51 protein-coding genes, 2 tRNA genes and 2 pseudogenes (1 of these 55 only partly in view) are annotated in these 56604 nt (G+C 59.2%); 23 read left to right on the forward strand and 32 right to left on the reverse strand.

Translation table 11 applies throughout. The features are described 5' to 3' along the window. Positions 1-22 precede the first annotated feature (22 nt). Positions 23-5527: a type I secretion C-terminal target domain-containing protein gene (locus AAHA39_RS18515; RefSeq protein ID WP_342690031.1), complete on the forward strand. Its 5505-nt coding sequence runs from the start codon at positions 23-25 to the stop codon at positions 5525-5527. 69 nt (positions 5528-5596) lie between these two features. On the opposite strand, the gene AAHA39_RS18520 is transcribed toward AAHA39_RS18515, so the two are convergent. Further along, a complete protein-coding gene (locus AAHA39_RS18520; protein WP_033114575.1) occupies positions 5597-6091 on the reverse strand; it encodes a hypothetical protein in 495 nt (164 codons plus the stop codon). 176 nt (positions 6092-6267) lie between these two features. On the opposite strand from AAHA39_RS18520, the gene AAHA39_RS18525 reads away from it, so the two are divergent. Beyond that, the gene (locus AAHA39_RS18525) at positions 6268-8232 is read left to right on the forward strand and encodes a sensor domain-containing protein (protein WP_320656314.1); all 1965 of its coding nucleotides are present in this window, start codon (positions 6268-6270) and stop codon (positions 8230-8232) included. A gap of 63 nt (positions 8233-8295) precedes the next feature. On the opposite strand, the gene rraB is transcribed toward AAHA39_RS18525, so the two are convergent. Continuing rightward, a complete protein-coding gene (gene rraB, locus AAHA39_RS18530) occupies positions 8296-8631 on the reverse strand; it encodes a ribonuclease E inhibitor RraB (protein WP_033114697.1) in 336 nt (111 codons plus the stop codon). Positions 8632-8895: 264 nt separating this feature from the next. Here rraB and AAHA39_RS18535 point away from each other — a divergent pair. The 4 genes and pseudogenes from AAHA39_RS18535 to AAHA39_RS18550 all read left to right on the forward strand — a co-directional run bounded on the left by AAHA39_RS18535 (position 8896) and on the right by AAHA39_RS18550 (position 11834). Then, positions 8896-8971 (forward strand) — tRNA-Phe (locus AAHA39_RS18535). A 4-nt stretch (positions 8972-8975) separates the two neighbouring features. Further along, positions 8976-9051: transfer RNA gene (locus AAHA39_RS18540), tRNA-Asn, on the forward strand. A gap of 438 nt (positions 9052-9489) precedes the next feature. Further along, complete coding sequence (locus tag AAHA39_RS18545) at positions 9490-10764, forward strand: alpha/beta hydrolase (protein ID WP_320656313.1); 1275 nt, start codon at positions 9490-9492, stop codon at positions 10762-10764. Positions 10765-11098: 334 nt separating this feature from the next. Next, positions 11099-11834: pseudogene (locus AAHA39_RS18550) on the forward strand (carbonic anhydrase). Between the two features lie 91 nt (positions 11835-11925). On the opposite strand, the gene AAHA39_RS18555 reads toward AAHA39_RS18550, so the two are convergent. Together AAHA39_RS18555 and AAHA39_RS18560 are read right to left on the reverse strand one after the other, a co-directional pair. Then, positions 11926-12834 (reverse strand): pseudouridine-5'-phosphate glycosidase, encoded by a 909-nt coding sequence (locus AAHA39_RS18555; RefSeq protein ID WP_320656312.1) that lies wholly within the window; start codon positions 12832-12834, stop codon positions 11926-11928. Continuing rightward, positions 12828-13919, reverse strand: coding sequence for a PfkB family carbohydrate kinase (locus tag AAHA39_RS18560; protein ID WP_201968368.1), 1092 nt, complete (start codon positions 13917-13919; stop codon positions 12828-12830). Before AAHA39_RS18560 ends, AAHA39_RS18555 begins: the two co-directional genes overlap by 7 nt. A 203-nt stretch (positions 13920-14122) precedes the next feature. Between AAHA39_RS18560 and AAHA39_RS18565 the strand changes: the two genes are divergently transcribed. Then, a complete protein-coding gene (locus AAHA39_RS18565; protein WP_208738081.1) occupies positions 14123-14587 on the forward strand; it encodes an RNA methyltransferase in 465 nt (154 codons plus the stop codon). Positions 14588-14593: 6 nt separating this feature from the next. On the opposite strand, the gene AAHA39_RS18570 is transcribed toward AAHA39_RS18565, so the two are convergent. Next, the gene (locus tag AAHA39_RS18570) at positions 14594-15343 is read right to left on the reverse strand and encodes a substrate-binding periplasmic protein (RefSeq protein ID WP_320656342.1); all 750 of its coding nucleotides are present in this window, start codon (positions 15341-15343) and stop codon (positions 14594-14596) included. 197 nt (positions 15344-15540) lie between these two features. On the opposite strand from AAHA39_RS18570, the gene AAHA39_RS18575 reads away from it, so the two are divergent. After that, positions 15541-15972, forward strand: coding sequence for a universal stress protein (locus tag AAHA39_RS18575; protein ID WP_033114597.1), 432 nt, complete (start codon positions 15541-15543; stop codon positions 15970-15972). Between the two features lie 67 nt (positions 15973-16039). On the opposite strand, the gene AAHA39_RS18580 is transcribed toward AAHA39_RS18575, so the two are convergent. From AAHA39_RS18580 to crp, 4 genes are all read right to left on the reverse strand, one after another. Further along, positions 16040-16675, reverse strand: a complete 636-nt coding sequence (locus AAHA39_RS18580) for a murein L,D-transpeptidase catalytic domain family protein (RefSeq protein ID WP_033114598.1) — start codon at positions 16673-16675, stop codon at positions 16040-16042. A gap of 177 nt (positions 16676-16852) precedes the next feature. Continuing rightward, positions 16853-17965 carry a porin gene (locus AAHA39_RS18585; protein WP_320656311.1) on the reverse strand — a complete coding sequence of 371 codons (1113 nt, stop codon included), beginning with the start codon at positions 17963-17965 and terminating at the stop codon, positions 16853-16855. Positions 17966-18292: 327 nt separating this feature from the next. Next, positions 18293-19093, reverse strand: coding sequence for a putative RNA methyltransferase (locus AAHA39_RS18590; RefSeq protein ID WP_201910557.1), 801 nt, complete (start codon positions 19091-19093; stop codon positions 18293-18295). Positions 19094-19201: 108 nt separating this feature from the next. Continuing rightward, on the reverse strand, positions 19202-19840 hold the full coding sequence (gene crp, locus AAHA39_RS18595) for a cAMP-activated global transcriptional regulator CRP (RefSeq protein ID WP_005335304.1): 639 nt from the start codon (positions 19838-19840) through the stop codon (positions 19202-19204). A 333-nt stretch (positions 19841-20173) separates the two neighbouring features. Between crp and AAHA39_RS18600 the strand changes: the two genes are divergently transcribed. After that, positions 20174-20578: an OsmC family protein gene (locus tag AAHA39_RS18600; protein WP_320656310.1), complete on the forward strand. Its 405-nt coding sequence runs from the start codon at positions 20174-20176 to the stop codon at positions 20576-20578. A 49-nt stretch (positions 20579-20627) separates the two neighbouring features. Further along, positions 20628-20924, forward strand: coding sequence for an MliC family protein (locus tag AAHA39_RS18605; RefSeq protein ID WP_033114602.1), 297 nt, complete (start codon positions 20628-20630; stop codon positions 20922-20924). A gap of 88 nt (positions 20925-21012) precedes the next feature. On the opposite strand, the gene AAHA39_RS18610 is transcribed toward AAHA39_RS18605, so the two are convergent. The 3 genes from AAHA39_RS18610 to AAHA39_RS18620 are packed head-to-tail and all read right to left on the reverse strand — an operon-like array spanning position 21013 to position 22709. After that, positions 21013-21546, reverse strand: coding sequence for a DUF4136 domain-containing protein (locus AAHA39_RS18610; RefSeq protein ID WP_071914647.1), 534 nt, complete (start codon positions 21544-21546; stop codon positions 21013-21015). Positions 21547-21562: 16 nt separating this feature from the next. Continuing rightward, positions 21563-22432 (reverse strand): phosphoribulokinase, encoded by an 870-nt coding sequence (locus AAHA39_RS18615; protein ID WP_041210528.1) that lies wholly within the window; start codon positions 22430-22432, stop codon positions 21563-21565. 52 nt (positions 22433-22484) lie between these two features. After that, positions 22485-22709, reverse strand: a complete 225-nt coding sequence (locus tag AAHA39_RS18620) for a YheU family protein (protein WP_041210529.1) — start codon at positions 22707-22709, stop codon at positions 22485-22487. A 97-nt stretch (positions 22710-22806) separates the two neighbouring features. Between AAHA39_RS18620 and AAHA39_RS18625 the strand changes: the two genes are divergently transcribed. Next, the gene (locus tag AAHA39_RS18625; RefSeq protein WP_320656309.1) at positions 22807-23958 is read left to right on the forward strand and encodes a GGDEF domain-containing protein; all 1152 of its coding nucleotides are present in this window, start codon (positions 22807-22809) and stop codon (positions 23956-23958) included. On the opposite strand, the gene AAHA39_RS18630 is transcribed toward AAHA39_RS18625, so the two are convergent. The 3 genes from AAHA39_RS18630 to AAHA39_RS18640 all read right to left on the reverse strand — a co-directional run bounded on the left by AAHA39_RS18630 (position 23937) and on the right by AAHA39_RS18640 (position 26699). Next, complete coding sequence (locus AAHA39_RS18630) at positions 23937-24923, reverse strand: hydrolase (protein ID WP_320656308.1); 987 nt, start codon at positions 24921-24923, stop codon at positions 23937-23939. The genes AAHA39_RS18625 and AAHA39_RS18630 overlap by 22 nt on opposite strands. Positions 24924-24990: 67 nt before the next feature. Further along, positions 24991-25890 (reverse strand): chemotaxis protein, encoded by a 900-nt coding sequence (locus AAHA39_RS18635; protein ID WP_041210532.1) that lies wholly within the window; start codon positions 25888-25890, stop codon positions 24991-24993. A 158-nt stretch (positions 25891-26048) separates the two neighbouring features. Then, a complete protein-coding gene (locus AAHA39_RS18640; protein WP_320656307.1) occupies positions 26049-26699 on the reverse strand; it encodes a hypothetical protein in 651 nt (216 codons plus the stop codon). A 39-nt stretch (positions 26700-26738) separates the two neighbouring features. Here AAHA39_RS18640 and AAHA39_RS18645 point away from each other — a divergent pair, with 39 nt between their 5' ends. Continuing rightward, a complete protein-coding gene (locus AAHA39_RS18645) occupies positions 26739-26942 on the forward strand; it encodes a YheV family putative zinc ribbon protein (protein WP_033114610.1) in 204 nt (67 codons plus the stop codon). 143 nt (positions 26943-27085) lie between these two features. Then, entirely contained in the window at positions 27086-27757 is a 672-nt protein-coding gene (gene slyD / locus AAHA39_RS18650; protein WP_019446474.1) for a peptidylprolyl isomerase, read from the forward strand. Positions 27758-27839: 82 nt separating this feature from the next. Here the strand turns inward: slyD and AAHA39_RS18655 are convergent, their stop codons facing one another. Both AAHA39_RS18655 and AAHA39_RS18660 read right to left on the reverse strand, forming a co-directional pair. Then, positions 27840-28055: a SlyX family protein gene (locus tag AAHA39_RS18655; protein ID WP_033114612.1), complete on the reverse strand. Its 216-nt coding sequence runs from the start codon at positions 28053-28055 to the stop codon at positions 27840-27842. Between the two features lie 14 nt (positions 28056-28069). Further along, positions 28070-29038, reverse strand: coding sequence for a WD40 repeat domain-containing protein (locus AAHA39_RS18660; RefSeq protein ID WP_320656306.1), 969 nt, complete (start codon positions 29036-29038; stop codon positions 28070-28072). Between the two features lie 118 nt (positions 29039-29156). Between AAHA39_RS18660 and fkpA the strand changes: the two genes are divergently transcribed. Both fkpA and AAHA39_RS18670 read left to right on the forward strand, forming a co-directional pair. Beyond that, positions 29157-29951, forward strand: a complete 795-nt coding sequence (gene fkpA, locus AAHA39_RS18665) for an FKBP-type peptidyl-prolyl cis-trans isomerase (protein WP_033114614.1) — start codon at positions 29157-29159, stop codon at positions 29949-29951. Between the two features lie 150 nt (positions 29952-30101). Continuing rightward, the gene (locus AAHA39_RS18670; RefSeq protein WP_320656305.1) at positions 30102-31508 is read left to right on the forward strand and encodes a sigma-54-dependent transcriptional regulator; all 1407 of its coding nucleotides are present in this window, start codon (positions 30102-30104) and stop codon (positions 31506-31508) included. A 56-nt stretch (positions 31509-31564) separates the two neighbouring features. On the opposite strand, the pseudogene AAHA39_RS18675 reads toward AAHA39_RS18670, so the two are convergent. The 3 genes and pseudogenes from AAHA39_RS18675 to AAHA39_RS18685 form a co-directional block, all read right to left on the reverse strand. Continuing rightward, positions 31565-32434, reverse strand: a pseudogene (locus AAHA39_RS18675) (tetratricopeptide repeat protein). Between the two features lie 113 nt (positions 32435-32547). Further along, on the reverse strand, positions 32548-32883 hold the full coding sequence (locus AAHA39_RS18680) for a hypothetical protein (protein WP_042030818.1): 336 nt from the start codon (positions 32881-32883) through the stop codon (positions 32548-32550). Positions 32884-33038: 155 nt separating this feature from the next. Further along, positions 33039-33383, reverse strand: coding sequence for a DUF2956 domain-containing protein (locus tag AAHA39_RS18685; RefSeq protein WP_041210540.1), 345 nt, complete (start codon positions 33381-33383; stop codon positions 33039-33041). Between the two features lie 259 nt (positions 33384-33642). Between AAHA39_RS18685 and ushA the strand changes: the two genes are divergently transcribed. Then, positions 33643-35367 carry a bifunctional UDP-sugar hydrolase/5'-nucleotidase UshA gene (gene ushA, locus AAHA39_RS18690; protein ID WP_104016701.1) on the forward strand — a complete coding sequence of 575 codons (1725 nt, stop codon included), beginning with the start codon at positions 33643-33645 and terminating at the stop codon, positions 35365-35367. Positions 35368-35836: 469 nt separating this feature from the next. Here ushA and AAHA39_RS18695 read toward each other — a convergent pair whose 3' ends face one another. Continuing rightward, entirely contained in the window at positions 35837-36697 is an 861-nt protein-coding gene (locus tag AAHA39_RS18695; protein WP_041210542.1) for a Tim44 domain-containing protein, read from the reverse strand. 363 nt (positions 36698-37060) lie between these two features. Between AAHA39_RS18695 and dnaB the strand changes: the two genes are divergently transcribed. The 3 genes from dnaB (at position 37061) to AAHA39_RS18710 (ending at position 40139) form a co-directional block, all read left to right on the forward strand. Continuing rightward, entirely contained in the window at positions 37061-38455 is a 1395-nt protein-coding gene (gene dnaB, locus AAHA39_RS18700) for a replicative DNA helicase (RefSeq protein WP_041210543.1), read from the forward strand. 191 nt (positions 38456-38646) lie between these two features. After that, the gene (alr, locus tag AAHA39_RS18705; RefSeq protein ID WP_185228398.1) at positions 38647-39720 is read left to right on the forward strand and encodes an alanine racemase; all 1074 of its coding nucleotides are present in this window, start codon (positions 38647-38649) and stop codon (positions 39718-39720) included. Continuing rightward, positions 39720-40139: a secondary thiamine-phosphate synthase enzyme YjbQ gene (locus AAHA39_RS18710; protein WP_320656304.1), complete on the forward strand. Its 420-nt coding sequence runs from the start codon at positions 39720-39722 to the stop codon at positions 40137-40139. Before alr ends, AAHA39_RS18710 begins: the two co-directional genes overlap by 1 nt. A gap of 120 nt (positions 40140-40259) precedes the next feature. Here the strand turns inward: AAHA39_RS18710 and pepE are convergent, their stop codons facing one another. The 8 genes from pepE to AAHA39_RS18750 all read right to left on the reverse strand — a co-directional run bounded on the left by pepE (position 40260) and on the right by AAHA39_RS18750 (position 50181). Continuing rightward, on the reverse strand, positions 40260-40997 hold the full coding sequence (gene pepE / locus AAHA39_RS18715) for a dipeptidase PepE (RefSeq protein WP_041210546.1): 738 nt from the start codon (positions 40995-40997) through the stop codon (positions 40260-40262). Between the two features lie 213 nt (positions 40998-41210). Beyond that, entirely contained in the window at positions 41211-43019 is a 1809-nt protein-coding gene (locus AAHA39_RS18720) for a carbon starvation CstA family protein (protein ID WP_041210547.1), read from the reverse strand. Positions 43020-43232: 213 nt separating this feature from the next. Then, complete coding sequence (gene btsR, locus AAHA39_RS18725) at positions 43233-43970, reverse strand: two-component system response regulator BtsR (protein ID WP_320656303.1); 738 nt, start codon at positions 43968-43970, stop codon at positions 43233-43235. After that, on the reverse strand, positions 43964-45658 hold the full coding sequence (locus AAHA39_RS18730) for a sensor histidine kinase (RefSeq protein ID WP_320656302.1): 1695 nt from the start codon (positions 45656-45658) through the stop codon (positions 43964-43966). Before AAHA39_RS18730 ends, btsR begins: the two co-directional genes overlap by 7 nt. A gap of 246 nt (positions 45659-45904) precedes the next feature. After that, positions 45905-47275 carry an endonuclease/exonuclease/phosphatase family protein gene (locus AAHA39_RS18735; protein WP_342690032.1) on the reverse strand — a complete coding sequence of 457 codons (1371 nt, stop codon included), beginning with the start codon at positions 47273-47275 and terminating at the stop codon, positions 45905-45907. A gap of 214 nt (positions 47276-47489) precedes the next feature. Then, complete coding sequence (locus AAHA39_RS18740) at positions 47490-48290, reverse strand: heme ABC transporter ATP-binding protein (RefSeq protein WP_320656345.1); 801 nt, start codon at positions 48288-48290, stop codon at positions 47490-47492. Between the two features lie 11 nt (positions 48291-48301). Then, positions 48302-49333, reverse strand: a complete 1032-nt coding sequence (locus tag AAHA39_RS18745) for a FecCD family ABC transporter permease (RefSeq protein ID WP_320656346.1) — start codon at positions 49331-49333, stop codon at positions 48302-48304. Beyond that, positions 49330-50181 carry a heme/hemin ABC transporter substrate-binding protein gene (locus tag AAHA39_RS18750; RefSeq protein ID WP_320656347.1) on the reverse strand — a complete coding sequence of 284 codons (852 nt, stop codon included), beginning with the start codon at positions 50179-50181 and terminating at the stop codon, positions 49330-49332. The genes AAHA39_RS18745 and AAHA39_RS18750 overlap by 4 nt, the downstream gene beginning before the upstream one ends. A 167-nt stretch (positions 50182-50348) precedes the next feature. On the opposite strand from AAHA39_RS18750, the gene hutX reads away from it, so the two are divergent. Together hutX and hutZ are read left to right on the forward strand one after the other, a co-directional pair. After that, positions 50349-50861 (forward strand): heme utilization cystosolic carrier protein HutX, encoded by a 513-nt coding sequence (gene hutX / locus AAHA39_RS18755; RefSeq protein ID WP_320656348.1) that lies wholly within the window; start codon positions 50349-50351, stop codon positions 50859-50861. Further along, positions 50858-51415, forward strand: coding sequence for a heme utilization protein HutZ (hutZ, locus tag AAHA39_RS18760; protein WP_201968351.1), 558 nt, complete (start codon positions 50858-50860; stop codon positions 51413-51415). Before hutX ends, hutZ begins: the two co-directional genes overlap by 4 nt. A 77-nt stretch (positions 51416-51492) precedes the next feature. Here the strand turns inward: hutZ and AAHA39_RS18765 are convergent, their stop codons facing one another. Genes AAHA39_RS18765 through AAHA39_RS18775 form a run of 3 tightly spaced genes read right to left on the reverse strand, consistent with a single transcriptional unit; the run spans position 51493 to position 53463 of the window. Then, a complete protein-coding gene (locus AAHA39_RS18765) occupies positions 51493-51876 on the reverse strand; it encodes a hypothetical protein (protein WP_139395401.1) in 384 nt (127 codons plus the stop codon). 38 nt (positions 51877-51914) lie between these two features. Continuing rightward, entirely contained in the window at positions 51915-52469 is a 555-nt protein-coding gene (locus tag AAHA39_RS18770) for a cysteine hydrolase family protein (protein WP_042030796.1), read from the reverse strand. Between the two features lie 25 nt (positions 52470-52494). Beyond that, positions 52495-53463: a ChaN family lipoprotein gene (locus tag AAHA39_RS18775; protein WP_320656396.1), complete on the reverse strand. Its 969-nt coding sequence runs from the start codon at positions 53461-53463 to the stop codon at positions 52495-52497. Positions 53464-53644: 181 nt separating this feature from the next. On the opposite strand from AAHA39_RS18775, the gene AAHA39_RS18780 reads away from it, so the two are divergent. Together AAHA39_RS18780 and AAHA39_RS18785 are read left to right on the forward strand one after the other, a co-directional pair. Further along, entirely contained in the window at positions 53645-55750 is a 2106-nt protein-coding gene (locus tag AAHA39_RS18780; RefSeq protein WP_320656349.1) for a TonB-dependent hemoglobin/transferrin/lactoferrin family receptor, read from the forward strand. Positions 55751-56034: 284 nt separating this feature from the next. Then, positions 56035-56604: the 5' end (the start) of a 3-phenylpropionate MFS transporter gene (locus AAHA39_RS18785; RefSeq protein WP_320656350.1), read on the forward strand. Its footprint extends 585 nt past the window's final position; 570 of the gene's 1155 nt are visible here — the first part of the coding sequence; its start codon is at positions 56035-56037; its stop codon lies beyond the right edge, outside the window.

A 56604-nucleotide genomic window follows, 5' to 3' on the forward strand; every position in this document is an offset into this window, starting at 1 on the left:
GATTGCTGAGGACACCGCCAAGGTGGACAACGTGGCGGCCCCGGCGCCGACCGTTACCATCGTGGATGACAGCAACAACGACCAGCTGCTGACCAAGGCCGAGATTGGCAATGATCAGATCCAGGTTCGGGCAGAGGTCAATCATGCTGACTTGGTTGCGGGTGGCAAGGTGACGCTGACCATCAACAATGGTGGGGTGAACAGCACTGTCCAGTTGACGCTCAAGGCCGATGGTGCCCTGCTGGCAAGTAATGGCAAGAGCTACGGCTATCAGAACGGCACCATCAGCTGGACGGAGACTACCCCAGCCAACGGCAAGTCGTTGACAGTGACGGCAACCCAGACCGACAAGGCGGGCAACGTCTCACTGCCGGGCAGCGACAACGCGCAGATCCTGAATGAAGCGCCGGAGACTGTGAATAAACAGGCAAACGGTCAGGAAGATGCAGTCAGCATCGCCATCCCGACCCTCAGTGGCAGCGATATTGATGGCAACGTGGTGAGTTTCACCATCAAGAGCCTGCCTGCCAACGGCATCCTCTATCTGAACGGGGTTGCGGTGACAGTGGATCAGAGCATTGCGGTGGCGGATGCCGGCAAGCTCACCTTCACTCCGAATGCGAACTGGAACGGCAACACCAGCTTCAACTATGCAGCGGTAGACAACGACGGCGCCGTGGATGCGAGTCCCGCAACCGTGACCATCAAGGTGGATGCGGTCAACGATCTGCCGACGCTGACCATCTCCAACGGGGTTGTCGTCTCTGAAGAGGGGTTGGCAAACGGCATTGCCGACATAGTCGGCAACCCGGATACCACCAATGCCATCAAGGCGTCCGGCACCCTCTCGGTAGGCGACATCGACAGCAGCACACTCAACATTTCCCTGAATGGACCGGCTGGGCTGACGTCCGGTGGGGCCAAGGTCCAGTGGAGCTGGGATGCGGGCAGCAAGACGCTGGTCGGCTACACAGGGGTGATTGGCGGCGCCGATTACAAGGCTGTGGTCGAGGTCAAGCTGACGGCACCCAATGCCAGTGGAAAGGGAGAGTGGACCTATGACGTGACCCTCAAAGGTCCCCTCGACCACGCGGATGCGACCTCGGAAGACAAGTTGTCGTTCCAGCTGGATGTGGAGGTCTCCGATGGCAGTGGCGTCACCAAGGACAAGCTGAATGTCAGCGTCGAGGATGATGCACCGATCGCGGGCGATGCCGCGGCCGTCTCCGTCATCAAGACCAACATCCCGGATACCCTGACCGGCCTGTTTGATCTGACCAAGTACAGTGGCAGCAACCAGACAACCCTGAACGTGAGCGGTTTCAGCATCACGGCGCTGGGCTTTACCTCATCGACTAACTCGACCCTGATCACTGCCAATGTCAACGGTTCCAGCGCTGGTCTGGGGGTTTCCAGCGTCGGTTCACCGAACCACAACCTCGCCAACGAGGTGGACTTCCGTCACTTTGCAGACGGTACTTCGGCTTCCGAGCAGCTGATCGTCAAGCTGGATGCGGGCAAGGTGGCCTATGGCGCCAACATCAAGTTCAGCCAGATGTTTGGTGGCGAGAAGGAGAGTGGTGTCGTGGAGTTTTATCGCGGAGGAGTACTGATCACCACACTGACATTTAGCTCGGATGCGGCAGGTGGAGAGTACAACCAGAACTTCCAAGTGCAGCAGGGTGGCTTCGATACCATGGTCATCAAAGCCACCAACAATGGTAACGGCCTCTACGCCGACAACAGCGACTTCACCATGAAGAGCATCGAGTTCCTCGGTGCCACCACTGCACCGGCCATCGCCTACGGTTCCGGCACGGTCACCCCGCAGTGGGGGGCTGATGGCAAGGGGCATATAGAGCTTTTGGGATCCAATGAAGTGGGCTTGATGACAGCTACTGGTAAAGAGATCTCAATTTCCAGCAAAGCAGGTCTACCCAATACCCTGTATGGCGAAGCCAGTGATGGCACTTTGGTATTCCGTCTGGAATTTACCCCAGCCACCGGCAAGTGGGAGTTCTTCCAGTATCAGAATATGTCCAAGCCGTTAGGGGATGGCGATATCGACTTCCAGGTTAAGGTGTTTGATGCGGATGGTGACTCTAGTGTTGGTTCTTTTGCTACCAAACCGTTGTTTACCCCTGGCGTGCAGTCTGTCTCCACTGAGAGCGTGGTGGAAGGAGGTAACCTACAACACATTGTTACTCTGTCTGACCCGACTCATGAAGCAACCCAATATGATTTCTCCATTGCTGGTAGCGGTTCCAATATGGCATCCCGCCCAGACTGGGGAACTCTGCAATTTAGTAACGGGGTTGTCTACAACAGCACTACAGGCAAGATCACTGTGCCGGCCGGTGTGTCCAGCTTTACTGTGACAATACCAACAGTAGATGATCGTCTAGTCGAAGCGAATGAGACCCTTAAGGTAACAGTGGGTAATCAGAATGGCACCGGTACCATCATCGACAACGATCATGCGCCGGTGACCACGGGTGGCTACAGTACCGGCAAGGAAGATACGCCGCAGGTGCTGAAGTGGGCCCAGTTTGGTGCCAGCGATGACCAGGCTACGAGCGATCTCAGTGTGAAGATCGGCACTCTGCCTCTCAGTGGCAAGCTCGAGTACCTCAATGCCGCAGGCCAGTGGGTTGCCGTGTCGAGTGGTGCCCTCATCTCTTATGCCGATGTAAGTGCTGGTCATCTGCGCTTCGTGCCCGGGGTGAACGAGTCGAGCTCCAGTGTCAGCAATGGCGGCGGTGTCGTCACCGGCAACATGAAGGGGGATTACGCCAGCTTCGATTACCAGATCAGCGACGGTGCCAACCTCAGCAACAGTGGCAAGCTGGTGATCGACGTGACTGCAGTGGCCGATACGCCCACGGTCAATGTCACCCTAACGGGGAATGGCATACCGTCTTACAACCTGAGCTTCCCGAGTGCGAGTGTCACTACGGATCAGTTCCTGTCAGGCAATTTCAACAAGACGGCTTTTGGCATCACTAATTCGCTGACGGACAGCAGCAGTGGTCAGGAACAAGTGCTTGGCAACAGCGGCAATGATTATATTGTCAGTACCCATGGTGGTGGAGACCTGCTCTATGGACAGGGGGGCAATGATGTTCTGGTCGGTGGCAACGCGACCCAGGGGGATTCCCTTTATGGTGGTGACGGCAACGATGTGCTGGTGTCGGGCCTCGGCAGCGACGGCCTCTATGGTGGTGCCGGTACTGATATCGCGGTGCTGACTGGCAACCGTGCCGACTACGCCATCAAGAAGGGCAGCGGATACTCGGTCAATGATCGCTGGTTCGACTTCTCCGTCACGGAGAAGGGGGCCGGCATCATCAAGGCGCTGCACGACGTGGAGTATGTCCAGTTTGCAGACGGTATCTACCAGCTTAACCAGAGCACCGGTGAGCTGACTCTGGTACAGCCGGTGGTGGTCGATTACCCGCTGGAGGTGAGTGCATCCCTGACCGACCGGGATGGCAGCGAAGTGCTCGATAGCCTGGTACTGAGGGGGATGCCGAAGGGTGCTGAACTCTACAGCGGCAGTCAGTTGCTGGGCACTGTCGGGGTTGATGGCAAGCTCACTCTCACCGCTAGCAGCGGTCTGTGGAGTGTGAACGCGCTGGATGTGAAGCTGACCGGGCTGACTCTGCGAGTGCCGGGCAGCAGCGCTGGTCAGGTCGATCTCCAGGTTGAAGCCACTGCCAAGGAGGCTGTAACAGATAACACCAGTACTGCATCGGATCAGGATTCTATCCGCCTGAGCTACTTCAACGCCACTGAAGGGGAGCCGGGCGATCAGAACCGCACCTATGGCAGCGAGCACAATATCGTGGTCGGGGATCTGGATGGCAGCGTGGTACTGCCGGGCCAGAACTACAACATCGCCTTCATGGTCGACAGCTCGGGCAGTATCGGTACTAGCGCCATGAACACCATCAAGAGCCAGCTGGCACAGATCTTTGCCAGCCTCAAGGCTAGTGCGGGTAGTGAAGGGGCCGGGACAGTCAATATCATGCTGGTTGACTTTGATGCTCTGTCGAATGCCAGTATCAGCGTGAACCTTAAGGACAGTAATGCCTTGAGTCAGCTGCAGTCTGTCATTGATTCCATGAGTAGCGGTGGTGGCACCAACTATGAGGATGTGTTCAAAACGGTAGCTAACTGGTTTAGCAGTACGACAGTTCAGAGTAACGCCAATGCTAAGAACCTGACCTATTTCATTACTGATGGCCAGCCTACCTACTATATGGATAATGAGGGTGATAACCCCATGATCCGTTACCGTAGTGGTACTGGTAATGACGTTTACCTGAGCAATGTCATCGGCACTAACTATGTCTATGGTCAAACGTACGCGGTAAATGGCCGGACAGTTGTTAACGGCAATGGCGTGGTTTATGACTACAGCGGGAACCAGCTTGGTTATATGAGACCGGATGGTTCCGGGCGTTACGTTTATGCCACTCTGGCAGGAACGGGCAACTCCACCAGTAGTACCACTATCGCCAACTCGGTTGTCGGCTTTGGCTTGCTGACGGGCATGGGGGTCACGGTGGAAGCGATCGGACTGGGGGCCAACATCTCCTACAACGATCTGAAGTCCTACGACTCTGACGGCGTCATCATGACCGGTGTCAACGCCAGCGATTTGGCCAGCGCCATCTTGGGCACTTCGGTGAACAACCTGCCGGGCAGCGACCGGATCGACGGCGGCGCCGGTGACGACATCCTGTTTGGGGATGCCATCCACTTCGCAGGCATAAATGGTGAAGGCTACGCGGCCATCAAGCAGTATGTGGCCGGCAAACTGAGCACAAGCTCAGTGACCGATGCCCAGGTCCATGACTACATCACGGACCACGCCAGCGAGTTTGATCAGTCCTCCAACAATGACAAGGCGGACGTGCTGAACGGTGGGGATGGCAACGATATCCTGTTTGGTCAGGGGGGCGATGACATCCTGTTCGGCGGTGCTGGCAACGACACCCTGTTCGGTGGTGCTGGCAACGACACTCTCTATGGCGAGAGCGGCAACGACACCCTGTACGGTGGCAGTGGCAACGACATCCTGTACGGCGGTAGCGGTGACGATACCCTGAGCGGTGGTCTGGGCAATGACATCCTGGTCGGCGGGCTAGGCAATGACATCCTCAAGGGGGATGGCGGTGCCGATACCTTCACCTGGCTGCAGGGCGATACCACTGCGGGCAGCGTTGCCAAGGATTACGTGGTCGACTTCTCCAAAGCGGAAGGCGACAAGCTGGATCTGCGCGATCTGCTGGATCACGACGGTTCTCACAACCAGAACGATCTGAAGAGCCTGCTCTCGGTGTTCCAGGATAACGAAGGGGTGCACTTGCAGGTCAAGGAGAGCAGCACGGCCTCTGTGACCCAGGAGATCGTGTTGATGAACCACACCTTCGACAGTCTGACGGGCGGTTCGGCAACAACGTCCAATCAGGTGATCGATTACATGTTGAATAATCACATGCTCGATATTGACAAGCCGTAAGCACTAACAGCTACGCAACAAAAAGCGGCAGAGAAATCTGCCGCTTTTTTATTTTGAAGCGAAGAAAAATCAGTTGCCGAGGGTGGCGAACAGGCTTTGCTCCAGGGTGCCGCGGGAGACACAGACCGGCTTGATGGAGGGGGCCGGTACGCGCTCGCCTGAGGACTCAACGAAGAACAGCTCGGTGTTGCCCTTGACGTTGACGGTCGCCACGCTGCTGTTACCGCTCTGGGTGATGATCAGGTTGATCTGCAGGTTGGGGTTACCCAGCGCGACTTTGGAGCCCATGGTGCCGCAATCCAGCCACTCCAGACCGTCGGCAGAGTGCTCGACGTTGGCGGTCATCAGGCCGGAACCGCGCTGGCTGTTTTCGATGTTGAGGCCGTGATCGGTGAACCACTTCTCGGCACGGGCCCATACCAGGTCAACCGGGATCGCCATCTCCTGGGTATTGTTGGTCGCCTTGGCAATCGGCGGGTTGTAGCGGTACTCTTCACCACCATTGTTGTCACCGGCACAACCGACCAGCAGCAGCGCCAGAGCTCCTCCCATAATCTTTTTCATCTTCTTTCTCTCGTCCATTTCATCCGGCCATTGGCCAACCGGCGCCTATTATCTCCGGAGCGACAATCTCTGTCAGCAAGCATCCTGCATCGAGCGTGTTATTGTGCCAGTTAGGTCGCTTTACAAAACCGGTTTGCTATCATAGATTTGCTCGAAATTCCTCCATAAGCGCCCCTGTGAACAACATGCTCACCCCGGATCTGCTGCAGCAGATCATCGACCATCTGCCAATGAGTATCTTCTGTCGGGATAAGCATGGGCGCTACCTCTTTGCCAACCGCATGTTTGCCTGCGAGGCAGGCTATCCCTCGCCTGCCGAGGTGGTCGGCAAGACGAATGCGCAGATGCCGTGGGGAGACATCTTTGGCGAGGAGGACAGACAACTGCTGGCGAAGGGGGAGCCGCTGCTTTACCAGCAGCTCCACTGCAACAGCGGCGGCAACACCAGCTGGATGGAGATCCACAAGGTGCCGCTCTATGACCAGCAGGGCGAGCCTTATGCCGTGTTTGGCGTGGTCAACGAGATTGCACAACGGAAAAACCTCGAGCAGACGGTCAAGAACCAGCAGGTATTGCAGCGGTTTTTGCTGGATGCGATCCCCGATATTATCCGCTTCGATGACCATAACGGCGTGCTGCTGGAGTGCAATCAGGCGTTTCTCGACTTTATCGGGCAGCGAGCCGAGGAGGTGCTGGGCCACCAGATCCCCTATCGCCTCTCTGCGCCGCAAGGGATGGATCAGGGGGAGTGCTGCCTGCTCGATGCCAGTGGCAAGGGGCGGCATATGGAGATCACCCGGGTGGAGGTGTCCGATGGTGATGGCCACTCCCTCGGTGTGCTGACGCTGGGTCGCGATATCACGGGGTTGCGTACCACCCAGGCCCAGCTGCAGCAGGAGCAGCACTACGACAGCCTGACCGGCTTGCTCAAGCTCTCCCGCTTTCTGCAGACCAGCCGTCATCTCGGTGGCCGCAACGCCACACTTGTGCTGGTTGACCTGCACCATTTTCGCGAGATCAACGATCGCTTCGGGATCCGGATTGCCGATCGCCTGCTCAGTCAGGTAGCCAAGCGGCTGCAGCAGTTGGCGCCGCCGCGCTCGCTGCTGTGCCGGGTGGCGGCTGATGACTTCAGCCTGCTGCTGCCCGAGCTCGGCGAGCCGTTGCAAGGGTGGAGCCAGCAGTTGCAGCAGCAGCTGATGGAGCACTATCAGGTGGAAGAGCACCGCATCCAGATCCCGGTTTTCCTCGGGCTGGCTCAGGGCAAGGCCAATGATGCCGAACGGCTGCTCAGCCATGCGGAGGCGGCACTGGCGCAGGGCAAACGGCAGCAGCACTACACCACCCTGTTCGATCCTGAGCTCCATGCCAAGCTCAAACGGCGTCAGCTCATTGCGGCCCAGTTGCCACTGGCCATCAAGTCGGCCCAGCTGGTTGCGGTCTATCAACCCATCATCTGCAGCAGAACGCTCCGGTTGCATGGCGCCGAGCTGCTCTGCCGCTGGCCTCATCCCGAGCTGGGGATGATCTCCCCCGACGAGTTCATTCCGCTGGCAGAAGAGATGGGGGTGATCGGCCAGCTTGGGCAGCTGATGCTGGAGCAGGGCTGTGCCCAGCTGGCGCAGTGGCAGGCGGCTTGCCCGGAGATGATGCTCTCCATCAACCTCTCGCCACTGCAATTTCGTGATCCGGCCCTGTGCGAGCTGGTACAGGGTTGTATCGTCCGCCATGGGCTCAAGGCCAGTCAGCTGGAGCTGGAGATCACCGAAGGGGTCCTGATGGAGAATGCCGACCAGATAGAGACCAACCTCGACAACCTGATCGCTGCCGGCTTCCAGCTGGCCATCGATGATTTTGGCACCGGCTACTGCTCGCTGGCCTATCTGCCGCGGCTCAAGGTCGCGACCCTCAAGCTGGATCGCAGTTTTACCCAGGGGCTTGCCAGCAACACGGCAACGACCGCTATCGTGCGTTCCGTGATCGGGCTGGGCCATGAACTGGGGATCCGCATCACGGCCGAGGGGGTGGAGACGCCGGAGCAGCAGCAGTGGCTGACCGATGCCGGTTGCGATCGTCTGCAGGGCTACCTGTTCAGCCGGCCGCTGCCGCCGCAGGAGTTCGCCGCCAGCTATCTGGGCTGACTTTGTGCCAGAAATAACAAGGCCACCTCGCGGTGGCCTTGTTATTTGGCGATGGGGGCAGGATCAATCCTGGAAGTAGGTGCCCCAGCCATCGTAGTCCACCCCGTATTTTTCGAGGATGGGCAGCATCTTGGCGATATCGGCCACGATGGCTTCGACATTCAGTTTGCACTCGATGGTGGCATCGAAGCAGAAGATGGTGGCGCCGTCATCCAGTTCCATCTCTTCGGCATCGGTCACTTCGAAACCGGCCTTGAACAGGTCAACCGCTGCTTTTTCCAGACGGTCGAAATCCTGGCAGGCGAAGTGGTGTTCAATGTCGTAATCCGCGTCAGGGTTGCTGCCGTCGGCCAGCAGCTCGTTGACGATCTCTGTGGTCTCTTCACGCCACTCTTGCATATTCAGACTCATGTTGCCTCCAGGCGGTATCGTTGCGGCAAAGCATACTCGCACAGCGCATCCGGCTCAATGCGGCAAACCTGCAGAAGCGCTGATTTCCCGCTGTTTGGTGATGAATGGCACAGGAGAGTGGGGTGGCGAGCTAGGTTTTTGCCCCGAAACGGCCAATAACCACCCGTTACGTTCAGTTGTTGAGCGAACGAACTTTTTATCGTGCCAGCGTGGTTGACACCGTGCGCTGGAAAGGGTTTAATGCGCGCCGTTGCCCAGATAGCTCAGTCGGTAGAGCAGGGGATTGAAAATCCCCGTGTCGGCGGTTCGATTCCGTCTCTGGGCACCACAATTCCTCCTTAGTTCAGTCGGTAGAACGGCGGACTGTTAATCCGTATGTCACTGGTTCAAGTCCAGTAGGAGGAGCCAAATTCGAAAAGCCCGCTCAATCGAGCGGGCTTTTTCATTTTTAGTTGCCGTTGCACGCGGCTAAAAAGAGTGTCGCGCCACAGGTGGCACTGAACAGCAACATGCCGGTCTGCAACATGCTGCCGGGGCATGGTTTTTTCTCTCTTTTCCCGGCCCTGATCCACTTCGGTTTCATCACGTTCCCTTATCCATTTTGACGGCCTGAATCCCTGCACTCCTCTGCAGGTTCGCCATCTTTGTTGAATGAGTGCATGGCGTCAATCTCCCGGCCAGGAGAATAATTCAGCAAGCAATCTCCTCCCTGACAACGCGATTCAATCCACTTTTTTGCACCCTTTGAACCAGCCTCCACATTCGCAAAAAGCGGCATGACCCGGCTGGCGAGCAGGGCTAAGATGGGGCTGAGCCTATTCCGACCTCGACATGGAGAGAGTCAAGATGAGCAGCCCACTGCACTACGTACTGGACGGCATCCACTGCGAGCCGCACTTTTTTACCGTTCCACTCGATCACGACGATCCCGATGGCGAGAGCCTGACTCTCTTTGCCCGCACTTTGTGCCGCAAGGATCGGCTCGATGACAAGCTCCCCTGGCTGCTCTTTTTGCAGGGGGGCCCCGGTTTCGGGGCGCCGCGCCCAAGCGCCAACAGTGGTTGGATCAAGCGGGCGCTTGAGGAGTTTCGGGTGGTACTGCTCGATCAGCGGGGCACCGGCATGTCGAGCCCCATCCACAGTCATACACTGGCCAAAATGACCCCGGCCGAGCAGGCTCACTATCTCAGCCATTTTCGCGCCGACAACATAGTGCGGGACGCCGAGTTTATCCGGCTGGAGCTGAGCCCCAACCATCGCTGGAGCCTGCTGGGTCAGAGCTTTGGCGGCTTCTGCTGCCTGACCTACCTCTCGCTCTTCCCCGACAGCCTGCGGGAGGTCTATATCACCGGCGGCATCGCGCCGATTGGTCGCAGTGCAGAGGAGGTCTACCGCGCCACCTATCAGCGGGTGGCCGACAAGAATCGCGCCTTCTTTGCCCGCTTCCCCCATGCCCAGCCAATCGCCAACCGGCTGGCCAACCATCTGCACCAGCACGATGTGCGGCTGCCCAATGGTCAGCGCCTGACGGTGGAGCAGTTCCAGCAGCAGGGGCTGGATTTGGGTGCCACGGGGGCTTTCGAGGAGCTTTACTATCTGCTGGAAGAGGCCTTTATCGGCGACAAGCTGAGCCCGGCATTTCTCTATCAGGTGCAGAGCATGCAGCCATTCAATACCAATCCGCTGTTCGCCATCCTGCACGAGGCCATCTATGCCGAAGGAGAGGCTACTCGCTGGGCCGCCGCCCGGGTCAGAGAGGAACGTCCCGAACTGAACTGGGCACCCGGCAAGGATTTTGCCTTTACTGGCGAGATGATCTTCCCCTGGATGTTCGAGCAGTTCCGCGAGTTGCTGCCCCTGAAAGAGGCTGCCCATCTGTTGGCCAACAAGGCAGATTGGGGGCCGCTCTATGACCCGGCCCAGCTGGCCCGCAACAAGGTGCCGGTGGCCTGCGCCGTCTATGCCGAGGATATGTACGTGGAGTTTGACTACAGTCGCGAGACCCTGCGGGGTCTGGGTAGCAGCCGTGCCTGGATCACCAACGAGTATGAGCACAACGGCTTGCGGGCTGATGGTGAAGCGATTCTTGATCGTCTGATCACGTTGAATCGCGACCGTTAATTGCCGTTATCGGCAACCATCGCGGGGGCCCGGACTCCCGCGATGATGGTTATGAATGCGTGACACCCTGAACTTTGCCCCGCGCCTGCCTGACGATGAGTGGATAGCTGGCTGATTAATTCACCCCCTTTCACTGCCTCTGCCGATCCCTCACCATATACATGCCAAACGACTCTGTATTGAGTAGCGGTCAAACCGATTGACCAGCCCGTGCTCGTTACCATTAGAAAGTCGCTCTGCCACTCTGTATCCCGCATATCAGATTTGCCATCCCTGCATGCTCCGTGATCGGGAGAGGGATGGCCGTGCTTTTCAATCAAGATAAGGATGTATGATGAGAAAGTCTCTGTTGGCCTGCTCCCTGTTGCTGTGCCCTGCTGTGCCCTGCTGTGTTTGCTGCCACCCCCCATTGGGAATATAGCGGTGAGGCGGGGCCTACCCACTGGGCCAAGCTGACTCCCGAGTTTGGTCAGTGCGCGGGCAGCAATCAGTCGCCGGTTGACCTGAACGGGCTGGTTGATGCCAAGCTTGCCCCGCTAGTACTTCACTATCAGGCGGGTGGTAATACAGTGGTCAATAACGGTCACACCGTACAGGTCGGTTATGCCCCGGGCAGCACCTTGCTACTCGATGGCACCAGGTTTGAACTCAAGCAGTTCCACTTCCACGCCCCGAGTGAAAACCTCATCGAGGGCAAATCTTATCCGCTGGAAGGGCATCTGGTGCATGTCAGTGACAAGGGGGAGATCGCAGTGGTGGCGGTGATGTTTGAGGCTGGCAAGGCCAATCCGGCACTGACGGCTGCCTGGGGTGAATTACCGGCCAAGGTGGGCGAGATCCACAAACTCAAGGTGCCGCTCGCAGCGGAACAACTGCTGCCCGAGAGCCGCGACTACTACCGCTTCAGCGGTTCCCTCACCACGCCGCCCTGCTCGGAAGGGGGGCGTTGGCTGGTGATGAAGCAGCCGGTCGAGGTCAGTCAGGCCCAGAACGACGCCTTCAAGGCGGTGATGCACCACCCCAACAACCGGCCGGTGCAGCCCCTGAATGGGCGCTTGGTATTGCAATAACACAGTGCTGCAATGACACAGCGCAGCTGATAGCAAAAACAACAAGAGGGCCGCGAGGCCCTCTTTTACATGGAGATGGATCGGCGAGCGATTAGAGGCTGGCGGCGATGCGGGCACCGAGCGCCGCGTTGTTCAGTACCAGCTGGATGTTGGCCGCTAGCGAGTTGCCGCCAGTCAGCTCGCAGACGCGGGCCAGCAGGAAGGGGGTAGACGCTTTGCCCTTGATCCCCTGCTCATCGGCTTCACGCAGCGCTTGGGCAATGGCTGCGTCGATATCGGCTTTTGGCATGGCGTGTGCGCTCGGGATGGGGTTGGCCACCACGGCGCCGCCCGCCAGTCCCAGCTCCCACTTGAGGCGCAGCGCCTCGGCGATGGCTGCCGGGGTATCGAGGCGATAATCGACCTTGAAGCCGCTCTCGCGGGTGTAGAAGGCGGGCAGCTCTTCGGTCTGATAGCCGATCACCGGCACCCCTTGCGTCTCCAGATACTCCAGAGTCAGCCCGATATCGAGAATTGATTTGGCCCCCGCACAGACTACGGCCACTGGCGTTTGTGCCAACTCCTGTAGATCGGCCGAGATATCGAAGGTCTCCTGCGCACCACGATGTACCCCGCCAATGCCACCGGTGGCAAAGACCCGGATCCCTGCCATGGCAGCGATGATCATGGTGGAGGCGACCGTGGTGGCTCCCATCCCCTTGCGCGCCAGTACGAACGGAATGTCGCGGCGGCTGCACTTGGTCACGCTGTGGCCTGCCCGGCCGAGCGCTTCCAGCGCACCGGCATCCAGACCCACCTTGAGGCGGCCGTCGAGGATGGCGATGGTCGCCGGAATGGCGCCGTTGTCGCGCACCACCTGTTCAACCTGACGGGCCGTCTCCACGTTCTGCGGATAGGGCATGCCGTGGGAGATGATGGTGGATTCGAGGGCAACGACCGGTTTGCCGGCGGTCAGCGCGGCAGCAACTTCCGGTTGGATATCGAGGTAAGCGTTCAGCATGAGTACTCCTCCAGTATGCGGTCAACGGCGGTCTTGCTCAGACCGGAAAAAACGGTATCGGAACAATTGACGGTGAGGGCGGCGCAGCCCAGGGCAAAGCGGGTGGTCTGGGCAATGTCGAGCTCTTGCAGCCAGGCGTGGGCGAGGCCAGCCATAAAGGCATCCCCGCCGCCGGTGACGTTGAGTACCGGACTGCCCAGCACCGGCAGGTGGCCCTGCTGCTCGCCATCGCTGTAGAAGATCCCCTGTTCACCCAGACTGAGGAACAGTCGCTTGACCCCGGCGCGGTGGAACCAGGCGGCCACCATGGGCCAGGTTTCGGGTCCGGCGATGGTTATGCCGCACAGCTGCTCAGCCTCGCTGCGATTGGGTTTGAGGGTGTGGATCTTGCCGAGCCAGGGGCGGATCTTCTCCACCTTGGCCACCGAAACGGTATCGACAAAGATGGCGTGCTCACCTTGCCGCTCGAACAGCCAGTCGAGGGTATGGATGGCCAGATTGGTGTCGAGCACCCAGAGCCGGGCACCGCCGAGAAAGCCACCGAGTGGGGTCAGGCGGGTAGGAGTGAGCTGCTCGATAATGGCCATGTCATTGATGGCACAGCTCATTTCGCCGCTGCCATCATGCAGGCTGAGATAACAGGAGGTGGTGTGGCCATCGAGCACCAGAGTCTGGCGCACATCGACGCCGGCCCGCTGGCTCACTTCCAATAGATGGTGACCATACTGGTCGTTGCCGACAGCGGTCAGCAGTCGGGTATCGCTGCCGAGCCGTGCCAGATTCTCGGCGATATTGCGGCCAACACCACCGGCCGAGGTGCGCACCTTGCCCGGATTGGAGTCGCCGAGTAGCAGGTTGTCGTGGCTGGTGCCGCAAATATCCATATTGGCACCGCCGATCACCACCACGTAGGGGCCTTCTCGCAGTACATAACCTCTGCCTTGCACATACCCCTGCCGGATCAGGCTTGAGATGTGGCTGGCCAGCGCAGAGCGGCTGATGCCGAGGCGATCGGCCAGCTCCTGCTGGGCAATCATGGGATCCTGACGCAGCAGGGCGAGGATCTCTTGTTCACGCTCAGTCATAGACAAACATCCATTTACAAACGTTTGTCTATTATTGCTAGGAGACGTTTGCTGGCTATCGACTTGTACAAAATTTGTCGGCTTGCGCACAAAAAATCGACATCCGTGATGGGGCGACGAGTCGTTGAGCCTGGCGAGGTACTTTTAACGGGTCGATGACCCCGCAGCGGCATATAATGGTCGCCGCAAGATGAGGAGAGATGATGGAAAAGAGAGCATTCTGCTGCGTGGGGCTGGTCAATCCCAAATCCCCGGAAAATGTCGGTGCCGTGATGCGGGCTGCGGGTTGCTACGGGGTGGATGAGGTCTACTATACCGGCAACCGCTTCGAGCTGGCGCGCCGCTTTGCCACCGATACCAAGCAGATGGTGGAGAAGATCCCGTTGCTCGGGGTTGATGACCTGCTGCAATTCATGCCGGAAGGGTGTGTTCCCGTGGTGGTCGATCTGATTGACGGCGCTACGCCGCTTCCCGACTATGTCCATCCGGAGCGCGCTTTTTATATCTTCGGGCCGGAGGATGGCACGCTCGATCCCGCCCTCTATGGTGCGGTGAAAGATGTGGTTTATGTGCCGACACAAGGCTGCATGAATCTGGCTGCCTCGGTCAACGTGATCCTCTATGACCGCTTGGCCAAGGAGTATTGCCATAACAGGCAGAAAGAGTAGGAAGATTTAACGGATGGGGGCTACTTTTGCCTTCTGCTCCATCTCCTTGATAAAGCCCTGGTAATAGTCGTAAAGCTGATGGCGCCGATAGATATTGGCCAGCTCGCCGCTGCGGATCAGATTGACCATCTCCCTATCCCAAAGCTGCTGCAGTGTTTCCCCTCGCTCGTTGTCGCTAAAAACAGGATAGGTGGGGATCCAGCGTAAAAAGATGCGGCTCATGCTGGTGGGGGGCGGATTGGCGACATGCAACACACCGACGGTCATGTAATAGCGATAGCGCTCCTTCTCGAGCAGTTGGAGGGCCATCTCGTAGCTGTCCACTTCATGCCAGTTCATGGGTACTGATATGTATTTGTCCAGTGCCCAGCCCCGCTGCCATAACACCTGCTGGCCAGCCAGACTTTGCTCCCCCTGCCATTTCGGCTGCCACTGCTTGAGCATGATGACAGAGAGATCGTCCGCTGAATCTGGGTATTCCGGCATACGCACATCGCCCAGTTCATGTTGATAGACCCCCAGTGCCATGTCCCCCTTGTTGCGGGTCACCATGGCGAGGGCCCGCTTGTAGGGAACAATATGGGGGACGATGGTGTAACCATGGGGTTGATAGATGCTGTTGACCAAATCGAGGTAGAACCCTTGTCCATCGGTTTGACAGAAACCGGGCCAGTTGTCGCAATAGACGTGGAGTGATTCTGCGCGGCAGAAGAGAGATGCGCAGAGATAACAGACCAACAGACAACCGATACGCAGTGTGGTCACAATCGGCCTCTCGAGGGCAGCTAAAGAGGGGAAGTTAATACCTTATTTTACACCATGCTCTCTCCGGGAGGCGCGGTAACCATCCCTTTGAATGCTCGTTTTGCGACAGGGTCGAGAGTTATTTGCAGTCGGGTTGATATGATCTCGTTGAGATTCAATAGCACCCCAATCAGTAGAGGAGACTGCTTATGCCATCGATCAAGACACTGCTTTGTCCCGTCGACTTTTCTCAAATGTCCAAAGCGGTTCTCGACTATGCCGTATTCATGGCGCAAAGCCATGACGCCCGGTTAAAGCTGGTTCACGTCGTCGATCAACTGCATGGTTTTGACAGCTACAAGATCCTGCACATGACTGCTGTCGAGATTACTCACGAGATGGAGCGTCAGGCCAGAACCCAGCTCAAGGAGCTGGTGGCTACCTTGCCGATTCCCGCCACGTTTGACATCCGTTTTGGCCGCGCGGCCGATGAGATTGTCATTCAGGCCAATGATGATGAGGCGGATCTCATCGTGATGGGGAGCCATGGGCGCTCCGGCATCAGCCACCTGCTGGTGGGCAGCGTTGCCGAATCTGTGGTACGCCATGCCCCTTGTCCGGTGCTGGTCGTTCGCCAATAAAACGAGCTGTACGGTTATTTAAAAACAAGTGTTCAAGAAAAGGGCCAGCGGTTGCTGGCCCTCTTCTTTATCCGTGAGCGTAGATCACGCTCCCTCCCTTGATGGTATCTATGATGGCTCTGGCCTGCTCCTGGGGAAGGGCAGGGCAACCCCAGCTTCTGCCCAGCTTGTCATATTTGAGCAGATGGCGCGGGCTGGCATAGTCTGCTCCGTGCACCACGATGGCCCGCTTGCGGGCATTGCTGTTCAGACCCGGAGTCAGACCATCCAGCCGCAGTGAGTAGCCATGCTTGCCAAGATAGGTTTCGGCGGTGCGATAGACACCGAGCGAACTTTTCATCGAGTTGGGCTGGTTGGAGAATTGATGGGCGGCCAGTTCGCCAGAGTTGCGACCGTGGCTGACCCAGGTGTAGTAGAGCAGTTTGTAGCGTTTCATATCGATGACCAGCAGCCGGCGCAGAGTAGATGGTTTGCTGTAATCGATGATGGTCAGAATGGATTTGTTTTTATGGCGCACGCTCTGGTAGCTATTGAGCGCTTTGCGAAAGGTTTGCTGATCGAGTTTGCCGGCGAGGCCGAGCTGACGGTAGAGGCTCTTGTCCCAGCTTGCCTGCGCGGGGGCGGTAAAACCAAGACTTCCCAACAGCAGCGACAGTATCAACCACATCTGCCACCAGATCTTGTTCCAGAACAGTCGTTTCATCCGTGAATGTCCTTCTGTGCACCATTTTTGTATGCAGATAGCGGCACTTGGCGACTCTCCGCTCGATAGTTATATGCAAGGTGCTGAAAAGGCGCAATAAAAAAACCGGCCGCAAGCGGCCGGAAGAAATTCAAACAGTAGACATTGATTTCACAGGTATAACTGACCTCTAAAAACTTAGAAGTTGTACTGCAGGGCTACAGCAACAACGTCATCGGTGTTCTGACCCAGGGAGTTGACGGACTTGCCATCCACGGAATCCAGCAGGTTCAGTTTGTAGTCGATGTAAGCGTTGAAGTTGTCGGTAAAGTTGTACCAGGCACCGATAGATACGTACTCGGTGTAGGTATCATCGATACCGTGAGCGCCATCTTTCACGTCAGTGCGCAGGTAGGCCAGAGAAGGCTTGAACTTGCCGATGGTGTACTGGGCAACGGCTTCGTAGCCATCCATCTTCTCGGCGTAGCCGTTCTTGACGAACAGGTGATCTTCACCGTGGGAGTAGGTAGCGGCCAGGTAGAGGTTATCAGCAGCGTACTTGGCACCAAAGCCCATCAGCTTGGCATCTTTCTCGCCACCGAAGGCAGCGTATTTAGCCTGCTCGTCGGTCTTGCCTGCCTGGTTGTATACGGCACCCAGGCTCAGACCCATGTTGAAGTCATAGTTGGCGGAGAAAGCAAAACCTTCTTTGGAACCGGTGCTGTTCCAGGTGGTGCCAGCAACATACGGGTTGTTACCGTTGAAGGATTGGTTGATTTCGCTGCGGCCGGAGTTCTGCGGATCATTGTTACCGGTGAACTGGGCACCCAGGGTCAGACCCTGATAGGTGTAGATGTACTGGGCCAGGCCATTGGTACGGCCGGTACCGAATACTTCGGTATTTTTACCCAGGCCGTCACCGCCCCACTCGGGCAGTACGTCGGTGTAGTTGTTAACGGCTTTGGTGAACAGACCATCCTGACGACCGTAGCTGAAGGCACCGAAGCGGTCGTGCTGGATACCGGCGTAGGCATAACGCAGTTCATCGTTGTCAGAACCGGAAGTCGGCAGGTTGTATTCGGCAAAACCGAACGCTTTCATTTCCGGAGCAATTTTGGTTTCGCCCGCAACGTGCAGACGGAAATAGCTCTGGTCACCTTCGGCGCTGTTGTTGTCAGTGCCATAGTAAGCACCTTGAGCGCGGCCGCCGATGTCCAACTTGGTGTCGTTCTGGTTGTACACAGTAGCAGCATGGGCACCGCTCGCCAGCAGCAGGCTGGAGATGGCCATAGTCAGTGCAGACTTCTTCATATGCTTATTCCTCTGATGTAAACACTTCCGAACCTGTATTCGGTTCTGTTAAATCGGAAATGGTCCGATAGCCACACGGTAGGCGCCCTAACCTTGACTGGCGCTGAATCTATCCGTGTTTAATTGGCGCCATAAGGAGATGAATATGTTGAGTGTGTCAGGTTTGTACAGTTTAAAAGTCTAGTTAATTCAGATTGTTAGTTTTTTAATCTGACTTTGGCCGGGGGGAGGGCAAAGGGGAGAGCAATGATTGAGCGTGTGAACCAAATCACGTTTTGATGTTCAAAGGGGGTCGGCGAGAGCAGGGGGCCTGCTCTCGCACTGTGATCAGAGCGGCTTTTGCCACAGAGTCAGCAGCAGATCCTGTTCCAGTTCGTCTGGGCCCTGATGGGTGAACGCGTGGCGCTGCTCACCCGTGGCCCGCCAGCCGAGGCGGCTGGTTTCCAGAATAAAGCTGCGCAGTCCCTGATCGAGAGTCTGGGAGAATTGAGCGCGTTGCTGCGCAATCTTGGTCAGGCCTGCGAGGGCCGGCCAGCTGAGCGGGTGTTCCATGCTGATCGGGTTGAGGCTGACTCTGAGTTGCCACTGATGGCGGGGGCCCGGCTGCAGATAGAGCAGATAGCCGCCCGGTGCCAGCCAGTTGACCAGCTGCTCTGTTTTGATCTTGAGGTCGTTGACCAGCAGCAAGTCAGCGGAGTTTGGCATAAGTGGGGCTTTGGCTGGATCGGCAATGACGAAACTGCCGTCAGGCTGCGCCTTGGTGGCGGCAAAGATGGCATTCTTGGCGATATCGACGCCGGCAAACTGCCAGCCCGGCAGGCGTTCGGCCAGCGCGCGGCAGTAGTAGCCCTCGCCACAGCCCAGATGGATCAGTTCGCGCGGCTCGAGAGGGGCGAGCAGGCTGGCCATTGTTTCGACCAGCGGCAGCTGGTGGCCCTGTTCGAGAAAGTGACGCTTGGCGCGCATCAACGCCCGGCTGTCGCTGTCCTTGGGGTTTTTCTTGCCGGGGATGAGATCCAGATAGCCTTCCGGGGCGGGATCAAAGTGGTGCTTGTTGTCGCAGTAGCGACCCTTGGAAGCTTCATGCAGATGAAGCTGGCTGCGGCAACGGGGACATTGAAGGTGCATAGCGATTCTCTTGGCGAAAGCTGGTACGGGCGTTCGGGATTATAGGGGAGGTGATCAAAAAAGGCTGCCGTAGCAGCCTTTTGGAGCCAGTGGTCCGGGACCAGTGGATCAGCGGGTACCGAATACCACAATGGTTTTACCGTGGGCAGAGATGAGCTCCTGCTCTTCCAGCATCTTGAGGATGCGGCCAACGGTTTCACGGGAGCAGCCGACGATCTGGCCGATTTCCTGACGGGTGATCTTGATCTGCATGCCATCCGGGTGGGTCATGGCATCTGGCTGTTTGGCCAGGTTCAGCAGGGTCTGGGCAATCCGGCCGGTTACATCCAGGAAGGCGAGGTTACCCACTTTCTGGCTGGTGTGCTGCAGGCGCTTGGCCATCTGGCCGGAGAGGCGCATCAGGATATCCGGGTTGACCTGGATCAGCTGACGGAACTTCTTGTAGGAGATCTCGGCAACTTCGCAGGAGCCCTTGGCGCGTACCCAGGCAGAGCGCTCGGGATTTTCGTTCTCTTCGAACATACCCATCTCGCCGAGGAAATCCCCCTGGTTGAGATAGGAGAGGATCATCTCTTTGCCCTCGTCGTCCTTGATCAGCACGGCAACCGTGCCCTTGACGATGTAGTAGAGGGTTTCCGCTTTTTCACCCGCGTGGATCAGGGTGCTCTTGGCGGGGTACTTATGAATGTGGCAGTGCGACAAGAACCATTCCAGGGTGGGATCGCTTTGCGGTTTGCCAATAACCATGAGAATTCCTCTGTAGTGTCTTTTTATGGACTCGAGCGTCCAGGCAAGCAGCCAATTCTTGCCATTCCTTGTATTAGTCGCAGTAGGATAAGAGCCTTTGTCTGTGCTGACAAGGCTTTGCGCCCTTTTGAATAGAGCCCTTTGAGTAATGCCTGCTGCGCCGCTTCAGCCATTCTAGGGAAGATAGGGAGGGGAGATGTTGATTTTGATCTATTAACCTCCCAATCATCTTGCCTCCGTGGTTACCCGGTCGGGTGAAGAGATGCCGAAGCCGTGATGGCTGGGGTATGCTAGGTACATCATGAGCACAGGCTTAACCAAAGAGGATGCGAGATGAAAGCCAAGGTCAGCTGGGTTGAAGGGATGAAGTTTGTCGGGGAGAGCGAATCCGGACACAAGGTGATCCTGGATGGTGCCAACCCGGGCGAGGGGGCCAGCCCGCTGGAGATGGTGTTGCTGGCCGTGGGCGGTTGCAGCTCCATCGACGTGGTATCCATTCTGGAGAAGGCGCGTCAGGTCGTGACGGCTTGCCATGTTGAACTCGATGGTGAGCGGGTTGACAGCGTGCCCCGGGTCTTTGAAAAGATAAATCTCCATTTTGTGGTGACCGGCAAGGGGCTGGCAGAAAAGCAGGTTGCCAGAGCGGTCGAGTTGTCGATGGAGAAATATTGTTCTGTTTCCCTGATGTTGGAAAAAGCGGTACAAATTACCCATAGTTATCAAATTCTTGAGGTTTGATAACCGAAGCGTTGTTCCATCGATAACGCCATGACATAAGGAAAGTGCAATGAAAAAAATGATCGCTCTGCTTCCCCTGTTGGGTCTGGCTGCATGCACCAGCCCGCAACCCACCAAGTATCAGTACAGTCAGTACCAGTGCGGGGAAGAGCTGTTGGCTATTACTTATGATGCTCAGGCTGACATGGTGCAGTTCCCCTATGCCGGGGTCTATCACAAGCTGGGCCGTGTCGAATCGGATAACGGTGCCAAATATTCCGACGGCGTGACCACCTTCTGGAATCAGGACAAACAGGCACTGTTGACTCAGAAAGGGGTGACCCTGCTCACCTGCAAGCTGAAGTAATCCCGGCGCGTGCCAACAAAAAGAGCGGCTTGTCATCTGACAAGCCGCTCTTTTTGTTCAAATCATCAGCAAGAAACTGATGAGGACGTCAGTGGGTGGGGACTGGCGCCAGCAGTTTGGCCGCGAGCTGCTGGCTGAGAGCCTGGCGCTGGTTATCGGCAATGGCTGCATCGCTGGCCAGCGAGATGACGCTGCTCCATACGGCTTTCTGGGTTTTCCGGTCGAGCAACACAATGGCTAGGGTGCCCTTGCGCTGATCCGGTGCGGCCTGCACCCCGGGTGTCATGCCAAGGCGGGCAAAAATCTGGCCATCGCTGATATCCTTGTCACCCGCCACACCGATAGCGACCCAGAGATCCGCTTCATCAAGAGGAACGCTCTGCCACCCCTTGCCATTGAGTTCTTTACTGACCGCATTCTGGATGGGTTCGAGCCACCCTTCGGCCTGATCGCCGGCAAACTGATACTGTTCCGCCAAGGCGTAGCGCGGAGTGGCGCCGAAGGTCCAGTCACCGAGCGAGCGAGCCACCATGGTACCGGGTTCAAACGTTGGTGCTGACGGCCCGCTGCTGCAGCCACCCAGCAGGGCGAACAGCACCACAGAGAGAGAGGCAAAGCGCATCATAAGCTCCTTTGTATCAGGTGATTTTGCCCGTTTCGAGCAGTTGCTGGATCAGCGGCTTGAGGATCAGCTCCATCGCAAAGCCCATTTTGCCACCCGGAACCACGATGGTGTTCATCCGCGACATGAACGAGCCGTCGATCATCGAAAGCAGGTAGGGGAAATCTACCTGTTTGATGCCGCGAAACCGGATCACCAGCATACTCTCGTCCAGGCTCGGGATCACCTTGGCGCTGAAAGGGTTGGAGGTATCCACCGTCGGAACCCGCTGGAAGTTGATGTGGGTGCGGGAAAACTGCGGGGTGATGAAGTTGATGTAGTCATCCATCGAACGAACAATGGAGTCGGTTACCGCCTCACGGGAGTGACCTCGCTCCGAGGTGTCACGAATGAGCTTCTGGATCCACTCCAGGTTGACGATGGGCACCACGCCGATGAGAAAGTCCACGTGGCGAGCCACATTGTGATCTTCGGTGACCACACCGCCGTGCAACCCCTCATAGAAGAGCAGATCGGTATCGTTCGGCAGATGCTGCCAGGGGGTGAAGGTGCCGGGCATCTGGTTGAAGGGCACCGCTTCATCAAAGCTGTGCAGATAGCGACGGTACTGGCCGGTGCCATCCTGGCCATAGCCCTGAAAGAAACTCTCCAGTAGCCCGAAATCATTGGCCTCGGGGCCGAAATAGCTGATGTGGCGCCCCTGTTCACGGGCCTTGCGGATCGCTACGTCCATCTCGGGGCGGGTGTAGCGGTGAAAACTGTCGCCCTCGACCACTGCCGCCTGGTAACCAAGCTGATGAAACATGGAGCGAAAGGCGATGGTGGAGGTGGAGGTGCCGGCACCGGATGAACCGGTGACGGCAATAATGGGGTGCTTGGCCGACATAGAATTCTCTCTTCCTTGGAAATTCCGTTATAAAGGCAGGCTTCGGGTTCGGTCAAGCCGACTCGTCAAAGCGATCTTTGGGCACAATATTGACCGACTCGTGCAGCTCGCTGTAGACGATCACCGCCTTGCCTTGCTGTAATTGGCTGCGCACTTCCTCAACCTTGGTACCCAGTGATACATCCTGTTCGCCATACTCGGTTCCTTCCTGCAGTACGAAATGTTCGATCAGGTTGGTCAGGGTGTCGGCATCCAACTCTTGCCAAGGAATTATCATGAAGGGATCTCGATGTAAAAAGATATAACCATCGAGCTATTGTTGTGTTGAATTGCGCGAGTGCAACCAATTTCTACTTTTTTCGCCGGAGTCCGAGATGTTGTCTGAAGAGCAGCGCAGTGCGCCGTTAACCCTGGCGGATCATCTGGATCAGGCGCGCCGGCAGGCCATTGGTCGCGGCATGGTGTGGTTCTGGCTGCTGAACTGGCTGGTGGTGCTGTTTCTGGCGATTCGCTATGAGGTTTACAGTCAGGCAGGCCTTGCCAGTGATCACATGCTGCCATGGAGTTTTCAGAGTGAGTTGGCCCTGGTGATGGTGGCATTGTTGTTGCTGCCTGTTATCAGCCTGTTTTGTGACCATCTGCAGGATTGTACCTGGTTACGGATCGCGGCGCTGGTGATGGTGGTCTGGGGGGGGATCTGGACCCTGCATATCTACACCCTTGGCCAGGTTGAGCTGCGTGGCGGCCTCAGTTATGCCCATGGGATCATGCGGCTCAACCTGCTGGCGGCACTCATCGCGTTTTATCCCGATCGCAAGGTGTTTTACGGCTATCTCTTGGGGCCGCTGACTGCTGGCGTGGGAATCGGGCTTTTTTTAAAGGTCGATTTTCCCCAGATCTATCTGCTTGGCGTGCTGTTCGGCATTATTGCACTGGAGGTGGGGCGACGAATGCTCAACCGCTGGTTCGAGCTGGCGATCGTGCGTGAACACGAGAATCTGGTTCTGCTGCGCCGTCTTGACCGGCTGGCCAAGCAGGATCCGCTGACCGGCGTTGCCAACCGACGTCACTTCAATGTCGAGCTGGAGCGGGGGCTCACTCATAGCGGAGAGAGCGGCATGCCTCTCTCGCTCATTCTTATCGACGTGGACTATTTCAAGCGTTTCAACGACCGCTATGGTCATCAGGCCGGGGATATATGTCTCAAGGAAGTAGCAACTGTGCTCACCAATTCGGTTCGTACCCCGTCAGATTTGGTTGCCCGTTATGGTGGTGAGGAGTTTGTCCTGTTGCTGCCGGATGCGGATCAGCAGGGGGCTCGTGAGGTGGCGCGGCGGCTGCAGGACGGGATGGCCAGCCTGCAGCTGGAGCATCAGGCTTCTGATGTCGCCTCCTGGGTGACTGTGAGTCAGGGGATTGCCACACTGCTGCCCGGTGAAAGTGCAAGCCAGCTGCTGGAGCGGGCTGATCAGGCGCTCTATCGGGCCAAGGAGTCGGGGCGCAATCAGTTCTGTGTCGCGGCCTGACTCTGTTCGGCGATCCAGCGGCTGATCCGCTCGTCCAGCCAGAAGCGGGGACGCCACGGAGTGCCGTGCAGGAAGCCGACATGACCGCCACGGCGGCTCAATTCATAGTGTACATGGGGCGATAGCTGCTCGGGGCGCGGAATGACGGCATCGGACATAAAGGGATCGTCGGCTGAGTGCAGGATCAGGGTGGGGATGGGGATCTGGCCCAGCAGTGGTAGCCCCGAGCAGCTCTGGTAGTAGTGGCTGGCGCTGTGAAAACCGTGCAGCGGCGCGGTTACCAGCTCGTCAAAGTCACGCAGAGTGGCTATTTCTTGCACTTGTTTCGGTTGCCAGCGCTCGCCCGCTTTTTGCTGCTGGCTGATCTTGTTCAACAGGTTGCGGCGCATGGTGCGCAGCAGGTAGTTCTGATAGACCTTGGAAAATCCCTGATTGACCCGCTCGGCACAGCTGGCCAGTTGCAGCGGGGCCGAGACCACCACCGCCGCCTTCAGCGCCGTAGGGCAGGCGCGCGCCAGCAGATTGACCAGCATATTGCCCCCCAGAGAAAAGCCGATGGCGATCAATGGCTTGTCCGGAAAACGCCGGCTCAGCTCGGCAATGACCTCTTGGGCATCGTCGATGGCGCCGGAGTGATAAGCCTGCAGATGGCGGTTTGGTTCGCCACTGCAGCCACGAAAGTGCATCAGCACAGCCGCCATCCCCTGTTGTTGCAGATGGCCAAACAGCCCCTTGGCGTAGTGGGAGTGGATGCTTCCCTCCAGGCCATGAAATACCACCACCAGCGGCTGCGTATCAGCCGTGATCTCGCCGCTCCATGCGAGATCGACAAAATCCCCGTCAGTCAGTTCGAAGCGCTCGGCCACAAATCGTGCCGGAGTCCGGCGCAGCCATTTGGGCAGAATGGTTTGCAGATGGGGATTGCGAGCCCACCAGGGGGCGTGGAAGTGGCTTTCTGTGAGCATGGCGATGATCCGCTACGGCGATAATGAGATGACAAACCGGCGAGCAGGGCTGCCCGCCGGATGGGGATCAGACCAGCAGTTTGTCGTGGTGCTCGGCACCGCGCAGCATGGCCTGGATCAGCTCGTTGGCCTCAAACTTGGTCAGCGCCTCGTGGGCGCCCACTTGATGGGCACGTTCGACGCTGATTTCGCTCGAGAGGGAGGTGTGCAGAATGATGTAGGCGCCAGCCAGCTTGCTGTCGCTTTGCACCTCGAAGGCGAGCTCGTAGCCATCGAGTCCCGGCATCTCGATATCGCTCACCAGAATGTCGATCGGTGTTTTCTGGCTTGCCCGCTCCTGCATCAGGGCCAGCGCGTCCTTGCCGTTGGTGCTCACCTCATAGGGGATATTGATGTAGTCGAGCGCCGCCATCAGCTGACGACGGGCGACGGAGGAGTCATCTACCAGCAGGATCCGCATCGGTTTGATCCGTTCGCGCTGCACATCGGTCAGCACCGGATAGAGGTGGCTCGGGTCATCGGGGTAGACCCGCGACAGGATGAGTTCGACGTCCAGCAGCTGGATCAGCTGATCGTTGACCCGGGTTACCCCGGTCACAAAGACGTTGTGACCCAGCGACGCGGGAGGCGGCTCGATATCGCGCCAGTTGCACTCGGTGATCTTGTCGATACCGCGCACCAGAAAACCGACCAGAGTGCGGCGGCAATCGGTGATGATGATAAAGCAGTGCGGCATCTCCTCCTTGCTGATGGGGCGATAGCCCACCGCCATCGCCATGTCGATCACCGGAATGGTGGAACCACGCATGTTGGCAGCCCCCAGCACGGTGGGGTGAGAGTGGGGCATGGCCGTCAGCTGGGTATAGGGCACTATCTCCTTCACCTTGAGAGTGCCGATGGCAAAAGATTGCTTGGCAGAGAGATGAAACAGCAACATGCCCTGTGATTGATTGGCTTTGCTCGTCATGGCAGGTGTCCTGTTGGTCGAAACGGTGGCTGTCATTTCTGGCCTCTAGCATAAAGGATTGCGGGGGCGATGGCCCCTTTGTTAACGGCCATCTGGCAAAAAGCTGGACTCAATCAGCCAAGATTTTAGCTCATTGGCTTCGGACGGCCCTATTCCCCCTAATCTTGTACCACTCCCCAGCGCTGGCAGGCAGCTTGCAGAGTGGCCTCATCGCCATAACCCAGTTTGTTGGCGACCTGAGCGGCTTTGCTGCCCCCCTTGAGCAGTCTGAGTGCCTGCAGCAGTTGCCACTGTTGTTGCAACTCTTCCCCTGCCAGCGGTACATCGCCACGTTGCTGCCACTCTGCCAGGGCTTGTGCGTCGCCGCGGGCCAAAGCCTGCCAGCATTGCTGCAGCGCTTCATTATCTTGTGGCTGGATGGAGCACTGCTGCAACTCATCGAGGATCACCTGCAGGCGGTGGCCATAGGCCCCTTGCCACGCTTGCGGTCGTTGCCACAGGGCAAGGGAGTCGAGCAGAGCATTGAGCAGGTGCGTGGCTTGCAGCCAGCCTGCCTGCTGCGGCTGGGTCACGCGCAAAGAGACGTTCAGCTGATCGTAATCACAACCGCTGAGCGGGCTGAAGGCGGCCAGTGCATCGGCACAGAGCCAGAAGCAACTGCCAGCCGGCAGCAGGAGTTCATGCTGACCAAGTCTCAGCAGCGCCGCGCCCCGGGTGATCCGCAGCAGTTGTCCAACCGGCGTGCGTTTGCGGTTGCCAGCCTGCAGGCCGTGACAGGAAAAATGGTGATACTCGATGGCGTGATGCATGTAAAAACCCTGATATGATGCTGCCTGGAGGTAACAAATATGGAAACCAGACGTAAAAAACGCTTCATTGCCGGTGCGGTTTGCCCGGCGTGCGGCAAGTTGGACAACATGATGCTGTATATGGAGCATGGAGTCGAGAAGGTGACCTGCGTCGCGTGCGGTGATACCCAGGTGCAGACGCCGGAAGAGGTGGAGCGGGTAACCCGTGAAGCCGAAGAGGTGATCGGCGTATTTCGTCCCTGATAGCCCTGAAGAGTGCAGGGCGTTGTTGCCCAAACTGGTGGCATCGCCGATTTTTTCATCGCCCGCTGACGGGGCATGGCATATGCGCGGCCCGCTTTTTAGGTTATTCTGGGCCCGTTTTTTTCTATCCGCAGGATCCTGACATGAAAGTAGCTCCTCTGAGCGTGGTTACGCTGGAATACACAGTCACCGACGAGCACGGTGAAGTCATCGACAGCACTGTCGGCAAAGAGCCGCTGGTCTATCTGCACGGCACCCGTTATCTGGTTTCCGGCCTCGAAGCCGAGCTGGAAGGTCGTGCGGTAGGTGAAGCCTTCGAAGTGACCCTGACCCCGAGCCAGGCCTACGGCGAATACGACGAGTCTCTGGTGCAGGAAGTGCCGGGCGAGCTGTTCGACGGCATGGAAGTCTCCGAAGGGGATACTTTCGTGGCTGAAACCGACGACGGTCATCGTCCGGTGACCGTGGTTGAAGTGTCCGAAGAGTTCGTCAAGGTAGATGGCAACCATCCGCTGGCTGGCGTGACTCTGGGCTTCAAGGTCGAGATCAAGGACGTGCGCGCTGCCACTGCCGAAGAGCTGGCTCACGGCCACGTTCACGGTGCCGGCGGTTGCGGTCACGACCATGGTCATGACCACGATCACGGCCATGGCGGTTGCTGCGGTGGTCACGGTCACGACCACGACGAAGAGCACGCTCACGGCGGTTGCTGTGGCGGTGCCGGTCACAGCCACGAGCATGACCACGGCGACGACCATGGTCATGGCGGCTGCTGCGGTGGTGGCGGTTGTGGTGGCAAGGGCCATCACCACTGATCACGGCCACGCCGATGATAAAAAACCCGCGATTTATCGCGGGTTTTTTATTGGGCAACATTTGCCGGACAGAGAGCTCTCATCAGTAGTGAGGGGGCGGAGTCTCTTCGGCCATGCTGGCGATCTGGCTCGGTTGCACGCTCTTGAGCTTGTCGATCAGCAGCTGGATCTGGTGCTTGAGCCGGTCGAGCTCGCGCCCCTGGGTAGTGACCTCGTCGTTGAGCAGCTCTATGGTGTACTCCGCATAGGCGAGACGGGTTTCCAGGGTTTCGATGCGTTCGTTTAAATGCTGACTCATGGGCCTGCGGGTCCTTACTTGATGGTCCAGATTTCGGCCAGGCCACTGGAGCTGGCGCTGACAAGGTGACTATTGTCGCGCAAAGCCACGCCGTAGACCACTGCACTGGGCGGTTTTACCTTGGGATGGGGCGAAACCAGCCAGCTTTGCAACAGGGCACCATCGTTCACCTGCCACAGCGAGAGCTGACGGGAGGGGGCGCCGGTGATGAGCCATTTGCCGTCATTGGCGAAGCGGGCGCTGGTGTAGACCTCGAACCTGTGTCCGAATTGCAGCTGGCTCACCTCTTTACCGGTTTTCAGATCCCAGATGCTGCCCCGGCTGCTGTCCGCGGTGAAGGCGTAGCGACCGTTCGGCTCCAGCCGTGCCATGACCACCCGGCCGCCATGGTTGAAGCGCCAGACCACCTGACCGCTGCGGGTATCCCAGAGATAGGCGCTGTAGTCGTTGCCGCCGGTCAGGGCATAACGGCCGTTGGCGGAGAGATCCACCGTATTGATTTGCTCGGTGTGACCGAGAAACTGCAGGCGCCGTCCGGTTTGGGTGTCGACCCACTCCGCTTTGCCATCTTCACGTCCGATCAGCACATTGCGTCCATCCGCCGAGAGGGCAATGTCCCTCAGCCTGGATTCAGGAAGCGAGTAGTAGCCTTGCGATTGGCCGTTCTGGAGCTGCCAGATGGCAAAGGTGGTGGCTGTGGCGGTCACGGCGTGACTATCCCCTTGCGCAAAACGGACGATGGAGACCAGATCATCGGGGGAGTCGGATTGTTTCCAACGCCAGCGCTGGCGGTTCTGCTCCAGATCCCAGACCACGACCCCCTGGCCGAGGCTGGAGACGATGGCCTGCTTGCCGTCATTGGCCAGATCGGCGGCCAGCAGACCCGAGCTGGCGAGGGAAAGTTGCCGGTCTGGTCGGGCACTCTGCTCGCAGCCGGTGAGCATGAGGCAGAGGCCTAGCAGATAAATGGCACTTTTTATCATTTTTGATGTCTCACGCTTTTGTTACCTGCAATCACGGCGTTAGTATAAGGCGCTTATCACGATAAACCTCTCATTTCACGATGGAACCGAGAGCGGTATTTGGAGTTTGGAGAAACTGATGAACAAATTTCTGAAGGTGTCCCTGTTGGCTGCGGCGGTTGCCGTAGGTCTGACTGCCTGCCAAAAAGACGAGAAGCCGGCTGCCAATAGCGCCGAGGTGAAGGCAGAGGCCAGCAAACCGGCAGCGTCTACCAAGGCGCAGAGCTTTGAAGAGCAATCCGGTTACGCCATCGGCCTCTCCATGGGTCGCTATATTGCCAACACCCTGGAGCGCCAGCAGGAGCTGGGTATCAAGCTGGACAACGCCGTCATCCTGAAAGGGGTCACCGATGGTCTGGGCAAAGAAGCCAAGATGACCGACGAAGAGATCCAGAAAGTACTGCAGCAGTACGACGCCAAGATCAACGAGCTGACCAAGGCCAAAGCCGAGAAAGATGCCGTTGAGAATCTGAAGAAAGGTGAAGAGTTCCTGGCCGCCAACGCCAAGAAAGAGGGTGTGAAGAGCACCGAATCCGGCCTGCAGTATCAGGTCGAGAAGATGGGCACTGGCGCCAAGCCGAAAGCGACCGACATCGTCAAGGTTCACTACACCGGTACTCTGACCGATGGCACCAAGTTCGACAGCTCCGTTGACCGTGGCGAGCCGGCAACCTTCCCGCTCAACCAGGTAATCCCGGGCTGGACCGAAGGCGTACAGCTGATGCCGGTTGGCTCCAAGTTCAAGTTCTTCCTGCCGTCCAAGCTGGCCTACGGCGAGCACGGTGCTGGCTCCATCCCGGCTAATGCCGTGCTGGTGTTTGACGTCGAACTGCTGGCTATCGAGAAGCCGGCTGCAGAAGACGCCAAGAAGTAATTCCTTTGTATCGATGAAAACGGCTCCTTAAGGAGCCGTTTTTACTTGTGCATCCTCTCGTTTCGCGGGATAAACTGAGAGCATTGCGCATGGGATATCAGCGGTAGCGCTAAAAATAAAGAACAAAATCAATTAACAAGGATCAATCCTGTGGCTGAGAACGCACCCCGTGTCCTGTTGGTGGAAGATACCCGGAGTCTGGCTGTAGTTTATGAGCAGTACCTGCGCCAGGATGGCTATGAGGTGGTGCTGGCCGATTGCGGACAGCAGGCGCTGGAGGTGTTGCTGACGAGCCCCCCTCCGGTGGTGCTGCTCGACCTTGAGTTGCCCGACATGTCGGGCATGGAGATCCTGCAACAGATCACCGAACAGCAGCTCCCCTGCGCCGTGGTGGTGATCACCGCCCACGGCTCGGTAGATGTGGCGGTGGAGGCGATGCGTCTCGGAGCCTTCGACTTTCTGACCAAGCCGTTTGACAGCAAGCGGCTCTGCGCCACAGCCCGCAATGCCTTGAAACATCAGCAGTTGAGCTCGCTGGTTGCCCACTATCGCGAGAACTTCGAGCGGCAATCCTTCTTCGGTTTTATCGGTGCCTCCATGGCGATGCAGGCGGTTTACCGCATCATCGAGAGCGCGGCGCCGAGCAAGGCGACCGTCTTTATCACCGGCGAGAGCGGTACCGGCAAGGAGGTGTGCGCCGAGGCGATCCACCAGTGCAGCCCGCGCCGCGAGCAGCCCTTTATCGCCCTCAACTGCGCCGCCATTCCCCACGATCTGATGGAGAGCGAGATCTTCGGCCATGTGAAGGGCTCCTTCACCGGTGCTCAGGGCGATCGCAAAGGGGCAGCCAGTCTGGCGGATGGCGGCACCCTGTTTCTCGACGAGATCTGCGAGATGGATCTCGACCTGCAGAGCAAGCTGCTGCGCTTTATCCAGACCGGCACTCTGCAGCGGGTCGGCAGCGGCAAACTGGAGACCGTGGATGTGCGCTTTATCTGTGCAACCAACCGGGATCCCCTGCTGGAAGTAAAAGCGGGCCGTTTTCGCGAGGATCTCTACTACCGGCTCCACGTCATCCCCCTCTATCTGCCGCCGCTCAGGGAGCGGGGCGAAGATATTCTGCTGCTGGCCCGCAGCCTGCTGCAGAACTATGCGAAGGAGGAGAACAAGCGCTTTCGCGACTTCGATGCCGCCGCGGCGCGGGTGCTGCTCGACTACCCCTGGCCCGGCAACGTGCGCGAGCTGCAGAACGTGGTGCGCAATATCGTCGTGCTCAATGACAAGGAGCTGGTCAGCCCGGATATCCTGCCGCCGCCCCTCAATGGTGTGCGGGCTCTGGCTGTTGCAACGACTGCTGCCCAGCAACCCGCGGCAACAGCCGCCACTCCCGTAGTTGGCGGGCCGATCCGGCCGCTCTGGCTGGTGGAAAAAGAGGTGATAGAGCAGGCCATCGCCAGCTGTGACGGCAATATTCCCAAGGCGGCGGCGCTGCTGGAGATCAGCCCCTCTACCATCTATCGCAAGAAGCAGGGGTGGGAAGAGGCCAATCTGGCCTGAACCAGCTTGCCAAAAGAGAAGGGCGGCCAGAGAGCCGCCCTTCTCTTTTGAGTCGTTCAGAGTTTGGCGAGGCGTTTGAGCCGGGCCAGCCGCTCAGCCTCATGGCTCTTGCTCCAGCTATCGCGCGAGAGCAGAAACCAGGCGCGGGCAAAGTATTCGGCCGCTGCCGGATCATCCAGCACCAGCGCATTCTCCCCCAGCTCCTCGAACAGATCGCCATCTTCCGCAGCGCCGGCGTCGCTCATATCGGCTTTAAGCTGGCTCAGTTCTGCCATCGCTTGTTGATGCAGACCCATGGCCCGGCTCAGGCGGGCGAGACTCTAGCGGGCGATAAAAGCCTTGCCCTGCTCCTGATGCGCTTCATGCCAGCTCAGACACTTCTGTTGCAGCGCTTTTGCCTCGTCAAATCGCCCCAGCTCGAACAGGGTCCAGCCCAGATTATGGTAAATGGCGGGTAGCCAGCTGCGCACCCGCTCATCTGTGCTGCGCTCGGCCAGCTCCATCCCCAACTGATGCCAGCGGCTCTGCTCTGGCGGCGGCACCGTCATGGCCACCATCTGGGCGGCATCGATGGCAAGGTAGAGCTCCTTGCTCTTGAGCCCCTGTTGCCAGGCCTGCTCAAACTGCGCTTTGGCCTGACTCTGATCGCCAGCGGCATGGAACAGGCGGCCACGCTCGATATGCAATCTGACCCGGGCTCTGGGGGTTACCCCGGTGAGGCGCTTCTCTACGTCATTAAGGGTCTGTCTGGCTGGCTCTGGCTGGTGTTGCAGAGCGAGGGTGCGGGCAATCTGGGTCAGCAGCTCCAGCTCGAGCTGCAAATTCTGGTCGGCGCGCGCTGCGGGCAACAGGGCATCGAAGCGCTGGGCAGTGGCGACGGGATCCTGATAGTCCCATAGCGCCATGAAATCGGGCGGATTCTCCATCTGGCCTCCTGGCTGGCGATCCTTGCACCAAGATGCCTGCAGGTTATTGATTGCACAAGGGGCGCTCGTCATAGAGCGCCCCTTGAGTCATGTCAGCGTCAGCGGCCAGCCGGTCAGTAGACCATGGCCAGGCTCATCAGCATCAGGCCGAGGGCGGCAAAGGCTCCCTCCTTGATGGCCAGACGTGGCACCAGTGCCTTGGGCAGGCCTGGAAACAGGCTCAGGGCAAAGCCAAGGCCCGGCATCAACCAGTGGAAGGCGGGATTGCGCAGGGCGGGGTCGGCAGCGCCATTGATGATGATCAGCAGAATAAAGAGGGTAAAGGCGGGCAGAATAAACCAGCGCACTGTGCCGGCGGCAACGGCCCGCAGCGGCGAGATGCGATAGAGCAGCATGGTCACCAGAAAGAGCACAAAGGGGGCCAGCAGGTAGAGCGGAGCGGGGTTCATAACGAATTTCCTGAAAACAGATGACCAGACAGTCTGGGTTGGCAACAGCTTGGGCTGGGGCAAACAGAGGAGGGATTTAATCAGCCTTCAATTAGCCTGACCAGCCTGATGGCCCTGCTCTGTGAAGCGGATCCCGGACAAAGGTTTGCCAGCCTTTAGCGCAGCCACAACCAGACGGCGACAAAGCCGAGCCAGCTGGCGGCCAGCAGGGCCCATGGCAGCGGATGGTGGCGAGTGACCTCGATGACCTCAAGGGCTTCATCCTGTTCGTCGTCTTGCTGCGCTTGCTGGCTCTGTTTCGCTTTGGTCTGCAGCTTCTTCTGGCGACTGGCTTCGCGAGCCCGCGCCTTCATCTGCTTTTTATACTCGTCGATCCCTTTCTGGATCCCCTGAGCGATAAGCTGGGTCTGCTCTTTGGTCTGCCCCGGCTTCTGGTTGGCACGGGCAATTTTCATCGCCTCCTGCTGAGTCTCGGGGGAAATCTTGTCGTACTTGGCCATCAACACACTCCTCGGGCATGGGGGAGGGAGTATGCCATAAAACCGCGTTTCGTGGCGCTTGGCACGGCATGGCCGCAAATGAGCAACGTCTCAATAAAAACATTTAAAAATCAGTCGAGAAGCGGATGTTGGGCCAGTGATCACAATTAACAGAATTTGTGAGTCATCGATGAAAAATGGCCACTGGTTGTTTGTTATATTTGCGCCCGACCTGCTGGATAGGGTCGCTAAATAACAAAACAATCAAGGTGATATGGAAATGAATAATAACTTTATCAAAGGCGGCGTGGCCCTGGCCGTGTTTGCTGCACTGACTGGCTGTAATACCTCAAAAAACGACAGCGTGGCACCCTGCACCGAAAATGTCTGCAAACTGACCATTCTGCACACCAACGATACCCACGGCCGTTTCTGGAACAACGCGGAAAACGAATATGGCATGGCGGCCCAGAAGACGCTGGTCGAGCGGCTGCGTAGCGAGGCCAAGGCGGCTGGCAGCGATGTGCTGGTGCTCTCCGGCGGTGACGTGAATACCGGGGTACCCGAGTCGGATCTGCAGGATGCCGAACCCGATTTCATGGCGATGAACAGCATCCGCTACGACGCCATGGCGGTGGGCAACCACGAATTTGACAACCCCCTCAGCGTGATCGAGAAGCAGCGTCAGTGGGCCAAGTTCCCCATGCTCTCCGCCAACATCTATGACAAGGCGAGTGGCAAGCACTACTTCGACCCCTACAAGGTGTTCAAGCTGGAGAGCGGTCTCAAGGTCGCCGTACTGGGCCTGACCACCGAGGATACCGCCCAGCTGGTGGACCCCAACAACGTGAAAACTCTGGAGTTTCGCGATCCGACCACGGAAGCTGCCGCACTGGGTAAGCAGATCCGTGACAAGAAGGAGGCCAATCTGGTCTTCGCCATCACCCACATGGGCCACTATGCCGATGGCCAGCACGGCAGCAACGCGCCGGGCGATGTGGAGATGGCTCGCAAGCTGCCGGTTGGCACCCTGGATGCCATTATTGGCGGCCACTCCCAGAATCCGGTCTGTATGGAGCCGGGTACCGCCAACAAGTACGCCAACTTCAAGCCGGGTGATACCTGCCTGCCGGATCAGCAGAACGGCACCTGGATCATGCAGGCCCATGAGTGGGGCAAATATGTGGGTCGTGCCCAGTTTGACTACCAGAATGGCAAGCTGACCCTGACCAGCTATGAGCTGATCCCGGTCAACCTCATCAAGCGCAACGCCAAGGGCGAGGCGATCGATGCCAACGGTGCCGTGACCAAAGACACCAGCAAGATGCAGTTCGTGCAGGACGAGATCGTGAAGGATCCAGAGCTCTACAATACCCTGCTCGCCTATCAGGAGAAGGGTCAGCAGGAGCTCAGTGTGGTGATCGGTTCCACCGATGGGCTGCTGGTTGGCGATCGCAACTCGGTGCGCAACAAGCAGACCAACCTTGGTCGCCTGATCACGACGGCGACCACCGGCAAGCTGGGCGTTGATTTCGGTATCGTCAACTCGGGTGGTGTGCGTGACAGCATCCCGGCTGGCGACATTACCTATCGCAGCGTGCTGCTGGTGCACCCCTTTGGCAACACGGTCAACAAGGCGGTGATGAAGGGAAGCGAGCTGGCGACCTATCTGGGTCAGGTTGCTACCAAAACCCGCAACACCGGTGGTTACGCCCAGTTTGGCGGTATCAATATGGCGGTGGATTGCCAGGCCAAGAGCGTGAATATCACCAGCATCGGTGGCAAGGCGTTTGACCCGGCCGCCACTTACAGCTTCGCCATCCCGAGCTTCAGTGCCTCCGGTGGCGATGGTTATCCGAAGATCGATACCATCAACGCCGGCCTGGTCGATGCCGCTGTGCTGAAGGAGTACATCGAGGTCAAGAAGACCATCAACGTTGCTGACTATCAGCCGGCCAACGAGGTGAGCTATCTGAACTCCACTTCTGCAGAAGGGTGCAACTAAGCAACCTTGCATAGCCATCACAGGAGCCGTACTTGGCTGCTCCATGCAAAGAGATCCCCGGGCCTAGCTCGGGGATTTTTTTATCTTGTGACGATGACCTGAGCCGGTTAGGCACCGGCTGCCTGGTGCTTGGTATCCCTGCTACAAGGCGCGTTTCCCTTTATCCTGCCGCCCACACTCGACGTTTTCCGCTCTGCTACCTCCTAGCGAGATCGGCCATATCCCTTTGAGGGGCCGCTGGCAGCGCTAAAGGCATAAGGAGATGCGCATCCTGCCACTATAAATTTAATTTATAGGTTTTTATTAAATGGCATTGCTTTGGCTTATACCAAACCGGTGGCAGGAGAGAGGCTCTGCCAGATTCGTTTGTTGGCCCTGACAAGCCTTCCGCCGATTTGTGGGGCCAGACCGTGAGACAAAAAAAGAGGCCGCCGGATGGCTGCCTCTTTTGTCCCGGATGAGCGTCGCTTTACAGCTGCTCGATACCAACGATATGCCAGGGGGCATTGTTCTTGGCCAGATCGCGCTCGAGGTGCCACACCTCTTTGATATCCTCTTCAACCTGCTCCTGACGGTCCATGTAGCGGCCGCTGAAGCGCACGCTCACCTGGGCCCAGTCGCTGCCGTAGTCGGCGCGCACCAGCTGGGTATCCACATACATCACTTCGGTATGCTGGTCGCCAGTCAGTTCGGCGCGCTCGGCTTTGAGCTGCTCGAACAGCTCGGGGCTGACGTATTCGCGCACTTTTTCCAAATCGTTCTTGTTCCACGCCTCTTGCAGGGTGCGGTAGTGGTCGCGGGCACCGGCCAGGAAGCCGTTCATGTCAAAGCCCGGCGGCAGGCGGAACGGCACATCGCTGTCGGCAAAGCCGGTCGCTTGCGGCGCGCTGTGGCTCTGCTCGAACTGCTGCGGGGCTGCGCTCTGGGGTGGCTGATAACCGGCATAGGCCGTCTGTTGCGGTTGTGGCGCTCCCATCTTGCCCCGGCGCATGGCCCGGAACAGGAAGACGGCACCCAGTGCCAGCAGGGCGATCAGCAGGAAGTCCATCCCTTGCAGACCTTCAAAGGCGCCGCTGCCCAGCAGGTAGGCAAACAGGCCACCGGCCAGCAGACCGCCCAGCAGACCACCCATCATGCCGCTCTTTTTCGGCGGGGTCTGGGCACCCAGGGTCGGGTTCTTGTTGTCGACCGGTTTGGCCGCAGGCTGTGCCGGCGCTGTCTTGTAACTTTTGCCAAAGGATTTGCCGCCACCAAACTTCTTGGCCTCGGCGTGCGGTGCCCCCAGGCCGATGGCCAGGATCATGGCAAACAGGGTCAGCATCTTTTTCATTTTGACTCTTTCACTCTCGTCTGTAGTTGGGGCATGCTCTGCTTAGGCAAGCTCAGCAAGGCGCATGGCAGGCTGCCTGTCCCTAAATGTGTCGCAGCTTGTGCCGATAAGTACCATGACAGGCATGAATTATTCATGAACGAATTACCACCTCGGGTGGGTCTCGATGTCAGGAGTGTGCAGCATGAAAAGCAGACGATTGAGCCGCAAAGAGCGCAAGATGCGCAGCAAAACCAGAAGCAGCAAGAGCGAACAGACCCTGGTCTGGCCCTTTATGATGGTATGAGCCGCCAGATAGGGCTCGCCGTAGTTGGCTTTCTTTTGTAAAATTCCCGTCCCCTTCCCGCTGCGGTTTTTATGTGTATGGCAGAGCAAGTGACGGCGAAAAAAGACGCCAAGACACAACAGCTGAAAGTTCCCCCCCACTCTTTTGAGGCCGAACAGTCCGTACTGGGCGGCCTGATGCTGGATAACGACGCCTGGGATCGGGTCGCCGAGCGGGTGATCGACAAGGATTTCTACAGCCGTCCGCACCGGTTGATCTTCCAGGCCATGACCCGCCTCTCCAACGCGGGCAACCCCATCGACCTCATCACCCTGCAGGAGGAGCTGGAGCGCTCTGAACAGCTGGAAGAGGCAGGTGGCTTCGCCTATCTGGTGGAGATCGCCAAGAACACCCCGAGTGCCGCCAACATCAACGCCTACGCCGAAATCGTGCGCGAGCGGGCGGTAGTGCGGGAGATGATCTCGGTCGCCAACGAGATCGTCGAAGCGGGCTACGAGCCGCAGGGCCGTACCTCCAACGATCTGCTCGACCTGGCCGAGAGCAAGGTATTCCAGATCGCCGAGCAGCGCACCAGCGCCAACGAAGGCCCCCAGCCGCTCAAGCTGATCCTCGAGCAGACCGTCGACAAGATTGAAGAGCTGTTCAAGACCCCGCACAACGGGGTGACCGGCGTCTCCTCGGGCTACAACGATCTGGACAAGATGACCGCCGGTTTGCAGCGCTCGGATCTGGTCATCGTCGCTGCCCGTCCCTCCATGGGCAAGACCACCTTTGCCATGAACCTCTGTGAGCATGCTGCCCTCACTGCCGACAAGCCGGTGCTTATCTTCTCGCTGGAGATGCCCTCCGAGCAGATCATCATGCGTATGCTCGCCTCGGTGGGGCGTATCGACCAGACCAAGGTACGTACCGGTCAGCTCGACGACGAGGATTGGGCCCGTCTCTCCTCCACCATGGGTCTGCTGCTCGAGAAGGGCAAGATGTATATCGATGACTCCTCCGGCCTGACCCCGACCGAAGTGCGCTCGCGCGCCCGGCGGGTGGCGCGGGACAACGGTGGCATCAGCATGATCATGGTGGACTACCTGCAGCTGATGCGGGTTCCCAGTCTCTCCGACAACCGGACTCTGGAGATCGGTGAAATCTCCCGCTCCCTCAAGGCGCTGGCCAAAGAGCTGCAGTGCCCGGTGGTGGCGCTCTCCCAGCTCAACCGAAGCCTGGAACAGCGGGCCGACAAGCGTCCGGTCAACTCGGATCTTCGTGAATCGGGCTCCATCGAGCAGGATGCGGACTTGATCATGTTTATCTATCGTGATGAGGTTTATCACGATGACAGCCCTGACAAGGGGATTGCCGAGATCATCATCGGCAAGCAGCGTAACGGCCCCATCGGCCGGGTGCGTCTCACCTTCCAGGGTCAGTTCTCCCGGTTCGACAACTACGCCGGCCCGGCGTTTGACGACGATTATTGATGTAAACCCAAGGTGATGGCGATTTCGTCATTACCACGACTGCCCTGATCGATAGCCAGTCATTGGCTGCCGCTCAGGGCCTGTTTTCCCGGTTCGACAATTATGCCGGTCCGGCCTTCGACGACGATAAGTGAGTGGCGGTCTTCTGCCCGATGAGGGGGAGACCATTTGTGCCCTCGTAAGGGAAAACCATGAAAGCGGCTACTGCCCAAATCAACACTGCGGCCTTGCGCCACAACCTCGCCGTGGTCAAGCGCCACGCTCCCGCTTGCAAGATCATCGCTGTGGTCAAGGCCAACGCCTATGGCCACGGACTGCTGCCGGTCGCCCGCACCCTGGTGGATGCGGATGCCTATGCGGTGGCCCGTATCGAAGAGGCGCTGATGCTGCGCTCCTGCGCCGTGGTCAAACCCATTGTGCTGCTGGAGGGATTCTTCTCTGCCGATGATCTGCCGGTGCTGGCGGCCAACAATCTGCAGACGGCGGTTCACACCTGGGAGCAGCTCGAAGCGCTGGAGCAGGCCGAGCTGCCAGCCCCCGTGGTGGCCTGGCTCAAGCTCGACACCGGCATGCACCGGCTCGGGGTGCGGGCCGACGAGATGCCCGCCTTTATCGAGCGCCTCGGCAAGTGCAAGAACGTGGTGCAGCCGTTCAACATCATGACTCACTTCAGCCGTTCCGATGAGCTGGAGCAGCCCACCACCCGCGAGCAGATCGATTTGTTCAGCAAGTTGACCGCGCCGCTCCTGGGGGAACGGGCCATGGCCAACTCGGCGGGCATTCTGGCCTGGCCGGACTCCCACTGCGACTGGGTGCGCCCCGGCGTCATCCTCTATGGCGTGTCGCCATTCCCCAACACGGTGGCGGCTGATTATGATTTGCAGCCGGTGATGACCTTGAAGACCCAGCTGATTGCGGTGCGGGATCACAAGGCGGGCGAGCCGGTGGGCTACGGCGCCAACTGGGTGGCGGATCGCGATACCCGCCTTGGCGTGATCGCCATCGGCTACGGTGACGGCTATCCGCGCATGGCGCCCAACGGCACTTCCGTGCTGGTCAACGGCCGCATCGTGCCGCTGGTGGGGCGTGTCTCCATGGATATGAGTACGGTGGATCTGGGCCCGGGCGCGACCGACAAGCCCGGCGACGAGGCGGTACTGTGGGGCGAGGGGCTACCGGTGGAGCGGGTTGCCGACGAGATTGGCACCATCCCCTACGAACTCATCACCAAACTCACCTCCCGCGTCTTTATGGAGTACGTCTGATGTGGCAGCAGTGCCTGCTGACCCTGAAGCCCCGTTCGCGGGGCTTTCATCTGGTGACCGACGAACTGGTGGCCAAGCTGCCGATGCTGGCGGATTACCGGATTGGCATGGCGCACCTGCTGCTGCAACACACCTCTGCCTCGCTCACCCTCAACGAGAACTGCGACCCCAGCGTGCGCAGCGATATGGAGGCCCATCTGCACCGGCTGGCGCCGGAAGATGCCCCCTACTATCGCCACACCTATGAGGGGCCGGATGACATGCCCGCCCACATCAAATCCTCCCTGCTCGGGGTGAGCCTGCAGCTGCCTGTTCGCGACGGTCAGCTGGCGCTCGGCACCTGGCAGGGGATCTGGCTTGGTGAGCATCGTGTCGATGGCGGCGCCCGCAAGGTGCTGGTGACCCTGCAGGGTGAGTAAGCAGGCTGCAACCAGCTGAAAGATGACGATAAAAAAGAGGGATGGCATTGAGCCATCCCTCTTTTGTTTTTACGATTTCGCGAGCTATCCGCTTGCCAGTGGCACGGCGCTCTGCGTGGCTCAGCCGACCTTGAAGGGGGTCAGTTCGGCCAGCGGGGCTGCGTCCATAAAGGCTTGCGGCTCCTGACCGTGTTTGAAGATCTTGAAGTCCTGCTCGCGGGCGCTCCAGTACTCCAGACGCTCGCTGCCGTTTTCTCCGGTGATTTGCAGCAGACTCGCTTCGCGCAGGGCCACCACATGCTCGCTCGGGTTGATGGCGCAGAACTCGGCCAGACGCTCGTCGCGGGTCTCGCCCATGTGGCCGCTGATGCTGGCGTCCAGATAGTGCGGGTTGATCTGCAGAGGGAACAGGCCCAGCGCCGGCAGCACGGCGGCGCTGCAAACCGGCATGTCGTTGGTGGTGCGGATGCTCGGGGTCGCCACGTTGCAACCGGCGCTCCAGCCCACATAGGGGACGCCCCGCTCGCGCACGGCACGCTGGATCGGCACGATCAGGCCGTTTTCATGCAGCATCTGGTTGAGACGCCAGGTATTGCCGCCGCTGATAAAGATGGCGTCTGCCTGATTGATGGCATCAACCGGATCATCGAAGTGGTGGATGCTGATGGCATCGACTCCCAGACTCTCCTGCAGCTCGTTGGCGCGGGCATCCCAGTCGCTGCGGATCACCGCGTAGGGGATGAGCAGGATGCGCTTGACCTGTTTGCGCGCGAGCAGGCTTTGAACCCGATCCCGGGCCCAGCCGAGCAGACCCGGAAATTCGTTGGCTTTACCGTTGCTAAGCAGAAGCAGTTCCATCAAATCGTTCCTCAAAAAGTGAAAGCGGAGGAGAGGCCACCCCGGTTTGCCGTCGGACAGCAGGGTGACAGGAGCGGGCATACTACCACTTTCGGATAGACGGTTCTGTGATCGGGGGGCTCATTAATGAGTTGTCCCTCAATGAGTCCGCATGAAAATCACCACATAAAGAGAGGCCCCGCTTGTGCGGGGCCTTGGTCATGGTCGGGATGATCAGGAGGCGGTTGCCTCGACCACCTTGTAGGAGGGCTGCTGGCGCAGCTTCCACAGCTCGCTCCACTTGCGCAGGGCAGAGAGCAGGATCAGCATCCCCAGCACCAGCATGATGAGGGAGATGATGCCGTTCATCGGGTTGTAGCCCTTGGCGGCCGCGTTGAAGTAGACGTTGCTCATCATCCAGTAGGCGGCGTAGTTGACGGTGACGAACAGGTAGGCCAGCGGAATGAGGCAGGTCAGCATGTAGCGGCGCTTGCTGGCCAGTCGCAAGATGATGGTGGCACCGATGATGAGGCCCACCGAGGCCATCAGCTGGTTCGATACCCCGAACAACGCCCACACGGATCCGATATCGCCGGACATCAGCAGGTAGCCCCACATCACGCAGGCGAGCACGCTGGCGCCGATGGCGCCCGGCATCCAGTCGATGCGCTTGAGGGGCGGGTAGAACTCGCCGAAGAAGTCCTGAATGAGGTAGCGGGAAACCCGGGTGCCGGAGTCGACGGCAGTCAGGATGAACACCGCTTCGAACATCACCACGAACTGGAAGAAGTAGGAGGCGAGGTTACTGAACCAGGGCACCTTGGTGAAGATGTAGGACATGCCCACCGCCAGGGTGACGGCGCCGCCGGTGCGACCGTTCAGGTCCATGCCGATCTCCTGGGAGAGGAACGGCAGATCCACCACCTGCATCCCCAGTTTGGCGAAAGCTTCCGGGGTGGCGTTGATGGCGAAGTAGTCGGCCGGGTGCAGGGCAGTGGCGGCGATCAGTGCCATCACGCCCACCACGCACTCGGCCAGCATGGCACCGAAGGCGACCGGCAGGATGTCGTTCCACTTGTCCACCAGTTTCGGGGTGGTGCCGGAGCCGATAAAGGCGTGGAAGCCGGAGATGGCGCCACAGGCGATGGTGATGGAGATAAAGGGCCAGACCGGGCCGCCCAGTACCGGGCCGCCGCCGTGGACGAACTGGGTCATGGCGGGGAACTGGATCTCCGGGTTGATGCAGATGACGCCGATCACCAGCGCGCCGAACACGCCGATCTTCATAAAGCTGGAGATGTAGCCGCGCGGGGTGAGCAGCAGCCAGACCGGCAACGCGGTGGCGAAGAAGGCGTAGATGGGCAGCGCCAGACTGATGGTCTCGGCACGCAGAGTCAGCCAGGCACCGAAGGCGCTCTCCTGTACGTAAGGGCCGAAGAAGACGCAGGCCAGAACGGCGATGAAGCCCACCCAGGAGGCGGCTTGCAGGTTGCCGGTCAGCTTGTGCCAAATTCCCACCACCATGGAGATGGGGATGGTCATGAACACCGCGAACACACCCCAGGCGTTACGTTCCAGCGCGTGCACCACCACCATGGAGAGACCCGCCATGGTGATGGTGATGATGAACAGCATCGCGAGCCCCGTGCACCAGCCGGCGATGGGGCCAAGCTCGGCCTTGGCCACCTCGGAGAGAGACTTGCCCTGATGTTTCATGGAGGCGAACAGCACGACGGTGTCGTGCACAGCGCCGCCGATGACGCAGCCGATCAGCAGCCAGAGAAAGCTCGGCAGGTAGCCGTACTGGGCGGCCAGTACCGGGCCGACCAGCGGGCCGGCGGCGGCGATGGCCGCGAAGTGCTGGCCGAAGTTGACCCACTTGTTGGTCGGCACATAGTTCTTGCCATCTTCCAGCTGGTGGGAGGGGGTGACCAGTTTGTCGTCAGCCTGCAACACCTTGCGCACAAAGAACACGCCGTAGAGGCGATAGGCAATGGCGAGGATGCAGAGGGCCGCAATGACAAAAGTGATTGCGTGTTGCATGGGGGAGTTTCCTTTTCCTGTGGCCAATCTGGCCGGGCTCAGGCTGCACTCTACCGATGCGGCAGGGAAAGGGGAGCGCAGAAAAGGTCAGTGGCCGGGTTCTGCCCGCGAGCGGCAGAAATGCGGCCCCGAGCGGTTTGAGGGGGGAGCCGGCGGGTGTGGCAAGCGGGTGAGTGGTAACGGGCAGGGGAGCGGGGTGAGTGACCCGCCCCCTCAGGGGATCTCCAGCAACGCCTTGAGGGGCTTGAGGTAGCGGCGGCTCACCGGCACCTTGTGGCCGCCCTGGGTCACCACCTCCGCCAACCCGCCGTCGAGCAGCAGGATTTCGCGGATCTGGCCCGGGTTGAGCAGGTACTGGCGGTGACAGCGCACGAAGCCGGTCTTCTCCTCCAGCGTGCGCAGGGTCAGCTCGGTGGTGCCCTGCTGCTGGCCGCTGATCACCCGGTTGCCGGTGAGATCGCTGTGGATGAACTCCACCTCGCCAAGAGGCAGCAGCAGAATCCGGTTGTGGCCGCTACAGGGGATGCTGCGCAGGGGTTGGGCGATGCGGGTCGGATCCGGCAGCGGTTGGCCCGCCAGCTCACCTTTGGGCGAAAGCAACCGCTGGATGCGCTCCAGCGCCCGGTTCATCCGTTCCGCCGTGACCGGTTTGAGCAGGTAGTCGAGGGCGTTCTCCTCAAAGGCGCGCAGGGCAAACTCGTCGTAGGCGGTGATGAAGACGATGTGGGGGCGCAAGTCCGGGTCCAGCATGCTCACCAGCTCCAGCCCGTTGATGCGCGGCATCTGGATGTCGAGAAACAGCAGGTCGGGTTTCAAGCGATGGATGGCGGGCAGCGCCTCCATGGCGTGGGCGCACTCTCCCAGCAGGCGGATATTGCCCGCCTGCTCCAGCAACAGGCGCAGCTCCTCGCGGGCGAGGGGTTCATCGTCAACGATCAGGGCGGTCAGCATGGGCTCTCCTGCAGGGGAAGGGTGATCCTCACCCGGGTTGATTGATGGGGGACGCAGTCGATGGCGACCCCATACTCGGCGCCGTAACGGGCCTTGATGCGCCGATCCACTATGTTCATGCCAAGGCCGCTCCCCTCCTGTTTCGTCTGGTAGAGCCCGGCGTTGTCGCACACCTCCAGCAACACCCGCTGCGCCTCAATCCGGGCGGTCAGGGTCAGCAGGCCGGGTTCGAACATCTGGGAGATGCCGTGCTTGACCGCGTTCTCGACGATGGGCTGCAGGGAGAAGGTGGGCAGCCGGTACTCCAGCAGCGACTCGGGAATATGGATCTGCACGCTCAGGTGCTCGGCGAAGCGGGCCTGTTCGATGTGCAGATAGGCGTTCACATGCTCCAGCTCGTCGGCCAGGGTCACCTCGTCCCCCTGGCGTTTGAGGTTCTTGCGAAAGAAGGTGGAGAGATTGTGCACCAGGGTGCGGGCGCTTTCGGGATCGCGCCGGATCACCGCCGACAGGGTGTTGAGGGCGTTGAACAGGAAGTGCGGGTTGATCTGCGCCTGCAACAGCTTGATCTCCGACTGGGCCAGCAGTCGCTTCTGCTCGTTGTATTTGCCCGCCAGGATCTGGCCGGAGAGCAGCCGGGCAATCCCCTCTCCCAGAGTGCGATTGATGGAGGAGAAGAACTTGCGCTTGGGCTCGTAGAGCTTGATGGTGCCCACCACTGAGCCCTCTTCCCCCCGCAGCGGAATGACCAGCGAGGAGCCGAGCCGGCACTGGGGATGCAGGTTGCAGCTGTAGGGGATGAGGTTGCCGTCGGCATAGACCACCTCGTTGTGCTGGATCGCCTTGAAGGTGTGGGCCGAGTTGATGGCGGTGCCCGGCAGGTGGTGATCCTCGCCGATGCCGATAAAGGCGAGCAGTTTCTCCCGATCTGTGATGGCCACCGCGCCGACCCCGGTCTCCTCGTAGAGGATGCGCGCCATCTGCTGACACGCCTCTTGGGTAAACCCCTTGTCCAGCACCCGCATCGCCCGCTCGGCGATCTTGAGGGCGCGGGCAGAGAAGGCAACCGAGTACTTCTCCAGCATGGCGCGGTGATCGAGGATCATCCGCATGAACATGGCGGCCCCCAGGGTATTGGCCACCAGCATGGGGGCGATGATGTTCTCGATGAGGTGGACGGCGTCGTCAAACGGGCGGGCCACCAACAGGATGATCCCCATCTGCATCAGCTCGGCGATAAGGGCCACCGAGCCGACTACCCAGGGGCTGAACAGCAGGTCGAGCCGGTGGCGAGCGACGAAGTGGCGGTGCACCAGGCCGCCGAGCAGCCCTTCGGCGATGGTGGAGAAGGTGCAGGCCAGCGCGGTAAAGCCCCCCAGCGAGTAGCGATGAATGCCGCCGGTGAGCCCTACCAGCAGCCCCACCACGGGGCCGCCGACGATGCCCCCCAGCACGGCACCGATGGCGCGGGTATTAGCGATGGAGTCCTCAACTCTCAGGCCAAAATAGGTGCCCATGACGCAGAAGCCGGAGAAGATGAGGTAGCAGAGGAGCTTGTGGGGCCAGTTCAGGGTCACCTGAGTGAGCGGCATGAACAGCGGTGTCTTGGAGAGCAGCCAGGCGATCACCAGATAGACGCAGAGCTGCTGGAACAGCGAGATCACCAGAGTGAATTGTTCAAACGCCACTGCTCATTGCCCCGGTAATAGTTGGTTATTTAATGGACGCGGAGTATTAGCAAACCCCATACCCCCTTGCAAGGCAGGGGTATCGGAATGGTGGCGTAGCGCACGATTTGCCGAATCGTCTGCCGCCGTGGCGATCGGTAACTGTCTGGTTACTCAGCATGGAGTCTGAGCCAGCGGCAGACGCGGCGATATGGCGAAAACAAAAAGGGGGCCAGAAGGCCCCCGAATTGACGGTCAGTGGGTAGCTCAATCGAGTTTCAGATCGACCCAGACCATACGGTGATCCGAACTGACTCCCTTGGCGATGCCGAGTTTCGCATCATAGACCAGGTGGTAACCCGCCTCGAAGCTGGCCGGCCAGTAGATACCACTCTTCACCGCGTTGAGATTCGCTGAGGGGATGACGTGATCCAGCTGCAGCACGCTGGTGTTGGTGATCCGCTCCGGGTTGGGACGATTCAGATTGCGTTTGCAGTCGGTCCCCTTGCTGACACACTCCGGGCCTCCTTCGCTGACCGGGATCAGGGTGCCATTGGTGATGGCCTGATTCATCAGCGGGTTGTTCAGCAGATCCTGAATGGCGCTCAGGTCACCGTCACCGGTTTGCGGATCGGCGTTGAGATCGCCGGCGATGACGAACTTGGCATTTTTGGCCAGTCCACCCTTGGTGCCCTTGTCATCGGCCATGTAGTTGAGCCCCTTGACGTAGTCGTTCCAGAAGGCGATCTCTGCGCGGTTGTGCTTGACGGTGTGACGCGCCGCATTGGCAAAGATGGGCGGGGTCGGGTGGGAGATCAGGAAGTGAATGACCTCTTCTCCCTTGTCGGTCTTGATCCGCACCGGCACGTCAGCGTGGTTCTTGGAAGAGAGCGGGTACTTCTGCCACACCTCATTGGCATACCAGGCATCGCCGCACTGGCGGCTGGCCGGGATCTTGGCATTGGGGTTGTTGCAGTCATCGATGACGGGGTTCTTCTCGCCCGGCATATCCTTCCACTTGAAGTTCTGGAAGGTACGGATCTGCTTGGTGTCGATGGGATATTTGGACATCACCGCAAAGGCGTACTGGCCGTGGTAGTTGCCAAAGCCCCAGGCATCATCGGGGCCGCTGTTGACCTTGCCGTCGAGGTTGAGGTCATAACCGCTCATCAGGCCGGTGTTGGTGGCGAAGTTCTGCATCACCGGATAGCTAATGGCCGTCACTTCGGCATGCTGGGCGTGGGCCAGATAGTTATCGTTGAAGGCTTTCAGGTCGGCGGTGTTCTCGCCTTTGCCATCGTTGTCGAATTCGTTGAGCAGGAACACATCCGGGCGGGTGCGCTGGATGATCTCCGCCACGTTGCGGATCTGCTGCACGTTCAGGGCCTTGGTCTTCTCTGCCCCGCTAAGATTGCCGCCTGCGAGGCGGGCCAGCAACTCATCCTGCGCGGAGCGAGTCAGTGCCAGCTCACCAGAGAGCATGCCGGCGGCAGTGCGGTCAAAGGAGAGGTTGAAGGTGGCAAAACGGACCATGGAGTTGGGTGCCTTTGCTTCGTTGTTGTCGGTATCACTGTTGCAGCCTGCCAGCATTCCGAGGGAAATGGCTGCGGCCAGTAGGGTCTTGTTGATATTTTTCATTGTAATTATTCCGTAGCATCAATGAGTTAAGCGTGCCATGCGGCTGCGCCATTATAGAGATCGCTCAAGGCTACGGGATGTTTGTCTGGCCAAAGTGTGAGGCTATTCACAGCCAGTCTGGGTCGATGATGAATATTGGCTGGCCTGTATGACTCGGGATAAATCAGGTCGCTTCGGCCCGTGTTGCGGTAAGGGACGACAGTTTTCCAATCTCTTACACCACCATCGGCAGGCCGCTTTCTGGATGGTGGAGCACCTGAGCCGGATAGCCGTAGAGGCGGGAGATAAGCTCGGGGGTGAGCACTTCGCCCGGTGTGCCATCGGCCATCAGTTTGCCCCGCTCCAGCATCACCAGCCGGTCGGCATAGCGTGCCGCCAGATTGAGATCGTGCAGCACCACCAGCACGGCGGTATTGCGGCTGGCCAGCGCCCGGGCCATAGCCAGCAACTGGTGCTGATATTTCAGATCGAGGGCCGAGGTGGGTTCGTCGAGCAGCAGCAGCCGTGGTTGTTCCGATTGCTCGGGTGAATCAGGGGCTTGCCAGATCTGGGCCAGTACCCGGGCAAACTGCACCCGCTGCCGCTCGCCGCCGGAGAGGCCCGGATAGAGCCGCTTGGCCAGATGTTCGACCCCCGCATGGGCCATGGCGGCGGCTACTATCTCCTCCTTGCGGCGAGCGGGTTCGCTGTGGGGCAGGCGTCCCATGGCCACCACCTCTTCACAGAGAAAGGGGAAGTTGAGCGACGAGCTCTGTGGCAGCACCCCGAGCCGGTGGGCCAGCTGGCTGCTATCCCACAGCTGACGCTCCCGGCCAAACAGGGTGATGGTGCCTTCATGGGGCAGTTCACCGGTCAGGCATTTGAGCAGGGTGCTCTTGCCCGCCCCGTTGGGGCCAAGCAGGGCGGTCAGGGTGCCGCTTTGCAGAGCGAGATCGAGCCCATCCAGGATCTGGCGCTGGCCACGGCGCAGGCTCAGCCGGGAGCAGGTCAGCAGGGGGGAGGCAAATCGTTCCATAGCAATCCGTGTTAGAGCGCGCGGCGGCTCTTGATCAGCAGCCAGATGAAAAAGGGGGCTCCTAGCAGAGCGGTAATGATGCCGACCGGCAGCTCGGCCGGGGCCAGCAGGGTGCGCGCCAGCATGTCGGCCCCCAGCAGCAGGGCTGCTCCCATCAGGGCGGAGAGGGGAAGCAGTCTGACATGGTTGGGGCCAGCCAACAGTCGTACCAGATGAGGTACCACCAGCCCGACGAAGCCGATCATCCCCGATACCGCCACCGCCACGCCGACACCTGCTGCGGTGAGCAGAATCAGGCGGCGCTTGAGCGCCTGCACATCGATCCCCAGATGACGGGCTTCCCCTTCGCCAAGCAGCAGGGCGTTGAGGGGATTGGCATCGCGCATAAAGAGCCACAGCAGGGCCGCCAGCGTAAGCAGCGCCAACGCCATGTCGGCAGGTTTGCCGGCGGCCAGGGTACCCATCTGCCAGAGGCTGAGATCTCGCAGCATCTGATCGTCGGCGAGATAGCTGAGCAGGCCGATCACCGCGCCCGAGAGCGCCGTGATGGCGACCCCGGCCAGCAGCATGACGGTCACCGAGGTGCCGCCCTCCCGGGTGCCGAGCAGATAGACCAGCGTCGTGGTCAGCGCACCGCCGAGAAAGGCGAGCAGCGGCAATAGCCCGACGCCGAGCAGCTGTTGCAGTGATTGACCGAGAGGGGCCAGCAGCACGATGGCCAAGGCCGCTCCGAGCGCCGCGCCGCCGGAGACCCCTATGATGCCGGGGTCAGCAAGGGGATTGCGAAACAGCCCCTGCATCACGGCGCCACAGAGCCCGAGGATCCCGCCGACCGCGATGCAGAGCAGGGTGCGAGGGAGTCTAATCTCCTGCACGATCAAAAGCTTGTGGGCCGCAATTCCGCTCCCCTGTCCGGCATAGAGCGCGCGCAGGCTCTCGCTCAGGGTGAGTGCCATCGGCCCGGTTGCCAGCGAACCGAGCAACAACAGGGCGAGTGCGGCCGTGGTGAGGGCCAGCAGCCAGGGGAGGGGCAAGCGCATCATGACCCCTGTTTGAGCCACTGGGCGATCTGGTTCGCCTGCTGCAGGGAGTTGGGGCTCAGGCCCCCTTGCAGGGCGTGACCGTCGATGGCGTGAATGGCATTGCGCTTGCCGGCCGGGGTGGCGGCAAGTGCGGGTACTTCGGCCAGCACCTTGGCCGGGTCGGCGTAGCGCTGCCAGTCGCGGCCGCTGACCAGCACCAGATCGGGCTGCATCTCGATAAGGGATTCGGCGGAGACGGGTTTGTAGCTGCGCAGCGTGGCTGCGGTATTGGTGCCGCCAGCCAGCGTAAGCAGGGCACCGGCGGTGGTGTCGCCCCCGGCAATACTCACCGGTTGCCCCTTGTGCAGCAGCAAAAAGGCAACCTTGAGCGGCTTGTTCTGTTTGGTTTGTGCTGCCAGCTGCTCGGTCTGGCTCTGGATCTGCTGTTTGAGCTGCTCGCCCGCGGCCTGGTCATCCAGCAGGCTGGCCAGGGTATCGATACGCTCATTGAGGTTGGCCAGAGTCGGTGCCGTTTTCAGTACTTCTACCTTGACCCCGGCACGGCGCAGCTGATCGAGGGTTGGCGCTGGGCCCATCTCGTCACTGCCAACTACCAGAGTCGGTGCCAGACTGAGGATCCCTTCGGCAGCCAGCGCACGCTGATAGCCCACCTTGGGCAACCCTTTTGGCAAGGGGCTGCTGACATCGGTCGCAACGAGGCGATCGTCGCCACCGAGCGCCAGAATGAGTTCAGTGGTGGCCGGGCCAATACTGACGATGCGGGTATTGGGCGCCTCGGCAGCATGAGTGAACAGGGGGAGCAGAGAGCTGCTCAGCAGGGTGAGTGCGAGGGCAAGAGGACGGCCCATGCTAACCTCCGACAATAGGGTGAAACGGATGTGCCGCCGAGAATATCAAGGGTTTGAACAAAATGCACTGAGAATGATAGCAATTATCAATTGCATTGATTCTGGTGCTTTATTAGAGTAGCCGCCATGATAAACAGCGAGGCTGGTGCCTCGCCGAGGGAGAAACGATGAGCATTGCACAACGCATTCAGGAGATGCTGGAGCAGGATCCCAGCGCTCACCCTTCAACCATTGCAGCCCAGCTGGCCGTCAGCGAGTGGGAGGTGGTTCGCCAGCTGCCCGCGGAGCTGGTGACCCTGTTGCCCGCCGATCGCGCACAAGCTCTGCTGGAAGATCTGGCCGACTGGGGCCCGGTAACCACCATCGTCGAGTCGGAAGGTTCCATCTTCGAAGTGAAGGCGCCGTTCCCGAAAGGTAAAGATGCGCGTGGCTACTACAACCTGATGGGCCGCGATGGTGAGCTGCACGGCCACCTCAAGCTCGACAACGTGGCGGGGATTGCGCTGGTCAGCAAGCTGTTCATGGGCAAGGAGGGGCACTCCTTCCAGTTCTTCGGCCACTCCGGTCGTTGCATCTTCAAGGTTTATCTCGGCCGCGACGAGAAGCGTCAGTTGCTTGCCGATCAGGTCACCCGTTTTATGGCCCTGCGCCACCCGTCTCAAGAGGAAGTAAAAGCATGAGTGAACGTCAGGAGCGTCTGCAGAACCGCCTGCAACCGGAGATCCGCGAGTTTCGCGACAGCTGCCGTACCCTGCAGCTCGCCACCGTCGACAGCCAAGGTAATCCCAACGCCAGTTATGCGCCGTTCGTGCTGCAGGAAGATGGCTACTATGTGCTGATCTCCGAGATCGCCCGCCATGCCCGCAATCTGCAGCAGGTGCCCCGGGTATCCCTGATGCTGATCGAGGATGAGAGTGGTGCTCGCGAGTTGTTTGCCCGCAAGCGTCTGACCTTTGATGCTGTGGCCGAAGTGGTTGCCCGTGACGACGATCGCTGGAGCAAGGCCGTGGCGGCGCTTGAAGGCCGTTTTGGCGAGATTATCAAGGGACTCTCCAACCTCAAGGACTTCAAACTGTTCCGCCTCAAGCCGGAGCAGGGGCTGTTCGTCAAGGGCTTCGGCCAAGCGTTTGCGGTCTCCGGTGACGAGCTGGTGGACTTCGTCCATCTGGTGGAAGGGCACAAGCGCATCGACAACGGTGCCGAGCTCACCAGCCCGGCCGATGCGCCGGTCTGACGACACGACATCAGTTACAACAAAACGGGCAGCCAATTGGCTGCCCGTTTTTTATTGCGTTATCTCGTCCGGATTGCTTAATCCTGCCAGGAGGCCTTGTTGGGGAAGGTGCTGCGATCGGCAGCGGTTGCCGTCTCGTTACACTCACCCCGTACCTTCCAGGAGGTCTGGCTCAGCACTATGTACCCTTCCCGGCAGTACTTTTTGCTGGCGAGGGTCTGGGTCAGCAGGTTCTCCTGCAATGCTTCCCGCTGCTCCAGCAGGCGCTGGCTCTGGGCGGCAGAGAGGCCGCGCGGCAGGGTATCGTTGGGCGCTGCTTCAAAGGTGAAGCGCTTGCTCCCCTCCTCGTTGATATGGGTCAGGAAGAGGGGCTCGGGCCCGTCATACTTCTGGCCAGGCAAGCTGGAGCAGGCCGACAGCAGGGGAAAGAGCAGCAACAGGGTGGCGGGCAACAGACGCACGGCAAGACTCCGATGAGAAACAAAGCGAGGGCGCCAGATTAACATGGCTGCCCAACGGGTGTTACTGCCAGCAGCTCGTCGGTGGTGAGCAGGGTCACACTGCGCCCATTCGGCAGGTCGAGGTTGCGCCATATCCAGTTGTGATGCTCGATGATCTGGGGGGCGCCAAGGTGAGGGCGATTGGCGGTGGAGTGAGCATCGCTCAATACGAACACCTCGAAGCCATGAGAGGCTGCGCTGCGCACCGTGGTATCGACGCAGAAATCGGTGTTGCTGCCGCAGAGGATAAGCCTGTCGACCGGCTGTTCTGCCAGCAGAAACGCGAGCTCGGTGTCGAGGAAGCTGTCACATGCGCTCTTGCGTACCCGGCTATCGCTCTTGGCTGGCTGCAGCGCACTGTGCAACTGCCAACCCGGGGTGCCGGGTTCCAGCTCGCCACCCGGCAGATCATCATGCTGGATATAGATGACTCGCCCCTGTTGTTGCCTGACATGGGCCGCAGCCCGATTGATATTGGCCAGCACTTGCTGTTGCTGATGGTGGGTCTCTTTCATGACCCCTTGCTGCACATCGATGATCAGTAACACATCCATATTGTACCCGCCGTTTCCTTGATGATTAGGGTTGCAGCCACTGGCTGCAGTCACGGCTGCGGGATTGATGCAGCGCGCCCATATCTTGCTTCATCTCGGCACTGTTTTGCCAGCGTTCGGGGAGCGGCATCATCTTTACGGTTACATCGGCGGCTCGACCCGGGGCTGTCTCTTCGCCGGTTTGCGGGACTACCAATGCCACCTTGAGCGCCGGGTTGCGGCTGGCGATGCGGCTGGCAATCCCGAGCCCCCCCTCTACATGGAAATTACCGGCGATATGCATGATCTGCTGGCCCGGATGGCTGGCGAGGTAATCCACCATGCTCTCGGCCATGGTGTCGTCCCAGCTGGTCTGGGCGGCGAAACGGCGGGCGTTGCTGTCGGCATCGCCGTGGTGCATGGAGGCCATAAACTTCTGGCGATAGGGATCATCCCCCAGCGTCAGTTGGCGGGCCAGCTGGCTGCGACGTGAGGTGGGCAACTTGTCTAGCCAGGCGACTCCTTCCTGACCGACACAGCTCACCAGCGGCTTGGGGGCATTGGCGGCGATCACCGGCATGTGGTGCGCCTTGGCGAACTCCACCAGCGGGCGATAGTCGCTCGGGTAGTTGGGCCAGGCATGCCCTTCGCGGATCAGCGCGGCTTCACCAATCTTGCCCGCCAGATAGGCATCAAGGGTCGCTTGATCGGCCCGGCTGAACTGCTCCATGGAGAGGGTCAGCCCCCGTCCGTGTTGCTCTGCTTGCTGATACAGGGCGCTCAGCAGCTGTGACTGCAACAGGTGAATGGCTGGGTGGGTGTGCAGTTCGCCCACCAGAATGATGTCGGCCTCCGCGAGACGGGCAGTGGCCTGATCCAGAGTCAGCGCTCCCTGCTGCGAATTACCCAGTTGATAGTCATAGAGGGTCGCCAGTGGGGGGGATACTGGTGGCTGGCTGGTGGCGCAGGCAGCCAGCAGCAGGGGCAGTGCAAGCAGAGGGAGTCGTTTCATCAGCAATCTCGCGGCATAGAGAGGCCCGAACAGGGGCTGTGTTACAGGCATAAAACAGGAAATGGCAGGCAGTGTAAAACTAACAATCCTCTTTTTAAATGATAATGATTCTTTTTTATTGATCTTTGAGTCGGGGTGGGTAAGATGCGGCCTGTTTGATAATAGTTCTCAATAAGGATTCGCTGTGACCCATCAAAACGCACTCTCTCTGGTCGCGCTCGCCGTAGCGGCCGGTCTCTCCTCCCAGGTCTTTGCTGCCACTCAAAAGGCGGATGAAGTCGTGGTCGTCAGCGGCTCACGGATGGAGCAGAAGCTGGAAGATGTCTCCGGCCCCATCTCGGTCATCACCGCCAAACAGATCGAAGAGCAGGTGGTGACTGATGCCGCTGACCTGTTCCGCTATGAACCCGGTGTCGCCGTGCTGGGCGGGCAGGGAGATGCCCAGACCTTCATCATCCGCGGCATGGGTGAGAACCGGGTCAAGGTGGTGCGTGACGGGGTGCGCCAGAACGATGCCTACAGCAAGGGCGGAGTGGGTCAGAGCTACTTCGATACCGACATGATCAAGCAGGTGGAGGTGGCCAAGGGGCCTGCATCCGCCGCTTATGGCTCCGATGCGCTGGGTGGCGTTATTGCCATCACCACCAAGGATGCCAGCGACTTCCTCAAGGGCAAGGATAGCTATCTGGATGTGACCAGCGGTTACGCCTCCAGCAGTCACCAGAAGATGGCTGGTTTTACCGGCGCCCTGCGTACCGGTGACGTGGAGAACCTGCTGCGCTACACCTGGCGCGATGGTGGTGTCACCCAGAACTACGATTCAACCAAGACCGATTTCGATATCGGGACTCACGCCCTGCTGCTCAAGAGCAAGTGGAATCTCTCTGATGAGCAGTTCCTCAAGCTGACCGTCGATTATCTGACCGATGGCGAGGAGCCGGACGCGGTCAAGCTCAACAAGGTCGGTACCGGCACTGCCCGCGTGTTCGAGCAGCCCATCACCGACAAGCAGACCGACAACCTGTCGCTGGTGCTGGATCACGGCATCGCGCTGAATCAGGGTTGGGCCGACCGGATGGATACCAAGGTCTACTTCGGACGCACCAAGCAGACGCTGGATCAGTACGCCTCATCCAAATATCCGGTTAACCCGCGCAACCCCTATGTGTTCAAGAACTCTCTCGATCACAACGTGTTCGATCAGAAGAACCTCGGCGCCCAGCTGCAGTTCCACAAGGCAGTGGCCAATCATCGTCTGGCTTGGGGGGCCGAGTATGAGCACACCGACAACGAACGTTCCCGCTACAAGGGGCCGACCAAACCGAACGATTTTGTCGGCTACAACGAGCTGAGCTTCCCGGCTACCACCAGCGAACGTGGCGCCTTGTGGGCCTTCGACGAGATGAAGTTTGGCGAGCGCTGGGTGCTGACGCCGGGCGCCCGCTATGACTACTACCGGATGACCCCGGACAATGATCCCGCCTACACCGGGGATCAGTTGCACAAGTTCTCCGAAGGGGAGATCTCGCCCAAGCTCGGATTGGTGTTCAAGGCGCACGAGGCAGCCAACCTGTTTGCCCAGTACAGCCACGGCTTCAAGGCCCCCATGTATGACAGCGCCTTCTCCACCCTGAACCATCAGGCTTACGGCTATCGCATCGAGCCGAACCCGAACCTCAATCCGGAGAGCAGCGACGGCATCGATCTCGGTGTGCGTGGCAGCCACAATGGCTTCAGCTACGAGGTGGCCAGTTTCTACAACAAGTTCGATGATTTCATCGAGATGGTGGAAGTGGGCAAAGAGGGGCGCACCGCCGTCTACCAGTACCAAAACCTGAGCAAGGCGACCACCAAGGGGGTTGAAGCGAAAGCGGATTACTGGCTGACCGATCTGGTCAACGTCTGGGGCAATCTCGCCTACATCGACGGCAAGGATGGCGATGGCAACCACATCAACAGCCTGAGCCCGCTCAACGGTTCGGTCGGCGTGCGTCTGGAGCAGGAAAAATGGAACTTCAATACGGCACTGCGCTTTGCCGACGACATGGACAAGGTGCGTAAGGATGCCAAGGGCAACGAGTATGAGAAGGCGGCCGGTTGGGGCGTGGTGGATATGTATGCCCAATTCAACCCTATGCAGGATCTGCAGCTCAACGTCGGTCTCTTCAACCTGTTTGACAAGGAGTACACCCGTTACGAGCGCATCGCTGGCCGTGATGCGGGTTCTGATAACAGCCTGATGACCGAGCCGGGCCGTAACCTCAGCGCCCGAGTCAAATACGTATTCTAAAGAGCAAACAACATACGCAGATTATCTAAGGGGCTTCGGCCCCTTTTTTGCGGCCGCTTTGTGACAGTGAGGCGTGCAGATATTTGCCTAAAAAGAAACCCGCCATAGGCGGGTGGAAGGATTGCAACACTAACCAGGAGGAGGTGTTACCAAGTAGACCCTGCTTCTTCGGTAATGGTTCAATTTTATTGAAGTTTTTTCGTTTTCTTCGCGGGGTTTCCATCGGGATCTGTGGGGGCGGATGGGTTATCATTCTGCTCCCGTCATCCGGTTGCAGAGGATCTATGCCCGCGTTCTCCTGGTTAGCGCTCTTTTTCGGCGCCTTCTATTTTGTCTACGGCGCTTACTTGCCGTTCTGGTCGCTCTGGCTGGAGGGGGTGGGCGTCAGCGCCGAGATGATTGGTCTCCTGCTGGGGGCGGGGATGGCGATCCGCTTTGCCGGCAACCTGATGGTGATGGGTCAGATCAAGGGGGCGGGTCATCTGCTGCCGGTTACCCGATTGTTATCTCTGCTCAGTCTGCTCGCCTTCCTTGGCTTCTATCTCAGTCATCACCTCTGGTGGTTGGTCGGTCTCACCCTGATCGCCAACTTTATCTACCCGACCCTGATGCCGGTGGGTGAGGCGCTGGCAACCCGCATGGTGGTGCAGGCGCATATCGACTACGGCAAGGTGCGGCTGTGCGGTTCGTTTGCCTTTATCGTTGCCTCGACCCTGGTAGGGGCGCTGGTGGGCAACTTCGGCAGCGACTGGATTTTGCACACCATGGTGGCGGGACTGGTGCTGATGCTGCTGCTCAGCTGGCTGCCACTTAGTCCCGCGCCACAGGATGTGCAGGGCGAGCGGGCCAAGGCA

The organism is Aeromonas sp. SE22 (assembly GCF_038739755.1).
GTDB classification, from domain to species: Bacteria; Pseudomonadota; Gammaproteobacteria; order Enterobacterales; family Aeromonadaceae; genus Aeromonas; species Aeromonas jandaei.

Coding starts and splice junctions, on each gene's coding strand:
- AAHA39_RS18520 (WP_033114575.1), bottom strand. CDS start 6,091: ATGAAAAAGATTATGGGAGGAGCTCTGGCGCTGCTGCTGGTCGGTTGT.
- rraB (WP_033114697.1), bottom strand. CDS start 8,631: ATGCAAGAGTGGCGTGAAGAGACCACAGAGATCGTCAACGAGCTGCTG.
- AAHA39_RS18545 (WP_320656313.1), top strand. CDS start 9,490: ATGAGCAGCCCACTGCACTACGTACTGGACGGCATCCACTGCGAGCCG.
- AAHA39_RS18555 (WP_320656312.1), bottom strand. CDS start 12,834: ATGCTGAACGCTTACCTCGATATCCAACCGGAAGTTGCTGCCGCGCTG.
- AAHA39_RS18560 (WP_201968368.1), bottom strand. CDS start 13,919: ATGACTGAGCGTGAACAAGAGATCCTCGCCCTGCTGCGTCAGGATCCC.
- AAHA39_RS18565 (WP_208738081.1), top strand. CDS start 14,123: ATGGAAAAGAGAGCATTCTGCTGCGTGGGGCTGGTCAATCCCAAATCC.
- AAHA39_RS18575 (WP_033114597.1), top strand. CDS start 15,541: ATGCCATCGATCAAGACACTGCTTTGTCCCGTCGACTTTTCTCAAATG.
- AAHA39_RS18580 (WP_033114598.1), bottom strand. CDS start 16,675: ATGAAACGACTGTTCTGGAACAAGATCTGGTGGCAGATGTGGTTGATA.
- AAHA39_RS18585 (WP_320656311.1), bottom strand. CDS start 17,965: ATGAAGAAGTCTGCACTGACTATGGCCATCTCCAGCCTGCTGCTGGCG.
- AAHA39_RS18590 (WP_201910557.1), bottom strand. CDS start 19,093: ATGCACCTTCAATGTCCCCGTTGCCGCAGCCAGCTTCATCTGCATGAA.
- crp (WP_005335304.1), bottom strand. CDS start 19,840: ATGGTTATTGGCAAACCGCAAAGCGATCCCACCCTGGAATGGTTCTTG.
- AAHA39_RS18600 (WP_320656310.1), top strand. CDS start 20,174: ATGAAAGCCAAGGTCAGCTGGGTTGAAGGGATGAAGTTTGTCGGGGAG.
- AAHA39_RS18605 (WP_033114602.1), top strand. CDS start 20,628: ATGAAAAAAATGATCGCTCTGCTTCCCCTGTTGGGTCTGGCTGCATGC.
- AAHA39_RS18610 (WP_071914647.1), bottom strand. CDS start 21,546: ATGCGCTTTGCCTCTCTCTCTGTGGTGCTGTTCGCCCTGCTGGGTGGC.
- AAHA39_RS18615 (WP_041210528.1), bottom strand. CDS start 22,432: ATGTCGGCCAAGCACCCCATTATTGCCGTCACCGGTTCATCCGGTGCC.
- AAHA39_RS18620 (WP_041210529.1), bottom strand. CDS start 22,709: ATGATAATTCCTTGGCAAGAGTTGGATGCCGACACCCTGACCAACCTG.
- AAHA39_RS18625 (WP_320656309.1), top strand. CDS start 22,807: ATGTTGTCTGAAGAGCAGCGCAGTGCGCCGTTAACCCTGGCGGATCAT.
- AAHA39_RS18630 (WP_320656308.1), bottom strand. CDS start 24,923: ATGCTCACAGAAAGCCACTTCCACGCCCCCTGGTGGGCTCGCAATCCC.
- AAHA39_RS18635 (WP_041210532.1), bottom strand. CDS start 25,890: ATGACGAGCAAAGCCAATCAATCACAGGGCATGTTGCTGTTTCATCTC.
- AAHA39_RS18640 (WP_320656307.1), bottom strand. CDS start 26,699: ATGCATCACGCCATCGAGTATCACCATTTTTCCTGTCACGGCCTGCAG.
- AAHA39_RS18645 (WP_033114610.1), top strand. CDS start 26,739: ATGGAAACCAGACGTAAAAAACGCTTCATTGCCGGTGCGGTTTGCCCG.
- slyD (WP_019446474.1), top strand. CDS start 27,086: ATGAAAGTAGCTCCTCTGAGCGTGGTTACGCTGGAATACACAGTCACC.
- AAHA39_RS18655 (WP_033114612.1), bottom strand. CDS start 28,055: ATGAGTCAGCATTTAAACGAACGCATCGAAACCCTGGAAACCCGTCTC.
- AAHA39_RS18660 (WP_320656306.1), bottom strand. CDS start 29,038: ATGATAAAAAGTGCCATTTATCTGCTAGGCCTCTGCCTCATGCTCACC.
- fkpA (WP_033114614.1), top strand. CDS start 29,157: ATGAACAAATTTCTGAAGGTGTCCCTGTTGGCTGCGGCGGTTGCCGTA.
- AAHA39_RS18680 (WP_042030818.1), bottom strand. CDS start 32,883: ATGAACCCCGCTCCGCTCTACCTGCTGGCCCCCTTTGTGCTCTTTCTG.
- AAHA39_RS18685 (WP_041210540.1), bottom strand. CDS start 33,383: ATGGCCAAGTACGACAAGATTTCCCCCGAGACTCAGCAGGAGGCGATG.
- ushA (WP_104016701.1), top strand. CDS start 33,643: ATGAATAATAACTTTATCAAAGGCGGCGTGGCCCTGGCCGTGTTTGCT.
- AAHA39_RS18695 (WP_041210542.1), bottom strand. CDS start 36,697: ATGAAAAAGATGCTGACCCTGTTTGCCATGATCCTGGCCATCGGCCTG.
- dnaB (WP_041210543.1), top strand. CDS start 37,061: ATGGCAGAGCAAGTGACGGCGAAAAAAGACGCCAAGACACAACAGCTG.
- alr (WP_185228398.1), top strand. CDS start 38,647: ATGAAAGCGGCTACTGCCCAAATCAACACTGCGGCCTTGCGCCACAAC.
- AAHA39_RS18710 (WP_320656304.1), top strand. CDS start 39,720: ATGTGGCAGCAGTGCCTGCTGACCCTGAAGCCCCGTTCGCGGGGCTTT.
- pepE (WP_041210546.1), bottom strand. CDS start 40,997: ATGGAACTGCTTCTGCTTAGCAACGGTAAAGCCAACGAATTTCCGGGT.
- AAHA39_RS18720 (WP_041210547.1), bottom strand. CDS start 43,019: ATGCAACACGCAATCACTTTTGTCATTGCGGCCCTCTGCATCCTCGCC.
- btsR (WP_320656303.1), bottom strand. CDS start 43,970: ATGCTGACCGCCCTGATCGTTGACGATGAACCCCTCGCCCGCGAGGAG.
- AAHA39_RS18735 (WP_342690032.1), bottom strand. CDS start 47,275: ATGAAAAATATCAACAAGACCCTACTGGCCGCAGCCATTTCCCTCGGA.
- AAHA39_RS18740 (WP_320656345.1), bottom strand. CDS start 48,290: ATGGAACGATTTGCCTCCCCCCTGCTGACCTGCTCCCGGCTGAGCCTG.
- AAHA39_RS18745 (WP_320656346.1), bottom strand. CDS start 49,333: ATGATGCGCTTGCCCCTCCCCTGGCTGCTGGCCCTCACCACGGCCGCA.
- AAHA39_RS18750 (WP_320656347.1), bottom strand. CDS start 50,181: ATGGGCCGTCCTCTTGCCCTCGCACTCACCCTGCTGAGCAGCTCTCTG.
- hutX (WP_320656348.1), top strand. CDS start 50,349: ATGAGCATTGCACAACGCATTCAGGAGATGCTGGAGCAGGATCCCAGC.
- hutZ (WP_201968351.1), top strand. CDS start 50,858: ATGAGTGAACGTCAGGAGCGTCTGCAGAACCGCCTGCAACCGGAGATC.
- AAHA39_RS18770 (WP_042030796.1), bottom strand. CDS start 52,469: ATGGATGTGTTACTGATCATCGATGTGCAGCAAGGGGTCATGAAAGAG.